We start from the raw sequence: 50821 nt of genomic DNA on the forward strand, positions 1-50821 counted from the left end.
AGTCAATACATGTGGCGACTGACCCACCGCATTCGCGAGCAAGCCCGCTCCTACACTTGTCCGGTGGTGTTTATTAGATCGGGTTCGGGCAATCGATGAACAGGTGTTCCAGGGCAAAACGCCGCGCCAGATAGTCACCCAAGGCCTGCACACCGTAGCGTTCGGTGGCGTGATGCCCCGCTGCTATAAAGCTGATGTCGTTTTCCCGGGCGCTGTGGAAGGTCTGCTCCGACGCTTCGCCGCTCAGGTACAGGTCGACCCCAGCCAGCACTGCCTGGTCGATATAGCCCTGGCCACCACCGGTGCACCAGCCGACGCGGCGGATCATCTCGCTGCCTTCGATCAACAGCGGCTCGCGGCCCATGGCCTCCTGCACGCGGCGGGCGAAGTCGCGGGGCGACACCGGTTCGGCCAGGGAACCCACCAGGCCGACGACCTTGAGGTTGTCCGGGTCCAGCGGGCCTTCGACGGTGATGTCCAGTTGCCGGGCCAGTTGCACGTTGTTGCCGACTTCCGGGTGCAGATCCAGGGGCAAGTGGTAGGCCAGCAGGCTGATGTCGTGCTTGAGCAGGGTTTTCAGGCGGCGCTGCTTCATGCCGGTGATGCACGGGCTTTCGCCTTTCCAAAAATAACCGTGGTGCACCAGCACCAGGTCGGCCTGGGCTTCGACGGCCGCGTCCAGCAATGCCTGGCTGGCGGTCACGCCGCTGACGATGCGCAGCACTTGCGGGCGACCCTCGACTTGCAGGCCGTTGGGGCAGTAATCGGCGATTTTTGCGCTATTAAGGTAGCGGTCCGCTTCCTCGACTAAGGTGCTCAGGGCGACGGCCATAAAAGACTCCTAAATATCCCGTTCAGAGGCGCTCAGGGCCTCGTATAATGCGCGACATTATGGGCGCTCTCCCGCCCCCTGCAACCCGTCAGGACTTTTCTTAATGCTCAAGGCACTGCGTTTTTTTGGATGGCCATTGTTGGCTGGCGTGCTGATCGCGATGCTGATTATTCAGCGTTATCCACAACTGGTCGGCCTGCCGACCCTCGATGTCAACCTGCAACAGGCACCGCAAACCAGCGCGGTGGTACAAGGCCCGGTGACTTATGCCGATGCGGTGGTGATCGCCGCACCCGCCGTGGTCAACCTGTACACCACCAAAGTCATCAACAAACCGGCGCATCCGCTGTTTGAAGACCCGCAGTTCCGGCGCTTTTTCGGCGACAACTCGCCCAAGCAGCGCCGCATGGAATCCAGCCTCGGCTCCGGGGTGATCATGAGCCCGGAAGGCTACATCCTGACCAACAACCACGTGACCACCGGTGCCGACCAGATTGTCGTGGCCCTGCGTGATGGCCGGGAAACCCTGGCCCGCGTGGTCGGCAGCGACCCGGAAACCGACCTCGCGGTACTCAAAATCGATTTGAAAAGCCTGCCCTCGATCACCATCGGCCGCTCCGAAGGCTTGCGTGTAGGTGACGTGGCGCTGGCCATCGGCAACCCGTTCGGGGTCGGCCAAACAGTGACCATGGGCATCATCAGCGCCACCGGGCGTAACCAGTTGGGCCTCAACAGCTACGAAGACTTTATCCAGACCGACGCGGCGATCAACCCCGGCAACTCCGGCGGCGCGCTGGTGGATGCCAACGGCAACCTGACCGGCATCAACACCGCGATCTTCTCCAAGTCCGGCGGCTCCCAGGGCATCGGTTTCGCCATCCCGGTGAAACTCGCCACTGAAGTGATGAAATCGATCATTGAGCATGGCCAGGTGATTCGTGGCTGGCTGGGGATTGAAGTACAGCCGCTGACCAAGGAACTGGCCGAGTCGTTTGGCCTGACCGGGCGCCCTGGCATTGTGGTGGCGGGGATCTTCCGCGACGGCCCGGCGCAGAAAGCCGGCCTGCAATTGGGCGATGTGATCCTCAGCATCGACGGCGAACCAGCCGGCGATGGCCGCAAGTCGATGAACCAGGTGGCGCGGATCAAACCGACCGACAAGGTGGCGATCCAGGTGATGCGCAATGGCAAAGAGATCAAGTTGCAGGCAGAAGTGGGCCTGCGCCCGCCACCTGCGCCGGTGAAAGAAGAGGAATAACGGCTTCAGGAGCCCGCTCGCGGGCTCCTGTTACCTAATATTTCAGAGGAAAATTATTCTCATTAGAGATGTTATATTGTTTCAATATCGCTATTGGAACGCTCTATCATGCCGTCTCGAAGATTTGCCCCACTGGCCGGAATCGCCTTGGGTTTACTGGTAGACCCGGCCTACGCCGAAGACACCCCAGCGCTTGAACTGGACGCCACCCGCATCACCAGCGAGGCGTACGAATCGGCCACTGGCCCGGTCAAGGGCTATCGCGCCACCCGCTCCGCCAGCGCCACCAAAACCGACACCGCCCTGCGGGATATCCCACAATCCATCAGCGTGATTCCTGCCTCGGTGCTCAAGGACCTGGGCAGCACCAACGTCGAGCGCGCCCTGGAGTTTGCTGGCGGCGTCTCCAGACAGAACAACTTCGGCGGCCTGACGCTTTACGAATACAGCGTGCGCGGCTTCACCACTTCAGAGTTTTACGTGGACGGTTTCAGCGCCAACCGCGGTTACCCGAGCACACCGGACGCGGCCAATATCGAACGCATCGAAGTGCTCAAGGGCCCCGCCGCCAGCCTGTATGGCCGTGGCGATCCGGGCGGCACGGTAAACATCGTCAGCAAAAAGCCGCAACCCGAAGCCTTCACCACCGTGCAGACCAGCGCCGGCAGTTGGGACCGCTACCGCACCGCGCTGGACGTGAACACGCCGCTCGATAGCGAGGGTAACGTCTTGTCGCGGGTCAACCTGGCGGTGGAAGACAACCACAGCTTCCGTGATCACGTGGACGCCAAGCGGGTGTTCGTCGCGCCCTCCATCAGTTGGCAACTGGACCCGGACACCCGCCTGTTGGTGGAAAGCGAATTCGTGCGCCACCGCTCCACCTTCGACCGTGGCATCGTCGCGCCGAACAACCGCTGGAGCGGCGTTTCCCGCTCGACCTTCCTCGGCGAGCCCAACGACGGCGATATCCGCAACCACAACAACCGCCTGCAAGCCACCCTCGAACATCACCTCAACGATGCCTGGCAACTGCGCCTGGCCAGCCATTACAAACAAGGCAGCCTGTGGGGCGATGCCTCGGAAAACCGCCCACTGGATGCCGACGGCCACACCCTCAACCGCCGCTACCGCGAACGCTCCACCGGTTGGCACGACAGCATCACCCAGCTCGAACTGCGGGGTTTGTTCGACATCGGCAGTTGGCAGCACGAGCTGTTGATCGGCACCGAATACGAGGACTACCGCAAGAAAGAACGGGTGACCACCATCGCCGGCGGCCCCTATACCGTCGACATCTATAACCCGGTCTACGGCCAGTCAAAACCCAACGGCGAACGCTCCGGCACCAACTTTTTCGAGCAGGTGAAAAGCCAGGCGCTGAACCTGCAGGACCAGATTGTCTTCACCGATCGCCTGCGCGGGATGGTCGGCGCGCGCTTCGAACACTTCGAGCAGCACACCGACGACTTCGCCCGCAACCACGCCAAAAGCCGGCAAACCCACGACGCCCTGACCCAGCGCGCCGGCCTGCTCTACCAACTGACGCCTGAAGTGGGCCTGTTCGCCAACGCCTCCACCTCGTTCAAACCCAACAACGGCCTGGACGCCGGCGGCAAATCCTTCAAGCCCGAAGAAGGCGTGGGTTATGAAATCGGCATCAAGAGCGAGCTGTTCGACGACCGCCTGAGCACCACCCTCGCCGCGTTCCATATCGAGAAGGAAAATGTCCTGGCCCTGGACCCGGCCACCGACACCAACCGCGCCATGGGCAAGGCCCGTAGCCAGGGTTTTGACCTGCAACTGACCGGGCAGGTGACTGACGCCGTACGGGTTATCGGTGCCTTTGCCTACATCGACGCCGAAGTGACTAAAGGCGACAAAGCCATCCCCGCCGGCAGCCGGATTCTCGGCGTGGCCAAACGCAGCGGCAGCCTGCTTGGGGTGTATGAATTCCAGGACGGCCTGCTGCGTGGCTCCGACCTTGGCGCAGCGTTCACTTACGTCGGCGATCGCTCGGGTGAAGCCGGTGGCCGCTTCGAATTACCGGCCTACCACACCGTCGATTTGCTGGCCCATTACAAGGCCAGCGACAACGTCACCGTGGGCCTGAACCTCAACAACCTGTTCGATGAAAAGTACTACGAGCGCTCCTACAGCAATTACTGGGTCAACCCCGGTGAGCCGCGCAATTTCACCGTCAGCCTGACCCTCAACCTGTAAAAGGACGTCACCATGCAAGCCTTAAAATCCCTGGCCGTGCTCAGCCTGTTGTTTGCCACCCAAGTCTCCGCCCACGGGCTGTGGACAGAACAACGACGCGCCAATATCGAAGTGATCTACGGCCACGGCGCCGAAGACAACGCGTTCAAGGCGCAGAAAATCAGCGGCGCCTGGGCTTATGACGCAGGCGGCAAAATGATCCCGGTGACCGTGGAGCGGCTGCCCGACCATGCGCGCCTGAAGCCGCTCAAGCCGCCCGCCGTTTTGGCCGTGGCGCTGAATAACGGGATGTGGTCGCAGACGGCTGACAAAAAATGGATCAACGAAGGCCGCAGCAATGTGCCGGGGGCGATTGAGTCGACCCAGACCTTCAAGTACAGCCTGGCGATTTACCAGCCGGGGGCGAAGTTGCCGAAGCTGGATCAGATCAAGCTGCTGATCTTGCCGGAGGTTGATCCGCTGACTGTCGGGCCGGGGAAATCACTGCCCGTACGAGTGCTGCTGGATGGCAAACCGGCGGCGGGGATCAAATTGATTGGGGATTATCGCAATGCACCGAACACCTTGAGCACAGAGACCGATAAGGACGGCCGCGCCCAGGTGTTGGTGAGGAATGAAGGGTTGAATGTGATTGCGGCGCAGGTGGAGATCCCGCTGAAGGACAATGCCGATGTGGCGACTCGCGGACTGTTCAGTTCCCTGACCTTCCTGGGCGAGCCGCATCACGAATAACAACGAAAGTTCAGAGTGGGCACAGTAAGTGTGGGAGCGGGCTTGCTCGCGCACATTTAGTCCTCACTCGGCTTGATTACAGCGCTACCGGCGCTCTTTCGCACAGCGTATTGAGCGCCACTGCCCACTGCTCGCTGTCATTGAGGCAAGGCACCAACACCAACTCCTCGCCCCCCGCCTCGCGGAACTGCTCCAACCCGCGATCACCAATCTCTTCCAGCGTCTCGATGCAGTCCGCGACAAACGCCGGGCACATCACCAGCAACTTCTTCACGCCTTGCTGAGCCAGCGCTTCAAGGCGCGCCTCGGTGTAGGGTTCGATCCACTTGGCCCGGCCCAACCGCGACTGGAACGCCACCGACCACTTGCCATCCGGCAAGCCCAGGCGCTCGGCAAAATCCCGCGCAACGCTGAAGCACTGCGCGCGATAGCAGGTGGCAAGCACCTCGGGAGAGGCGTTCTGGCAACAGTTGGCGTCCTTGAAACAGTGTTGCCCGGTAGGGTCGAGCTTTTTCAGGTGGCGTTCCGGCAGCCCGTGGAAACTCAACAGCAGGTGATCAAAATCCTGTTCCACGTAAGCCTTGGCACTGTTGGCCAACGCATCGAGGTATTCCGGCTGATCATAGAACGGCTGCAAAATCGAAAACTCGATCGCCAGCTTTTTGTCCCGCACCACGCGCCGGGCTTCTTCAATCACCGTGGTCACGGTGCTGTCGGCAAACTGTGGGTACAGCGGTGCCAGGGTGACTTTCTTGATGCCCTGGCTTGCCAACCGCACCAGCACCGTTTCAATCGACGGTTCGCCGTAGCGCATCGCCAATTCCACCGGGCCTTGGGTCCATTGCGAGGTCATCTGTTGTTGCAGGCGACGGCTGAGCACTACCAGCGGCGAACCTTCGTCCCACCAGATCGAGGCGTAGGCATGGGCCGACTGCTCGGGACGCTTGATCAGGATCAGCGACACCAGCAAGCGCCGCACCGGCCACGGCAGGTCGATGACGTAAGGGTCCATCAGGAATTGATTAAGGTAGCTGCGCACATCCGCCACCGAAGTGGACGCCGGTGAACCCAGGTTGACCAGTAACAACGCGTGATCCGTCATGCAACATCCTATCTTTAGAGGCGGCTGGACAAGTCGTCCAGGGCCGCGTGCAACTCAGTGAACTGGAAAGTGAAACCAGCGGCCAACAGCCGCTGCGGCAACGCCCGCTGGCCACCCAGCAACAAGCCGGACAACTCACCCAGGCCGATGCGCAAGGCAAACGCCGGCATAGGCATGAAGGCCGGGCGGTGCAGCACCTTGCCCAGGGTCTTGGCGAACTCGAGGTTGCGCACCGGGTGTGGCGCGCAGGCATTATAAGGACCGCGGGCATCGCTCTTGTGCAGAAGAAAATCAATCAGGGCGATTTGATCCTTTATATGGACCCACGGCATCCACTGCCGACCATTGCCGATAGGCCCGCCCAGCGCCAGTTTGAACGGCAACAACAGCCGCGACAAAAAGCCGCCCTCGGCCGCCAGCACCAGCCCGGTTCGCACCAGCACCACACGGATACCCAATGCCTCGGCGCGCTGGGCTGTTTCTTCCCAGGCGATAGAGAGCTGGCTGCCGAAATCGTCCTGCACCGAGCCGCTGTCTTCGGTCAGCTCACGCTCGCCGCCGTCGCCGTACCAGCCAACCGCAGAACCAGAGATCAGCACCGCCGGTTTTTGCTCAAGGCCCTCAAACCAGGCCAGCAACGTTTCGGTGAGACCGATACGGCTGCTCCACAGCAGCGCCTTGCGTTTATGCGTCCAGGGGCGGTCGGCAATCGGCGCGCCAGCCAGGTTGACCACCGCGTCCACCGGCTCGTTGATGTCTTGCAGGCGGGCAATGCCGCGCACTTGGGCGCCGCACAATTTGGCCACTTGTTCAGGATGGCGGCTCCAGACCGTGAGGCGATGGCCCTGGGCAAGCCAGTGTTGGCAAAGTTGGCGGCCGATCAAACCCGTACCGCCGGTCAGCAAAATGTGCATGAGTTGTTCCTCGTGTAACGTTCGCCGACCACCGTTAGTCTATTTTATAGACAGGGATGTTTTAATCGGGCGCAACGGTGGTTAAACCCTCAGGGTTAACCATAGGTCACGCCAAACGATCAGGTATGCCAAAACTTATACCAAAAAACAATATTGTACAGCTATTGGTGTCGGCGTAGTCTGTACCCAACGGTAAAACGAGGCCTCCCATGACTGTTCCCATCGCGATCATCGGCACCGGCATCGCCGGTCTCTCCGCCGCCCGAGCGTTAAAAGACGCGGGGCACGTTGTACAACTCTTCGATAAAAGCCGCGGCAGTGGCGGTCGCATGTCCAGCAAGCGCAGTGATGCGGGCGCCTTGGACATGGGCGCGCAGTACTTCACCGCCCGCGACCGGCGCTTCGTCAACGAGGTGCAACGCTGGCAGGCCAATGGTTGCGCCGAGCAATGGAAGCCACAGCTGTACAACTTCAAGTCCGGGCAACTGACGCCCTCCCCCGATGAACAGATCCGCTGGGTTGGCACGCCGCGCATGAGCGCGATCACCCGCGCCCTGCTCGATGACCTGCCGGTGCAGTTCGGTTGCCGCATCACCGAAGTGTTCCAGGGCAAACAGCACTGGAACCTGCTGGACGCCGACGGCGAAAGCCACGGCCCGTTCAGCCACGTCATCATCGCCACCCCGGCACCACAAGCCACCGCCTTGCTGGCCGCCGCGCCCAAGCTGGCGAGTGCCGCCGCCGGGGTAAAGATGGACCCGACCTGGGCCATCGCCCTGGCCTTCGACAAGCCTCTGGATACGCCCATGGAAGGCTGCTTCGTGCAAGACAGCCCGCTTGACTGGCTGGCCCGCAACCGCAGCAAACCGGGGCGCGACACCACCCTCGACACCTGGGTATTGCACGCCACCAGCACCTGGAGCAAGCAACACCTGGACCTGTCCAAGGAAGCCGTGATCGAACACCTGCACGGCGCTTTCGCCGAGCTGCTGCACAGCGCCATGCCGCCGCCGTCCTTCACCCTCGCCCACCGCTGGCTGTATGCGCGGCCGTCCTCCAGCCATGAATTTGGCGTACTGGCCGACGCCGACCTGGGCTTGTACGTGTGCGGTGACTGGTGCCTGTCGGGCCGCGTGGAAGGCGCCTGGCTCAGCGGCCAGGAAGCGGCGCGGCGGTTGATCGAGCACCTGCAATGAACCGCATCAATCCCGCCAAGTTGCTGCTGTCGAAGTGGACAGCAGCCCACCCGCAGCACAAGGAAAAACATTTCCTGGTGACCAAGTTGCTGCGCGACGACGAAGGCGATGTGCAGGAGATTGAGCTGGAAGCCGTGATGAGCCATCGCGTGCAGCGGCTGGCCTGGCAAACCCTGCAAAACGCCGAAGACTGGAAAATCGGCTGGAAATAGCCATCCCGCAAATACCTGTACAAATTATTTGACTTGTACAGCTTCAAACCTATGATGAGATCAAGTTGTACAGAAATTTAACTCTGTACAGGAATTTCACAGAGGTTTGGCCATGCCCAGCACCCTGCCCTCCACCGGAAAACCGAAGATCGCCATCAGCGCCTGCCTGCTGGGCGAAAACGTGCGCTTCAACGGCGGGCACAAACAATCCCAATTGTGCAGCCAAACCCTCGCCGATTATTTCGACTTCGTGCCGCTGTGCCCTGAAGTCGCCATCGGCCTGGGCATTCCCCGCGAGCCGATTCGCCTGGTGGGCGACCCGCTCAACCCCCAGGCCGTCGGCACCGTGCACCGCGAACTCAACGTGACCCAGCCGCTGGACGAGTACGGCCAACAAATGGCCGCTGAACACACTGACCTGTGCGGTTACATCTTCATGCAGAAATCCCCATCCTGCGGGCTGGAGCGGGTCAAGGTCTATCAGGACAACGGCATGCCCATCGACGGCGGCGGGCGCGGCATCTACGCCCAGGCGTTTTGCGCACGCCACCCCAACCTGCCGGTGGAAGAAGACGGTCGGCTGAATGACCCGGTGCTGCGGGAAAACTTCCTGACGCGGGTGTTCGTCTACGCCACCTGGCAGCAACTGCTCGCCGAAGGCCTGACCCGCCACCGCCTGCTGGAATTTCACTCGCGCTACAAATACCTGCTGATGGCCCACAGCCCGGGGCATTACAAAAGCCTCGGCAACCTGCTGGGCAGCATGCGCAAGGACGTCGACCTCGATGCCTTGGCGACCGGCTATTTCAGCGAGCTGATGACCGCGCTGACCAAGTGCGCCACCCGTGGCACCCACACCAACGTGCTGCAACACATCAGCGGCTACCTCAAGCAAGCCATCAGCGCCGAAGACAAACAGGAAGTGCAGACCCTCATCGGCCAATACCGCCTGGGCATCGTGCCACTGGTGGTGCCGTTGACCCTGCTCAAGCACCACTTTCGCCAGCATCCGGACCGCTACATCGCGCAGCAGGCCTACCTGCAACCGCACCCGGAAAACCTCAGCCTGCGTAATGCGATTTAGCCCATGAATTTTTCCCTGCAAGACGACAACGACCCCGGCGAAGATTTCGCCCAAGCCTTGGAAGAAGGCTGGCTGCCGATCCGTGAAGTGGCGCGCCAGACCGGCGTCAACGCCGTGACCCTGCGCGCTTGGGAACGGCGTTACGGCCTGATCGTGCCCCAGCGCACGCCCAAGGGGCACCGGCTGTTCAGCGCCGAGCACGTGCAACGCATCCACACCATCCTGACCTGGCTCAACCGCGGCGTGCCGGTCAGCCAGGTCAAGAGCCTGATCGACACCGCGCACGCCACCAGCGAGCCGCCGGTGGAGAACGAATGGCACAGCCGCCGCCAGAACCTGTTGCAGGCCATCAGCGAACTGGCCGAGCGCCGGGTGGATGACGCCTTCAACCAGGCCATGGCGCTCTACCCGCCGCGCACCTTGTGCGAGCAACTGTTGCTGCCGTTGCTCAAGGAGCTTGAGCTGCGCTGGCAAGGCCAATTCGGCGCGCAGATGGAGCGGGTGTTTTTCTATTCCTGGCTGCGCAGCAAATTCGGCGCGCGGATGTACCACAACAACCGCCAGCTCAACGGCGCGCCGCTGCTGCTGATCAACCATTCCGACCTGCCGCTGGAGCCGCACCTGTGGCTCACCGCCTGGCTGGCCAGCAGTGCCGATTGCCCGGTGGAAGTCTTCGACTGGCCCTTGCCGACCGGCGAACTGGCCTTGGCCGTCGAGCACCTGCAACCCCGCGCAGTGCTGCTGTATTCGAGCAAGTCACTGCAGGTGTCGGCGCTGGGCAAATTGCTCAGCGGCATTGACTGCCCAAAGCTGATAACCGGACCAACGGTATGCATCCATCAGGCCGAGCTGTCCGTATTAACCCAAGACATTCCTGAATTGCTCCTGGCCGAAGACCCGTTGTCGGCCCATCAGGCACTGATCCAGCGTGGACTTATTTAAATGCACTTGATCTGGTTGCGCACCGACCTGCGCCTACATGACAACACCGCCCTCGCCGCCGCCGCACAGCGCGGCCCGACAGCGGCTGTCTACCTGATTAGCCCCGAGCAATGGCTGGCCCACGATGACGCGCCGTGCAAAGTCGACTTCTGGCTGCGCAACCTGCAGCGCTTGAGCGCGGCACTGGGCGAGTTGAACATTCCGTTATTGATCCGCCATGCCGCTACCTGGGACCAGGCACCCAAAGTCCTGGTCGACCTGTGCCAGGAACTGTCGGTGGAGTCGGTGCACGTCAATGACGAATACGGCATTCATGAAGAGCGCCGCGACGCCGCCGTGGCCGAGGCCCTCGAAGCCCGAGGCGTAACGCTCTACAACTACCTGGACCAGTTGCTGTTCCAGCCCGGCAGCGTCCTGACCAAGACGGGCACGTACTTCCAGGTGTTCAGCCAGTTTCGCAAGGTCTGCTACAGCCGCTTGCACGGCGCCTTGCCGCGCCTGGTGGCCACACCCAAGGCACAAGCGCCGCTCAAGCTCAAAAGCGACCCGATCCCCGATCACGTCGACGGTTTTGCTACCCCAAGCGAGGCCCTGCGCGCCCTGTGGCCTGCCGGTGAAGCCGAAGCCCGGCGCCGGCTCGATCAGTTTTCCGACGCGCAAATCAGCTACTACAAGGACGAACGCGACTTCCCGGCCAAGCCCGGCACCAGCCAGCTTTCGGCCTACCTCGCTGCGGGCGTGGTCTCGCCGCGCCAATGCCTGCACGCCGCGCTGCAAAGCAACCAGGGTGAATTCGAAAGCGGCGACATCGGCGCCATCACCTGGATCAACGAGCTGCTGTGGCGCGAGTTCTACAAACATATCCTGGTGGGCTACCCACGGGTCTCGCGCCACCGCGCCTTCCGCCCCGAGACCGAAGCCGTGGCCTGGCGCAACAGCCCTGAGGACTTGAAGGCCTGGCAGGAAGCACGCACCGGCCTGCCGATCATCGATGCGGCCATGCGCCAATTGCTGGAAACCGGCTGGATGCACAACCGCCTGCGCATGGTGGTGGCGATGTTCCTGACCAAAAACCTGCTGATCGACTGGCGTGAAGGCGAGCGGTTTTTCATGCGCCACCTGATCGACGGCGACCTGGCGGCCAACAACGGCGGCTGGCAGTGGAGCTCGTCCACCGGCACCGATTCGGCGCCGTACTTCCGGATTTTCAGCCCCTTGAGCCAGTCGGAAAAATTCGACGGCGAAGGCGTGTTTATCAAGCACTGGCTGCCGCAACTGGCGGCGCTGAACAAAAAGGAAGTGCACAACCCCGACGCCGTGGGCGGGCTGTTTGGCGTGGCCGACTATCCTCGCCCTATCGTCGATTTGAAAAAATCCCGCGACCGCGCCCTCGCCGCCTTCCGCAGCCTGCCTTCACGCCAGGCGGTTGGAGGCAGCTATGAGTGACTTCCTGCGCCGCTTCGCCCAGGCCTTTGCCAGTGTGGACAAACACAATCTGCACCTGCTCGACAGCCTGTACAGCAAAGACATCAGCTTCACCGACCCGCTGCACGAAGTGCACGGGCTACCGGCGTTGCACCGCTACTTCGCCGCGCTGTACGACAACGTCACCCAACTGCGTTTTGACTTCCATGGCTTCGATCAAGTGGCTGAAGGCGAAGGCTACTTGCGCTGGAAAATGAGCTTCTGCCACCCGCGCCTGGCCAAGGGTGAAGTGATTCGCGTCGAAGGCTGCTCGCACCTGTTGTGGCGCGACAAGGTGTACCGCCATCGGGATTATTTCGATGCAGGCGCGCTGCTGTATGAACACGTGCCGGTCCTCGGCGGCGTGGTCAGTTGGCTGAAAAGGAGAATGGGATGAACCTCGTGCTGCCTCGTCGTTATTGGTTGACCGGTGCCAGCAGTGGCATCGGTGCCGAATTGGCCAAAGCACTGCTCGAGAGCGGCGCCCATGTGGCCGTCAGCTCGCGCTCCAAGACGCCGCTGGAACAGCTTGCGCAGCAATACCCCGGGCAAGTGCTGGTGGTTGAGGGCGACCTGACCAACAGCCAGACCGTGCGCGAAATCGGCGAGCATATCGCCGTGGTCTGGGGCTCGCTGGACACGGTGATTCTGAATGCCGGCACCTGCGAATACGTGGATGCCAAGCAGTTCGATGCCTCGATCATCGAGCACGTGGTGCGCACCAACCTATTGGCCAGCAGCTACTGCATCGAGGCTGCCCTGCCGCTGTTGCGCGCCGGCAATACGCCGCACCTGGTCGGCGTCGCCAGTGCCGTGACGTATCTGCCGATGCCTAGGGCGGAAGCCTACGGCGCGTCCAAGGCCGGCTTGCGTTACCTGTTCGAGTCCCTGCGCATCGACCTGTCACCCGAAGGCATTGACGTGACCGTGGTCAGCCCGGGGTTTGTCGATACGCCACTGACCGCCCGCAATGATTTCCCGATGCCCTTGAGCTGGCCGGCCGACAAGGCCGCACGGCACATCTTCGCCAAGCTGCAAAACCGCCCCTTGGAGATCGCGTTCCCCGCGCTGTTTATTGCCGCGATGTGGCCACTGTCGAAACTGCCGAACCGCGCCAAGCTGATCATCGGCAAACGCATGCTGCGTAGCCCGCCACCGAGAAAGGACGACCTGTGAAGATCGCCATTATCGGCAGCGGCATCGCCGGGCTGACCAGTGCCTATCTGCTCAGCCGCCGCCACGACATCACCCTGTTTGAAGCGGGCGACCGCATCGGCGGGCACACCCACACGGTGAATGTCACGGTGGATGGCAAAAGCTATGCGGTGGACACCGGTTTTATCGTGTTCAACAACTGGACCTATCCCAACTTCATCAAGCTGCTGGGCCAGGTCGGCGTGAAGTTCAAACCCACCGAGATGAGTTTTTCCGTGTGCGACCCGAACGCCGGGTTCGAGTACAACGGCAACAACCTAAACAGCCTGTTCGCCCAGCGCCGCAATATTCTGTCGCCGGGATTTTGGGGCATGCTGCGCGACATCCTGCGCTTCAACCGCCAGGCGCCGCTGGACCTGCAAGAGCAACGCATCAGCGCCGAAATGACCCTGGGTGAGTACCTGCAAGCCGGTGGCTATGGCCAGCGGTTTATCCAGCATTACATCGTGCCGATGGGCGCGGCGATCTGGTCGATGTCCCTGGCGGACATGCTCGGGTTTCCCCTGCAATTCTTCGTGCGGTTCTTCAAGAACCATGGCTTGTTGTCGGTGAGCAACCGGCCGCAGTGGTGCGTGATCGAAGGCGGTTCCAGCCGTTATATCGAGCCGTTGACCCAGTCGTTCCGCGAAAAGATTCGCCTCAATTGCCCGGTCACCCGGGTTGAGCGCACAGCGATCGGTGTGGTTATCCACAGCGCCGCCGGCAGCGAGGCATTCGACAAGGTGGTGTTCGCCTGCCACAGCGACCAGGCCCTGGCGTTGCTGGGCGATGCGAGCCTGGCTGAGCAACAGATCCTCGGTGCCCTGCCCTACGCCGATAACGACGTAGTGCTGCACACCGACACCCGGTTGCTGCCCGACCGCAAACTGGCCTGGGCCAGCTGGAATTACCGCCTCGACGGCGGCGCGCAAAAACAGGCCGCCGTGACCTACGACATGAACATTCTGCAGGGCATCGACAGCGCCACCACTTTTTGTGTGAGCCTCAACCAGACGGCGATGATCAACCCGCTCAAAGTCCTCGCCCGCTACACCTACGCCCACCCGCAATACAGCCTGGCCGCCGTGGCCGCGCAGGCACGCTGGGAAGAATTGCACGGCGCGCAGCACACCTATTTTTGCGGCGCCTACTGGGCCAACGGTTTCCACGAAGACGGCGTGGTCAGCGCGTTGCGCGTGGCCAAGGCGTTTGGGGAAATCCTGTGAACAGCGCCCTGTACAGCGGCTGGATCGCCCATCGGCGGTTTACGCCCAAGGGCCATGCCTTCCGCTACCGGATCGGCCTGCTGTACCTGGACCTCAGCGAACAGCACGAAGTGTTCGGTTTGTCGCCACTGGCTGGCGACTCCTGGGCGCCGTTCGCGTTTCGCCAGCAGGATTACCTGCATGAATTTACCCGTCACGGCATGAGCTTGACCGATGCCGTACGCCAAGAAGTCGGCAAGGCTCTGGGGCGTACCCCCACGGGCGCTATCTGCCTACTGACCCAGGCCCGCAGTTGGGGCCTGGCCTTTAACCCGGTGAGTTTCTTCTACTGCTTCGAGGCCGATGGAACACTGGCCGCGATCCTCTGTGAAGTGACCAACACCCCGTGGCGCGAGCGCTATCACTACGTGCTGCCGGCCCAGGCGCTGCCTGCCGGTGAGCACCAGCACTTCGCCGTGGCCAAGGCGTTTCATGTCTCGCCATTTTTGCCCCGGGACCTGGAATACCGCATGAGCTTCAGCCCGCCCGCCGCGAAACTCGGCGTGCACATGGCCGACTGGCAGGGCGAAGTAAAAGTCTTCGACGCCACCTTGAGCCTGCAACGGGAAGCCTTGAACCGCGCCAGCCTGCACCGTTACCTGTGGCGCTTCCCGTGGATGACCGCCAAGACCTGCCTGGCCATTTACTGGCAGGCCCTGCGCCTTTTGCTTAAACGCACGCCGATTTTTTCCCATCACGCCGCCGAAGGCGCTTCTCGCACCGCAGTCGGATACACCAAGGATCGCCGCCATGAAATCCCCTAGCTTATCGGTCAAATCCAATCGCTTGAACGTCAACGGCATGACCGCCGCGCTGCTGCGTAAAGCGGTGCTGCGCCAGCTCGGCCAACTGCGCCACGGCCAGTTGGTGGTGGTCGAGGACGGCGAACGGCAAGTCTTTGGCGCACGGGAAGCGCACCTGCTGGGGGAAATCCAGATCCTCGATTCAGCCGTGTGGGGCCTGGTGGCGGCCAACGGTTCCATCGGCGCCGGCGAGGCGTTTATTCATGGTTACTGGAGCAGCCCGGACCTGACCGCCGTGGTGCGGGTGATGGTCAGCAACCTCGACGTGCTCGATGCGCTGGAAGGTGGCCTGGCGAAACTGGCACGGCCCTTCACTCAAGGCCTGCACTGGCTCAACCGTAATACGCGCAAGGGCTCACAGAAAAACATCGCCGCCCACTACGACCTGGGCAACGACCTGTTCGAGGAATTCCTCGACCCGACCATGATGTATTCGGCCGCGCAGTTCCTCACCGCCGACGACACCCTGGAACAGGCGCAGTTGAACAAGCTGGAACGCATCTGCCAGAAGCTCGCGCTGAAACCGTCCGACCACCTGCTGGAAATCGGCACCGGCTGGGGCAGCATGGCGATTTATGCGGCGCAGCAATACGGCTGCAAGGTCACCACCACGACCTTGTCCAAAGAGCAGTTTGCCTACACCGAAAAACGCATCGAGGCCCTGGGTTTGCAGAATCAGGTGACGTTGCTGCTGGAGGACTATCGCGACCTGACCGGGCAGTACGACAAGCTGGTGTCCATCGAGATGATCGAAGCCGTGGGCCATCGCTTCCTGCCGACCTATTTCAAACAGTGCGCGCAGTTGCTCAAGAGCAATGGCCTGATGTTGCTGCAAGCCATCACCATTCGTGAGCAGCGCTATGAACAGGCCAAGAGCAGCGTAGATTTTATCCAGCGCTACATCTTCCCCGGCGGCGCCCTGCCCTGTGTGCAAAAGATGCTGGAAGTCGTCAGCCGCGACACCGACATGAACCTGCTGCACATGGAAGATTTCGGCCTGCACTACGCGCGAACCCTGCGCCTGTGGCATGAGAACTTTCGCCGCGCCCACAGCCGCCTGACAGAAATGGGCTACGACGAATACTTCCTGCGCCTGTGGGAGTTTTACCTGTGCTACTGCGAAGGCGGCTTTATGGAGCGCACCATCGGCACCGCGCAAATGCTGCTGGCCAAACCAGCGGCGCTGACCCAGCCGCTGCTCGGACGCTTTGATGCTTAAACCACTGGCGAATGCCGTGCTGTTCCAGTGCGGCTGGTTTGCCTGTGTGCTGGGCGGCGACAGCCTGTGGCTGTTGGTGGGCTTAGCGGTGCTGGCGGTCCACCTGCTGTGGATAAGTTCATGGCCAGAGGAAGGCCAAGTGATTCTTGCCGTGACGCTGTTGGGCACAGTGATCGACACCTCGCTGCGCGCATTGGGTGTGTTTCACTTCAGCATGCCGGGGCCGTTGGCGCCTTTGTGGCTAATCCTGTTGTGGGCCTTGCTGGCAACCACGCTGCGCCATTGCCTGGCCTGGAGCGCGCAGCCTTGGTGGCGTGCGAGCCTGTTGGGCGCGGTGGGTGGGCCGTTGTCTTATTACGCGGGCAGCCAACTGGCCGGGGTCAGTTTCGGCTATGGCACCGTGCCGACCTTCATCGGCCTGGCGTTGCTCTGGGGGATGATCTTCCCGTTGCTGCACTGGGTCGCCCGGCAGTTGGCACACTGACGTCCGTCAGGCCTTTCACACACGTATAAGCCGCTTGCCTTACACTGCGCGCCTATGACCAACATCCCCCACACGCAAATCACCGAACCTGCCGTCACCTGCTCCACCTGCGCCGCGTGCTGCTGCCAGTTGGAAGTCATGCTGATCACCGACACCGGCGTGCCTGATCGTTTTATCGATACCGACGATTGGGGCGGCGAAGTCATGCTGCGCCTGGACGACGGCTGGTGCGCGGCGCTGGATCGCAACACGATGATGTGCACGATTTATGAGAAGCGACCGCTGATCTGCCGGGAGTTCGAGATGGGCGCGCCGGAGTGTATTGATGAGCGCCAGGGGATTGCGACGGTGTATCGATGATTTCGGGAACCCATGAGCAGCCAATGTGGGAGCGGGCTTGTGTGGGAGCGGGCTTGCTCGCGAAGGCGGTGGATCAGTCACCGAAATGATGGCTGACAAACCGCTTTCGCGAGCAAGCCCGCTCCCACAATGGTTTTGCAGTGTTCTTAAAAAACTAGAGTGGCATCGTGTAGTGCAGCGAATAGCTCTCGATACCGTCGTTATTGCTACTGATCCCGGCATTGGAGTAATGGGTGGCCCGAATGCCCACTTCACTCCCACCGACAAAGCGCAAGCCAAAGCCCAGTCGGTCTTCAAACTGGAACGCCTGGCCGATATTGTTGTCTTCAACCCGCGTGCGGGAGAACACCGCCACGCCGACCCCGGCCTCGATGTACGGTTTTACCTTTTCCCCGGCAAACTCATACACAAACACCGGCGAGAACGACAGGCTGCTGACACTGGCGCGCTTGTCACCGTCCCAGTAGGTGTAGGCGCCGCTCCAGTAACCGGTCAGGCGGCCAGTGTTGCTCTGCAACCAGCTTTTATCCCAATCCGACGTCAGCCCCAACCGATAGGTCATGGTCGAATCGCTGGTACTCCCCACTCCAAACTCCAGGCCTGCAGCCTGCGCCGAAAAAGAGTGCCCCAACATTGCGGCCGCAATCGCAGCCAAACAGAACAAGCGCTTCATAAGAAACATCCTTTCCGAACGAAGTTATATGATTTTGTACACACTAACTTGCTATAGAAGCTGCTGCCTAGACGGAAGTTCAGCGAAAAACGGTGCTATTTCACGTTTTTTTCACACGCCAAAACTACGCACAACACCGGGAGATTTCCATAGGGTCGGTAGGATATTTCTGAAGTGTTCTGGATCGCCGCTGGTCCAGAACTGCGCAGGCTGCGGATTGCCGATGGCCAGCAGTTCGCGATCACTCAAAAGACGCTGCAATTGACGCGCTACCGCAGCGCCCGTGTCGATCAGGATGATCGTCGGCGGGAGCATCTCGGCGAGCAATGGCTTGAGGAACGGATAGTGAGTGCAGCCGAGGATGATGGTATCGCAACCGGCCGCCATCAGCGGTTCGACGTAGCCTTGCAACAATTGGCGCAGGGCCGGGCTGCTCAGGTCGCCGGTTTCGATCAGTTCCACCAGGCCCGGGCACGGTTGGGTAATCACCCGCACGTCGGTGGCGAAACGATCGAGCAAGGCGGCGAACTTGGCGCTTTGCAGGGTGCCCGTGGTCGCCAGCACGCCGACCACGCCACTGCGGGTCGCGGCGGCGGCAGGTTTAACCGCCGGTTCCATGCCTACCAGCGGCCAGTCGGGGTAGTCCTGGCGCAAGTCGGCGACCGCAGCAACGGTGGCCGTGTTGCAGGCAATCACAAAGGCTTTGGCGCCTTTCTCACGGAAAAACTCCGCCACCCGTCGCGAACGATCAAGGATGAAGGCCGGGGTTTTCTCGCCGTAGGGAATGTGCCCGCCATCCGCCACGTACAGCAGCGACTCGTGGGGCAACAGCCGCTGAATTTCGTCCAGCACCGACAGGCCGCCGACACCGGAGTCGAACACACCAATTGGCGCGTTCTTAACCATGTTGGCTACCGCAGACGCTGCAACCGGGGTCGCGCTTGACTCGCAGCTCGCGAAAACGCGTGGTCAGGGCGTCGATCAACAACAGCCGCCCCACCAGTGGCTCGCCGAAACCGGCCAGCAACTTCAAGGCTTCCAGGGCTTGCAGGCTGCCGACCAAGCCCACCAGCGGGCCAATGACGCCGGCTTCGCTGCAGGTCAGTTCGGCTTCGCTGCCGTGCCCGTATAAACAGTGGTAGCACGGGCTTTCGGCGCGACGCGGGTCGAACACCGAGAGCTGGCCTTCCAGGCGAATCGCTGCACCGCTGACCAGAGGCTTGCCGGCGGCAACACAGGCGGCGTTTACCGCTTCGCGGGTGGAGAAGTTGTCGCTGCAATCGAGCACCACGTCGACCGCCGCCACGGCTGCCGCGAGGGAATCGGCGTCCAGTGCGCTGCGATGGGCGACCAACTGTATTTCAGGATTGATCGCGCTCAGGCGGCGAATCGCCGAGTCGACCTTGCTCACACCGACACTGTCGGTGTCATGGATGATCTGGCGTTGCAGGTTGGTCAGGTCGACGGTGTCGAAATCCGCCAAGTGCAGCTCACCCACACCCGCCGCCGCCAGGTACAACGCCACCGGCGAACCGAGGCCACCGAGCCCGACGATCAGCGCGCGGCTGTTTTTCAGGCGCAACTGGCCTTCGATGTCGACATGCTGCAACAGAATCTGTCGGCTATAGCGCAACAGCTCCTGATCATTCATCACGGCCGGCGCCCCAGGGTGATGCGTTCGTGGCCGCCGAGGTCGACGCGGCTGTGGACGTCTTCGAAGCCTTCGCCCAGCAGCAGGTCGCGTACGGCAGGCGCCTGGTCGTAACCGTGTTCCAGCAACAGCCAGCCCGCAGCGTCGAGGTGCGCAGGCGCCTGGACGATGATCAGCCGCAGGTCGTCCAGGCCGTCATGCCCGGCCACCAGCGCACTGGCCGGCTCAAAGCGCACATCACCGGCCACCAGATGGGGGTCGGTGTCGGCTATATAAGGCGGGTTGCTGATGATCAGATTGTAGGTGTGGCCTTCAAGGGCGCTGAACCAATGGCTGTTCAGCACCGTGGCGTTGTTCAGGTGCAGGCGCTGGCGGTTGCGCTCGGCCAGGGCCACGGCTTCCAGCACGCGGTCGACGGCAGTGACTTGCCAGGCCGGGCGTTCGCTGGCCAGGGCCAGGGCAATCGCACCGCTGCCGGTGCCCAGGTCGAGGACCTTGGCCGGTGTAGCAGGCAGCAATTCCAAAGCGGCTTCCACCAGCATCTCGGTTTCCGGGCGCGGGATCAGCGTGTGCGGTGCCACTTCCAGGTCGAGCTTCCAGAAGCCTTGCTGGCCGAGGATGTAGGCCACTGGCTCGCCGGTGCGGCGGCGTTGCAGGTACCCGCCAAAGGTCAGTGCGTCTTCGCTGCTGACGATTTTTTCTGGCCAGGTGTGCAGGTAACTGCGGGACTTGCCCAAGGCAGCCGCCAGTAACAATTCCACGTCCAGACGCGCAGTGGGCGAGTCCGGCAGGTCGGCGGCGCGTAACAGGCTGGCAATAATGGTCATTTATTCACCTATCGCCGCAAGCTGGTCGGCCTGGTATTCGGCCAACAATGGCTCGATGACCGCATCAACGCCACCGGCAAGGATTTCATCCAGGGAGTACAGCGTCAGGTTGACGCGGTGGTCGGTGACCCGGCCCTGGGCAAAGTTGTAGGTACGGATACGCTCGGACCGGTCGCCCGAACCCACCAGCAATTTACGTTCGCTGGCAATCGCGTTGGCGGCGGCGCTGGTTTGCTGGTCGTTAAGCTTGGCCGACAGCCAGGACATGGCCCGCGCACGGTTCTTGTGCTGGGAACGCTCTTCCTGACACTCCACCACGATGCCCGAAGGCAAGTGAGTGATACGAATCGCGGAGTCGGTCTTGTTGACGTGCTGACCACCGGCGCCCGATGAACGGTAGGTATCGACCCGCAGGTCCGACGGGTTGATCTCGATCGCTTCCTGCTCGTCCGGCTCGGGCAACACGGCCACGGTGCAGGCGGAGGTGTGGATACGGCCCTGGGATTCAGTCGCCGGAACCCGCTGTACGCGATGCACGCCAGACTCGAACTTGAGCTTGCCGTAGACATTCTCGCCTTCAACCCGGGCAATGACTTCTTTATAGCCGCCGTGCTCACCGATGTTCTCGGACAGGATCTCCACACGCCAACCGCGACGCTCGGCATACCGTGAATACATGCGGAACAGGTCGCCGGAGAAAATCGCCGCCTCGTCACCGCCGGTGCCGGCGCGGATTTCAAGGAACACGTTGCGCCCGTCGTTGGGGTCCTTGGGCAGCAGCATGCGTTGCAGGTCGCCTTCCAGTTCGATCAGCTTGTCCTTGGCTTCACGCACTTCTTCGACGGCCATTTCGCGCATGTCCGGGTCACTGTCCTTGAGCAGCGCCTGGGCGCCTTCGAGGTCAGCCTGAACCTTGAGCAACTGTATATAGGTGCTCACAATCGGCTCAACTTCCGCGTATTCCTTGGAATAGGTGCGGAACTTGGTTTGATCGGAGATGACCTCGCCATCGCCGAGCAAGGCGGTCAGTTCTTCGAAACGGTCCTGAAGGACGTCCAGTTTATTGAGCAGTGACGCTTTCATTGCGGTTTTTTATCCGAAGAGCTTTCTGTCGCGCCCTCACCGAGGGCAAAGAGTTCCTGGGCCATGGCCAGCGCATCAAGGCGGCCTTCGGCGGTAAGCTTTTTCAACTGGACACTGGGGGCGTGCAGCAATTTGTTGGTCAGGCCGCGCGCCAGTTGCATCAGCACTTCTTCAGCGCTGCTGCCGTTGGCGAGCATACGCTGGGCCTTGATCAATTCCTCGTCCCGCAGGCGTTCGCCTTGCTGACGATAAGCCTTGAGCACGTCCACCGCCGCCAGTTCACGCAGGCGCACCATGAAATCGTCGGCACCGGTGCTGACCATTTCCTCGGCGGCCTGGGCTGCGCCCTGGCGGCTCTTGAGGTTTTCGGCGACCACTTCGTGCAGGTCGTCGACACTGTAGAGGTAAACGTCGTCCAATTCGCCGACTTCAGGCTCGATATCCCGGGGAACGGCGATATCTACCATGAATATCGGCTTGTGCTTGCGCAGTTTCAGGGCGCTTTCCACCGCGCCCTTGCCCAGGATCGGCAACTGGCTGGCGGTGGAACTGATAACGATATCGCTGCGTACCAGTTCGGCCGGGATGTCGGAGAGCAACACCGCATGGGCACCGAACTGCTCGGCAAGAATGCTCGCTCGCTCCAGGGTACGGTTGGCGACCACGATACGCTTCACGCCCAGCTCATGCAGATGGCGGGCGACCAGGGTGATGGTCTCGCCGGCGCCGATCAGCAAGGCCTGGCTGCGTTGCAAGTCACTGAAAATCTGTTTGGCCAGGCTGACGGCGGCAAACGCCACGGACACCGGGTTTTCACCGATGGCGGTGTCGGTGCGCACCTGCTTGGCGGAGTTGAAGGTGGCCTGGAACAAGCGCCCCAGCAATGGGCCGATGGTACCGGCCTCGCGGGCCACGGCGTAGGCCGACTTCATCTGGCCGAGAATCTGCGGCTCGCCCAACACCAGCGAGTCGAGCCCGGAAGCGACGCGCATCATGTGACGAACTGCCGCATCCTCTTCGTGCACATAGGCGCTTTGGCGCAGCTCATCGAGGCTCAAATGGTGGTAATCGGCCAGCCAGCGCAGCACCACATCCGCTGAAAGATGTTCCTGCTCTATATAGAGCTCGCTGCGATTGCAGGTCGAAAGGATCGCAGCTTCGCGGCTGTCGGTGAGCCGGCAGAGCTGCTGCAAGGCCTCAACCAACTGCTCGGGAGTAAAAGCCACGCGCTCGCGGACGTCTACAGAAGCAGTCTTGTGGTTAATACCGAGTGCAAGGAAGGCCATTCAATATCGCTGATGATGTCGGGAAGCCGACAATTGTCCTACTTCGAATGATTCAGAACAACCACCGTAGGCTATTGTCCTAATGCCTTGTGTCTATAAAGGCATCCTGCAGGAGCGAGCTTGCTCGCGAAAAACCCTCAGACAACGCGTCAATCCAGAATGAACGCGTTATCGTTGGCGATCTTCGCGAGCAAGCTCGCTCCTACAGGGAAAGCAATAAGCGTATTACGGGCGCCCCGGTTATGTTTGGCCGAAGGCTTGTGTCATGATGATCCGACCGCAGGTTAGTCGTCCTCTTCCTATATGAATAGATCTTCCGCGTTGCTCCTTGCTTTTGTCTTCCTCAGCGGCTGCCAGGCCATGGCACCCGTGTCGCCGGACGGTACGCCGCCGGTAGAAGACAGCACCCCCGCCCCTGAAAAGCCCAAGGTTTATTCCTCGTTCAGTGAAGAGACGGTCTTCAGTCTGCTGAGCGCGGAGCTGGCCGGCCAGCGCAATCGTTTCGACATTGCCCTGGATAACTACGTGACCCAGGCCATCAATACTCAGGATCCGGGGATTTCGGAGCGTGCGTTTCGCATCGCCGAGTACCTGGGCGCCGATCAGGCCGCCCTGGACACCTCGCTGATCTGGGCGAAAAACGCCCCGGACGATCTCGAAGCGCAACGGGCAGCGGCCATTCAACTGGCCCGCGCCGGGCGCTATGACGACTCCATGGTGTATATGGAGAAAGTCCTGCAGGGCAAGGGTGACACGCATTTCGACTTCCTCGCCCTGTCGGCTGCCGACACCGATCAGGACACCCGCAACGGCCTGATGAAGAGTTTCGACCGCCTGCTGCAAAAACACCCGAACAACAGCCAGCTGATTTTCGGCAAGGCGCTGTTGCTGCAACAGGATGATGAGCCCGAGGCCGCGCTGAAGCTGCTGGAGCAACACCCGCCGGAAGACGGCGAAATAGCGCCGATCCTGCTGCGTGCCCGCCTGCTGCAAAACCTCAACCGCGGCAAGGAAGCGATCCCGCTGCTGGAAAAAAGCATCAAGAAGTACCCAGGCGACAAGCGCCTGCTGCTGACCTATGCGCGCACGCTGGTTGAACAGGACCGCATGGAAGACGCCAAGGTGCAGTTCGCCAACCTCGTCCAGCAATACCCGGACGACGACGAATTGCGTTACTCCCTGGCGCTGGTATGCCTGGAAGCCAAGGCGTGGGATGAGGCCAAGGGTTACCTGGAAGACCTGATCGCCCGCGAGAGCCACGTCGACTCCGCGCACCTGAACCTGGGCCGCATCGCTGAAGAGCGCAACGACCCGCAGGCCGCGCTGCTTGAGTATGCTCAGGTCGGTCCTGGCAATGATTACCTGCCGGCGCAGCTGCGCCAGGCCGATATCCTGATGAACAACGGCCGCACCGACGAGGCAGAAAAACGCCTGGCTGCCGCACGGGATGCCGAACCGGACTATGCGATTCAGCTGTACCTGATCCAGGCCGAGACCTTGTCGGCCAACAAGCAGGGCGATCGCGCCTGGAAAATCCTGCAGCAAGCCTTGCTGCAATACCCGGACGACCTGAACCTGCTGTACACCCGCGCCATGCAGGCAGAAAAACGCAATGATCTGGCGCAGATGGAAAAAGACCTGCGCCTGATCATCAAGCGCGACCCGGACAACGCCATGGCACTGAACGCCCTGGGTTACACCTTGTCCGACCGTACAACGCGTTACGCCGAAGCCAAGGAGCTGATTGAAAAGGCTCACCAGTTGAACCCGGAAGACCCGGCCGTACTCGACAGCCTCGGCTGGGTGAATTACCGCCTGGGCAACCTGGATGAAGCTGAACGCTTGCTGCGCCAGGCGCTGGAGCGCTTCCCCGACCAGGAAGTGGCCGCGCACCTGGGCGAAGTGCTCTGGGCCAATGGCAAACAGCGCGAAGCGCGACAAATCTGGGAGAAGTTCCTCAAGGAACAGCCCGAAAGCCCAATCCTGCGCAGCACCATCAAGCGCCTGACCGGATCCGAGACCCTTTAATTTTATGTTTTTGCGCCACGTCATCGTTTTCAGTTTTATCGCCCTGCTCGCCGGCTGTTCGGGCCTTGGTACCCGTGAATCTGTCGAAGGCCCGGGCAACCCGGCGCAATGGCAGCAGCACAAGGACCAACTGAGCAGCCTTGATGGCTGGCAGATCGAGGGCAAGGTCGGCATTCGTGCGCCGAAAGATTCGGGCAGCGGGACCTTGTTCTGGCTGCAACGCCAGGACTATTACGATATTCGCCTGTCTGGCCCGCTGGGCCGCGGGGCGGCACGCCTGACCGGGCGACCGGGGCAAGTAAGCCTGGAAGTGGCCAATCAGGGTCGCTTTGAGGCGCCGACGCCGGAAGCCCTGCTGGAAGAACAGATGGGCTGGAAGCTTCCCGTATCGCACCTCGTATGGTGGGTGCGCGGCCTTCCCGCACCCGACAGCAAGAGCCGCCTGAGCCTCAATGGCGACAGCCGCCTGGCATCGCTGGAGCAGGATGGCTGGCAGGTCGAGTACCTGAGTTATGTGCAACAGAACGGTTACTGGCTGCCCGAGCGCATCAAACTGCACGGCACCGACCTTGACGTCACGCTGGTGATCAAGGACTGGCAACCGCGCAAGCTGGGGCAGTGAGATGAACGAACAACGTCTGACCCTGCCCTCCCCGGCCAAACTCAATTTGATGCTGCACATTCTCGGTCGCCGTGACGACGGCTATCACGAGTTGCAGACTATTTTTCAGTTTCTCGACTACGGCGATGAGCTGACTTTCGCCGTTCGCGATGACGGCGTGATCCAACTGCACACCGAATTCGAAGGCGTGCCTCACGACAGCAACCTGATTGTGAAGGCCGCGAAAAAACTTCAGGAACAATCCGGTTGCCCATTGGGCATCGACATCTGGATCGAAAAAATCCTGCCCATGGGTGGCGGCATCGGCGGCGGCAGCTCAAATGCCGCGACGACTTTGCTCGGCCTGAATCACTTGTGGCAGCTGGGTTGGGACCACGATCGCCTGGCGGCGCTGGGCCTGACGCTCGGCGCAGACGTCCCGGTTTTCGTGCGTGGGCACGCCGCTTTTGCCGAAGGCGTGGGGGAGAAACTCACCCCTGTAGACCCCGAAGAGCCGTGGTATGTCGTGCTTGTTCCGCAAGTATCTGTAAGTACAGCAGAAATTTTTTCAGATCCACTGTTGACACGTAACTCTCCTCCCATTAAAGTGCGCCCCGTTCCCAAGGGAAACAGTCGAAATGACTGCTTACCGGTTGTAGCAAGGCGTTATCCAGATGTACGTAACGCTTTGAATTTGTTAGGTAATTTTACCGAAGCAAAATTAACCGGAACTGGAAGTTGTGTGTTTGGGGGCTTCCCAAGCAAAGCTGAAGCTGATAAAGTCTCGGCCCTTCTTACAGAGACCCTTACAGGGTTTGTAGCAAAGGGAAGCAACGTTTCGATGTTGCATCGCAAGCTGCAAAGTCTGCTCTAAAGGAACCGAGTACTGGGTACTCGTTGCAACAGATACAGGGGCGTCGCCAAGCGGTAAGGCAGCAGGTTTTGATCCTGCCATGCGTTGGTTCGAATCCAGCCGCCCCTGCCATTTTCTATACTCATCCAGGTTACCCTCAGCCTCTAGGTACTGCGCGTGTCCAAGATGATGGTCTTTACGGGGAATGCCAACCCCGATCTGGCTCGGCGTGTTGTACGTCAGCTGCATATCCCTCTCGGTGACATCTCTGTCGGTAAATTCTCCGACGGCGAAATTACAGCCGAGATCAATGAAAACGTTCGCGGTAAAGACGTCTTCATTATTCAGCCGACTTGCGCTCCGACCAACGATAACCTGATGGAACTCGTCGTGATGGCTGATGCCTTCCGCCGCTCCTCAGCGACTCGAATCACAGCTGTAATCCCTTACTTTGGTTATGCCCGTCAGGATCGCCGTCCGCGTTCTGCACGTGTGGCTATCAGCGCGAAAGTCGTTGCTGACATGCTGACCGTGGTAGGCATCGACCGTGTTCTCACGGTTGACCTGCACGCTGACCAAATCCAGGGGTTCTTCGATATTCCGGTAGATAACATCTACGGCTCCCCCGTCCTGGTGGATGACATCGAAGACCAGCGCTTTGAAAACCTGATGATCGTGTCCCCGGACATTGGTGGCGTCGTGCGTGCACGGGCTGTTGCCAAATCCCTGGGCGTTGATCTCGGGATCATCGACAAACGCCGTGAGAAAGCCAATCACTCTGAAGTGATGCATATCATCGGTGATGTCGAAGGGCGCACCTGTATTCTGGTCGATGACATGGTCGACACCGCCGGCACCCTGTGCCACGCGGCAAAAGCCTTGAAAGAGCACGGTGCAGCAAAAGTCTTCGCCTACTGCACACACCCTGTGCTGTCGGGCCGAGCGATCGAGAACATCGAGAACTCAATGCTGGACGAACTGGTGGTGACCAACACCATCCCGTTGTCCGCTGCAGCTCAAGCCTGTTCGCGTATCCGTCAACTGGATATCGCACCGGTAGTTGCCGAAGCGGTTCGCCGCATCAGCAACGAAGAATCGATCAGCGCGATGTTCCGTTAAGGGTCAAACCTTAACAGCATCAACCTGACGAAAAGCGCCCCGCCCCAGCATTCTGTTGGGGCGGGGCTTTTTTGCCCATATCGCCTTTAGCGCTGGTCGCAAACGCTAGGGCGAATATGGTTAATTTGGAGATACAACATGAACGAATTTACTTTGAATGCTGAACTGCGTTCCGACCTGGGGAAAGGTGCGAGCCGCCGCCTGCGTCGTCTCGCAAGCCTGGTTCCAGCTGTAGTTTACGGTGGCGAAAAAGCCCCTGAATCCATCAGCATGCTGGCTAAAGAAATCGCCAAACTGCTCGAAAACGACGCGGCCTACAGCCACATCATCGAGCTGAACGTTGGTGGTTCCAAGCAGAACGTCATCATCAAGGCACTGCAACGTCACCCAGCTAAAGGCCACGTGCTGCACGCTGACTTCGTACGCGTAGTAGCCGGTCAGAAACTGACCGCTATCGTGCCTGTGCACTTCGTTGGCGAAGCTGCTCCGATCAAGAAAGGCGGCGAAATCTCGCACGTTGTAGCCGAGATCGAAGTGACCTGCCTGCCGAAAGACCTGCCTGAGTTCATCGAAGTCGACCTGTCGGCTGCTGAAATCGGCGACATCGTCCACCTGTCCGACCTCAAAGCCCCTAAAGGCGTTGAGTTTGTCGCACTGGCTCACGGTGATGACAAAGCTGTTGCAAACGTACACGCTCCACGCGTTGCACCAGAAGCTGAAGAAGGCGCTGCAGAGTAATTCACTCTGTAATGCCGGAGCTTGAGGAAACATCGCGGACCGGAACGTAGCGAGAAAGCGGGCGAGAATGCGAAGTTGGCCTCTAACGGTTAATGAGTTTTTGTCGTCCACTTTCGCCGCACCCACGGCGATGTTATCCACAACTCCAAAGGAAGGGCCCCTGTCGTGACTGCCATTAAACTGATCGTTGGCCTGGGAAATCCAGGCGCCGAATACGAACAGACCCGGCATAACGCGGGGGCCCTTTTTGTTGAGCGCATCGCCCACGCCCAAGGCGTCAATCTTGTGGCCGATCGCAAATATTTTGGCCTGACCGGACGCTTTTCGCATCAGGGTCAGGATGTTCGTCTGTTGATTCCCACCACCTACATGAACCGCAGCGGCCAGGCTGTCGCGGCGCTTGCGGGCTTCTTCCGGATCAAACCCGAAGAAATCCTGGTGGCCCATGACGAACTTGACCTGCCACCCGGCGTTGCCAAGCTCAAGCAAGGCGGCGGCCATGGCGGGCATAATGGCCTGCGCGACATCATTGCGCAGTTGGGTAATCAGAATACGTTTTACCGCTTGCGGCTTGGCATTGGCCACCCGGGCGTTGCCAGTATGGTTTCAAATTTCGTCCTGGGTCGTGCGCCACGCGCCGAACAGGAAAAACTCGATGCCAGCATCGATTTTGCCCTCGGCGTGCTGCCGGATATCTTCGCCGGTGAATGGAACCGTGCGATGAAAAACCTGCACAGCCAGAAGGCCTGACTCTTTACCCGAGGGGAAACACCATGGGATTCAATTGCGGCATCGTCGGCCTACCTAACGTCGGCAAGTCCACCCTGTTCAACGCCCTGACCAAATCCGGTATTGCGGCGGAGAACTTCCCCTTCTGCACCATCGAACCGAACACCGGTATCGTGCCGATGCCCGATACACGCCTGGACGCCCTGGCGGCCATCGTGAATCCAAAGCGCATCCTGCCGACCACCATGGAGTTCGTCGACATCGCAGGCCTGGTAGCCGGCGCGTCGAAAGGTGAAGGCCTGGGCAACAAGTTCCTCGCCAACATCCGTGAGACCGATGCCATCGCCCACGTGGTCCGCTGCTTTGAAGACGAGAACGTGATTCACGTCTCCAACAGCGTCGACCCGAAACGCGACATCGAGATCATCGACCTGGAACTGATCTTCGCCGACCTCGACAGCTGCGAGAAGCAACTGCAAAAGGTCACGCGTAACGCCAAGGGCGGCGACAAGGACGCAGTGGTCCAGAAAGCCTTGCTGGAGCAGTTGATCGCGCACTTCACCCTGGGCAAGCCGGCACGCAGCCTGATGAAGAGCATGGGCACCGACGAAAAGACCGTGATCAAGGGCTTCCACCTGCTGACCACCAAGCCTGTGATGTACATCGCCAACGTGGCTGAAGACGGTTTCGAAAACAACCCGCTGCTCGACGTGGTCCTGGCCATTGCCGAAGAAGAAGGCGCGATCGTCGTTCCGGTGTGCAACAAGATCGAAGCGGAAATCGCCGAGCTGGAAGACGGCGAAGAGAAAGACATGTTCCTTGAGGCCCTGGGCCTGGAAGAGCCTGGTCTGAACCGTGTGATCCGCGCCGGCTACGAAATGCTTCACCTGCAGACCTACTTCACCGCCGGTGTTGAAGAAGTACGCGCCTGGACCGTCAAGGTCGGCGCCACTGCCCCGCAAGCGGCTGGCGTGATCCACACCGACTTCGAAAAAGGCTTTATCCGCGCCGAAGTTATCGCCTACAACGACTTCATCCAGTTCAAGGGTGAAGCCGGTGCCAAGGAAGCCGGTAAATGGCGCCTGGAAGGCAAGGAATACATCGTCAAGGATGGCGACGTGATGCACTTCCGTTTCAACGTTTAAGCATCACCTGCGGCCCATGCCGCAAAACGAAAAGCCGATGCCCTGCATCGGCTTTTTTGTGGGCGAACGCTTTTGAATTGAGCAAACAGGCACTACGACACATCCATTAACTTTATACATTAAAAAACAAAAACAATTAAAATCCCAGTTAACAACTGCCCGACATCAACAAAAGAACTCAAAATCAAAAAACCACGCCTACTTTAGGATTTATCTTGCCAACAATAAGAAAACAGACCTAATGAAACACTTGAGCTTTTGTTAATCCCGCCAACACTCATCAATTAAAAACGTGAGTACTCCACCTCCCATTGTTGACCAAGATGACAAAGTAGATAATTTCCGTTCTACTTTCAGGCATTCGAAAGGACTCAAACAGTCTTACAACCGTGATGCGATCCAATATTGGAGCAATAACAATATGTCGGTCTCCTATCACAATGAGGATGTAACGGACTCACCACTCGCCGAATGCCCCGCCATCGAAGCCACTATCCATAATACCGCCACACTTAATATCGATATGCTACTGCTGGGCGAAACCGGGACAGGTAAAGACACGTTGGCACAACGCATACATCTGTTGTCCCGCAGAAAGGGTAACTTTGTGGCCGTCAACTGCGCCGCAATACCCGAAAGCCTGGCTGAAAGCCAACTATTTGGTGTGAACAGCGGTGCCTATACCGGTGCGATGCAATCCCGGGCCGGGTTTGTCGAAGCCGCCCACCTGGGCACTTTGTACCTCGACGAAATTGACAGCATGCCGCTTAACTTGCAGGCCAAGTTGCTGCGAGTGCTGGAGTGCCGCGGCGTTGAACGGCTGGGCTCCACACGGTTTATCCCGGTGGATATGCGCGTTATCGCCTCCGCGCAGCAATCACTGCACGAGATGGTTGAACAAGGCGCCTTCAGGCGCGACCTGTACTTTCGCCTGAACGTTGTGGATATCCAGCTCCCGCCCCTGCGCGAACGCCGTGAGCGGATCGTGCCGTTGTTCTTGAACATGATTCGCGAAGAATCAGAGCACTTTAAGTGCCCCGCTCCCCCGCCGCCCGGTGCGCTGCTGCAACGATTACTGTGCCATGCCTGGCCAGGCAATGTCCGTGAACTGCGCTCGACGGCCAAGCGTTTTGTGTTGGGCTTGCCGCCGCTTTCAGATCCGGTGACGGGCCATCAGGAGACCGAAACCGGTCTCAAGGAACGGCTGCAGCAAATCGAGAAAACGCTGATTGAAGAGTCGTTGCGACGGCATGGGCGCAATGTGGATGTCGTGGCCGCTGAGTTGGGTGTTGCCAAACGCACGCTCTATTACCGGATGAAACAGCTGGAAATATCGCTGAGCTAAGGTCTCGAAAGCGGACACGTATGAATGTTTTTTCTTGGTTACTCATTGAAAAGCCAAACACATAACATTTTGAAATGCTCGTGTAAAAAACATAAGGAACCACTTTACTCTCGAACACCACACACTCGTAGGTTGGAGCAGGCCTACACCAGCAGCGCAAAGTATCGTTGATACTTAAACACCAGCCAATCATGCTTTAAACATTATAATTTTGGAGATTGACTATGAGTATTCCAAGCGGCTCCCCTTATGGTGGTATTGCAGGTCTTATGTCAGGTTTCGGTTCAGGTATCGGTTCTGGATTTGGATCTGGATCTGGATCTGGCTCATCCAGTTTGGAGAGCGAGTTTGAGAGATCGAAAGCTATCCAAACCGAGGGGCTACGTATGAGCAACGATTCCAAAAAACTTAACAACGTCACTACAGCGGCTAAAGAGCTTCGTTAAAAGTGCTCATCTCCCCCATTTTTTTAATCGGGGGAGATGTTCAAACTCACATCCGCTTTCTGAAAACTCAAAAACCATTATCAAAAAAATCACACGACAGGTTTTATATGCGCACGGAAGGAAATGCCCCATCAGGTCGTAATGCCTCCCAGGCCGCTTACGGAACACCCGACTTTTCAACCTCCAGTACCGATGTTGATTTTTTTAATTCAACACTTGAACGCTCATCACCGGCGATCACGGCAACGTCAAAACCTGGCGCAACCAACCTGTTGGCAGGCGCATCAGAACAGCTCATCAATTCAACAAATCGTCTGAACAAAAGCTTAAAGGCCATGAGCAACGACGCGAGCCTTGAGGATTTCAAAAAATACCCAAAAGAACTTTCAAACTCATTACTTCTATCGCAACTGTTAGTGAGAAGCCTGGGTAAAACCACCCAATGCATCGACAAAATCTGCAACCTGCAGTAGCAACGAATGAATCATCTTCCGCGCCTAGCGTTGCTTATATCCCTGATTTTTATGCTCAACGGTTGCAGTGACCGGGTCGAGCTCCATCGCCAACTCTCCGAGCAAGAGGCCAATGAGGTCATCGCGGAACTGGCAGACAAACATATCCGGGCGCAAAAAGTCCCCGCCAAGGATGGTGTTGTCGTGGCGGTCAACGCAGCCGACATCGGCCGTGCCGTACGCACCCTGGAAGCCGCCGGTCTGCCCCGGGTAGCCCGAACCACGCTGGGCGATACATTCCGCAAGGAGGGTGTTATCTCCACGCCGCTGGAAGAACGTGCCCGCTACATCTATGCCCTGTCTCAAGAGCTGGAGGCGACCTTATCCAACATCGACGGCGTGATCGTCGCCCGCGTGCACGTGGTGCTGCCTGAACGCATCGCGCCGGGAGAACCGGTGCAACCCGCATCGGCGTCGGTTTTCATCAAGCACGACCCACGGCTGGACCCCGATAACATCCGCGCACGCGTGCGCAGAATGGTCGCCAGCAGCATCCCGGGTATGACCACCGCGGTGGACAACCCGCAAAAACTCACGGTGATTTTCGTACCGGCGACGGCATATCAGGAACAGCAACGCCTGGCGTATTTCGGCCCGTTCCTGGTACCCGCCGATGACGTCGGCTTTTGGCGGGCCTGCGTTATGTTTTCGCTGGTCGGCTTGGTGCTGGCAGTGGTCGCCTTACTGTTCTTGCGCAATCGGCGACAGCAACTCTCGCAAGGCACGACTGTACCGGGCGAGCCGACGGCCCTCTCATGACGGTGAGTGAGCAGTTGGCGTGGGCCCAATGGTGGGCCTTTGCGTGGAAGTCCGCCCACGAAGACTGGAGAGCCGCCGACAAGTACCCCGCGATCAACGCGCTGTATCGCAGCAGGATGCTGGCCACAAGCACCCTGGCGGGAATTGCTCCCTGTTTGCCACCTGCCCCTCACCCCGCCGTGCTCAGGCTGGTCCTCGCCTCAACAGAACAACTCAACCTGTTGCTGGCGCTGATTCATAGCACCTTCAGCCCGGCAACCGCTGCGCCCTTGAGCGAAGCGCATCACCAATGGTGCATGCGTCTTTCCAAGGCCCTGCCCCCCGACATGCTATTGCCCAATGATGATCCGTTGCAGTTGCTGCGCAGTTGGGTAAAACCCGCAACCTGGCAGCGCCTTCGGTTGCGCTTCCCTTGTGAGCGGGTGCTTGAGATGGAAAAAAGAACCCTCTCATTCGAAAACGGCCACAGCCGGCTGAACACCCTCTGGCAAGCCGTTGTGTGGCGCATTACCGCAATGACCGGCGACAACCCGCTTCCCGGCTCAAGCGGGCAAGGAGATCAGTGATGCTCTGCCACCACAAGATTGAGTTGCACAACGGCGCCCCCGGGCTGCCACACACCCTGATCCCCCGGGAAACGCTTGCAGACTGGGCACAGGCCAACCAGCTGTTGAGCCGCGCCAATGCCCAGGCCGATGAGTTACTGCGCCAGGCTGAAGAACAATGTGAAGCGCTGCTGGAAAAAGCTGCGCTGGAGTTCTGGCAACGTGCCGACGCCCAGCTCAAGCGCTGGGAACGTGAGCGACAGGCGATGTGTGACAGCCTGGAACAGCACGCCACCTCGATCGCCAACCAGGCGATTCGCAGCCTGCTTGACGACACGGTCGCCCCCAAACGCCTGGCGGCCCTGCTGCAGCAATTGCTCACGAGCCAGGTCCCGAAGATCGACGCGATGCTGCTTTGTCACCCGCATGAAATCGAAGACGCAAGGCAGTACCTGACTCATCACGGGGCGACGTTTTGGACGCTTCACGCGGACGACACCCTCAGCCCACAAACCCTCGTACTGAAAACAGACGAGGGAGATTTTCGAATCAGTTGGAACGCAATGCTCGAAGCATTCTTCAACAACGGGCCTTAAAAACAGCGTCCGCGTTCAGCCCCGGCATTTCAAATAATTTCCCCGAGATGGAACTGATTGGCCAGTACCCACCACAACAACTGCACACCTCACAGGAACGGCTCATGGACTACTCAAAAGATTTAGGGCGCAAACTGGCTCATACCGACAACGCCGTGCAAAAGAAATACAACGCCGCGCTTGAGTCGGTGGACATAGACTCGATCCACACATTCACCAAACACCTGTTCCTTTCCGACCTGGCTCGCCATGAACAGGTGCGCGTCAACCACACCCTTATCAAGACCACGTTCGAAAGCTTTCAGTAAATTGAAAGACGTACTGGTTCACTGGCTGAGCAGCCAAAAAGAACAGATCAACCTGTTCGAGGATGACGACGAAATCATCCTGCGACGTCAGGCGGGCGCGATGCTGTTCAGCGTGCAGCTGACCCAGCATCGGCCGGATAACGCACTGTTGGGAAACTGGATACGCCCAGGACACGCCAGCCTGAGTCACTTCCAGGGCGCGCTCGCCCAGGCTCCGGCCAGCGGTGCATTGTGGCTGCTGCAACGGGTGCCGGGCGACCCCGGCAGCGAGCGCCTGCTTGCCGACCTCGAAGCCCTGCTGAACCAGCGTGACACCTGGCGCGCCCTCGTCGCACGCCTCGCAACGCCAACCCGTAAACCCATACCCACGTCCCTACGCTCGCTGCCGTCCTAATTCAGAGAACTCTCCATGCATAATAAAAACCACAAGCACAACCGCTTGCGCGCCGACTCGCCTGCCGAGCGCCCAAAACGCGCCGATTGGCGCAGCCTGATCCTGCTGCCCTGGTTGCTGGCGCCACTGGAAAGCACCCTGGCTGCCATCCCCAGCGAATGGAAAAACACCGCCTACGCGTATGAAGCCGAGCACAAGCCGCTGCGGGACGTGCTGGAAGACTTCGCCCAGACGTTTGGCACGCAACTGCAAATCGACGGCCTGCTGGAAGGCAACGTCAATGGCAAGATTCGCGCGAATACCCCGCAGTCGTTGCTCGACCGGCTTGGCGTAGAGCATCGCTTCCAGTGGTATATGTACAACAACACCCTGTACGTCAGCACCCTGGACCAGCAGGAGTCAGCACGTCTTGAGGTCTCGTCCGAGACCCTCGCCGACCTCAAGCAGGCACTCACTGATATAGGCCTGCTCGACAGCCGGTTTGGCTGGGGCGAGTTGCCCGACGATGGCGTGGTGCTGGTCTCCGGCCCCAAGCGCTACATCGAGCAGATCAAGCAATTCAGCAGCCAGCGCAAATCCCCTGACGAAAAGCAGAACATCCTCACCTACCCGCTGAAGTTCGCCAACGCCGCCGACCGCCAGATTGATTATCGCGGCGAGAAGCTGACCATCCCCGGCGTCGCGAGCATGCTGCGCGGCTTGCTGGAGCCACGCACAAACTCGGCACTCTCGACGCTGAGCCAACGCCCGGCCTCACAATCCCAACCCTCCCCGATCACCCCGGGCTTTCCACGGCTGGGTAACCCGATGCTGGGGCAAATGCTCGGCCCCACCACGAACTTCGGCCAGTTGGACAACGCCATGGCACTCACCCCGCGTGCGCCCACGTCCACCAGCCGGATCCGGGTCGAAGCCGATGTGCGCAACAACGCCGTGCTGATCTATGACCTGCCGGAACGCCAGGCGATGTACCGCGAGCTGATCGCCCAGCTCGACGTGGCGCGCAAGCTGGTGGAAATCGACGCGATCATCCTCGATATCGAGCGCACTCAACTGCGCGAATTCGGGGTTAACTGGGGCTTTCAAAACAGCCGTTTCCGGGGCGGCGTGAACATGGCACCCGGTACTTCATCGCAACTGTCGATCGAACACCGCGACCGGTTCTATGCCGATGTACGCGCCCTGGAGCAACGCGGCCTGGCGACCATGGTGTCGAACCCGTCGGTGCTCACCCTGGAAAACCAGCCGGCGGTGATCGACTTCAACCGCACCCAATACCTCACCGCCGGCACCGAGAACGCAACCATCCTGCCCATCACCGTGGGCACCAGCTTCCAGGTGGTGCCCCGGGTGATCACCACCCGCGGCCAGCACCAGATCCATCTGGTGGTGGATATCGAGGACGGTAACTTCGACGAGTCCAACCCCGAGCGCATCGGCCCCGACGTACGCCGGGGCAAGGTCAGCACCCAGGCGGTAATGGCGGAGAAACGCTCGCTGGTGGTCGGTGGGTTCCATGTCACCGAAAGCACCGACAAGCAGAACAAGGTGCCGCTGCTGGGCGACATCCCGCTGCTGGGCAAGGCGCTGTTTTCCTCCACCGAACGCCAGAACAACCGCCGCGAACGCCTGTTTATCCTGACCCCGCGCGTGATCGGTGATCAGGCCGACCCGTCACGCTATTTGCCACAGCAAGACCAGGCCGAACTGCAGGCGGCCCTCAAGCCGCTGGCCCGGCGCTATGCCGAGCATCAACCGGTGATCAAACGCGGCGACATCACCAGCACCCTGGCTCACCTCGTCGCCGGGCAAGTGCCCAGCGCATTCAAGGCGGCACCGATGCCGCTGGGCCTGAATACCTTGTGCGCCACCCGCGACCTGTTGGCCCTCAATACCGAACGCAGCCAGTGGTACGCCGGCCCGCAGTTCAACGTGGCCGTGGTGGTGCTACGCAACCAGTTCAATCGCAACGTGCGCATCGATGAAAAAGAATGCAGCAACTCCCAGACCCTGGCCGTCAGCGTCTGGCCGCGTGCCTGGCTCAAGCCGGGTGAAGAGGCCGAGGTGTTCATCGCCCTGCGTCCTGTCATCAAAGATGAGCACATCGGCGTGCCCCGCCCTTCCCTGCTCACGCCTGCCCGGAGCAACGCCCAATGAACCGTCAACTGTCTTGCGTCACCTTGATCGGCCTTGCCCTGCTCATCGTCGGTTGCACACCAACGTGCAAGGGTGACTCCTGCTCACGCCCGCAATCGAGCGCCGACAAGCTGGTGATCTGGTGGCCGCCGCAGATGCGCGTCGAGCCCGGCCCTGCCGGCGAGCGGTCGGATTACCAGACCGTGTCCCTGGAACGGTGAACCCCATGGGATTGCCCGACGATGATCACCATCGCCAGGTGTTCCTGGACAACCTGGTGAGTGGCAATGACGCTCACCTGCCGCTCTCTCCAGGTATTACCCTGCTGCCGATCAAGGCCGGTACCCAACAGGGGTTGGCCTTGCAGATAGCACCCGAGGCCTTGCAGGCCGGGCAAGTACAGCACGTGCTTGAGCGGCGCTTTGAACATGCGCTGGCGTTCGACGGGTGCTTTATTTATCTGGATGCCAAGGGTGCGCTGGTAATCTGGCACGCGTTACCGGCGGGCGGCGCTGGCCTCAATGACACCGTCAGCCGGATGCTGTCCCTGGCCAGGCTTGAAGCGCTGGACGTACACCGCACTCGCTGACGCCTAGCGCTGTTCCAGCTCCGGCAAGTGCAGGGTGTCGCGCTTGGCTTCATCATCCAGCTCGCGCAACGTGCGGTAGATGAAGGCCACCGCCTGCAACGTCTCCCGGGGAATGTTCGCCCCCAGTTTGTGCTCATACAGCGTACGCGCCAGCCACACACACTGGATGACCGGTACCTGCGCCGCCTTGGCCCGGTCGATCAGTTTGCGGGCCTCGGCGTCCGTGCCCTTGTCCACCAACAATGGCAGCGGGGTTTTCCCGGGGCGGTAGTAGAGCGCGACGGCAAAGTGCGTCGGGTTGACCACCAGCATGTCGGACTCTTCAAGCTTGGGCAGCTTGACCTTCGGCTCTTCCTGGGCCAGTTGATAGGCCAATGCACGGCGCTGACCCTTGACGTGCGGGTCGCCTTCCATGTCCTTGTATTCCTTCATCACCTCTACCTGGGTCATGCGCATGCGCTTGGCGAAGAAGTGTTTCTGCAGCGTCATGTCGATCAGCGCCAACACCAGCAACAACCCCAGGCAGGCGTGCAGCAAGTGCCGGAACAAGGTGATCAGCGCCAGGATATAGCTCTGTAAATCGCTGGTGGCCAGGTTGATCAATGCCGCCAACGACGGCCCGATCACCACATACAGCACCAGGGTCAGCAGCAACGCCTTGCCCAGCCCCATCAACAGGTTCATCACCGATTGGGCCGAGAACATCTGCTTGATTTGGCTGAGCGGGTTGAGGCGGTTCAGGTCCGGCTTCAGGCTTTGCGGCGCGAACAGGAAGCCGAACTGCAGCCAACTGCTGATCAGCTTCACGGCAATCGCCACGCCGGCCATCAACAGGGCGAACGAGAAAAACATCACCAGGCCTTCCACCAGCACTTCTTCCAGGGCCCGCACAAAGGGCCGGCCAATGCCCGACATCGCCAGCATCATCAGTTGCTGGAAGCGCTGCATGCTGGTTTCAGCAGTGAACAAAGCGATCTCACTCAAGGCGGTCAGCACCAATAACTTGCCGACGTCCTGGCTTTGCGCAACCTGGCCTTTCTTGCGCTGGTCCTTGAGTTTCTTGGGGGTGGCGGCGTGTTTTTTCTCTCCCGAATCACTCATGGTGCCACGCCCTGAAACATCAGGCCGACGGAGTGCTTGAGGTCTGCCAGCTGCGCCATGCGGGTGACGATCAAATCCTGCAACAGCGGAAAGTACAGCAGCAGAATCCCCAGCCCGGCGAGGCTCTTGACCGGCGTTGCCAAGGTAGAAACCTGCAACTGCGGGCTGTACAGGCCCAGCACCGCGAAGCCGAATTCCAGAAACAGCAGCACCGCAATAAACGGCGCGGCGTACAGCATCATGTGGGTAAAGGTATCGCCCAGCACGCCGAGGAAAACACTGAAGCCATTGATGGCCGGCAGCGGCACCCAGGCGGTGGCCGGCCAGATCAGGTAGCTGTCCCAGATCACCTGGGTCAACACGCTCAGCCCCAGCACGGCGATCAGCAGGTAAATCACCAACTGCTTGAACAAGTGCCCGATGGGCGTGGCATCCGGCCCCAGCGAAGGGTTGAGCTGCCCACCCGCCAAGGCACCGCGCTGGTTATCCAGCAGCGCGCCCACCGACTCGAACATCCAGAATGGCATGGCCAGCAAAATCCCCAGTAAAAAGCCCAGGGCGGCTTCCTTGAGCACCAGCCCGCTGATCATCAGCGCCGAGTAATCCTGGCCGCTCATCACTGCATGAATACCGGGCGCCGGAATGAACGCCATGACCATCACGATCACATGCCGGGGCATGCCGCGGATATGCTGAAAACTGAACGCCGGCACCAGGAATGCACAGGGATAAATCCGCGCCATGGCCACCAGCAGGCTGGGCAGGTAGTCGAGATAAAGCAGCACGCGCAGTCCCTCAGTTCAATGCCGAACGGGCGATCATGTCGAACATTAAATTGATCAGCTGAATCAACTCCAGGCCGATCCAGCGGCCAGTCAATACCAGCATAATGCCCACCGCCACCAGCTTGATGCCGAAGGGCAGCGTCTGGTCCTGGATCTGCATCAGGGCCTGCACCAGGGACGTCAGCACGCCGACGATCACCGCCACGATCAGCGGCGGCGCCGACAACACCACCACCAGCAGCATGCCCTGCTTGAACAGCACGATCGGTTCCATAGGTCACTCAGAGGTAAGAAAGGAACAGGCTGTCGAGCAACCGCGACCACCCGGAAACCATCACGAACAACAGCAGTTTGAGCGGCAGGGAAATGGTCATGGGCGAGACCATTTGCATCCCCAGGGCCAACAGCAGGTTGGACACAATCAGGTCGATGACGATGAACGGGATGTAGATCAGAAAGCCGATCTCGAACCCCGCCTGCAATTGCGACAACACAAACGCCGGGATCAACAGAATCAGGTCTTCGCGCTGGGTGCTTTGGGCCATTTCAGGCGGCCACATGCGCGCGCTGTTTTCCAGCAGGTGGGTCAACACGTCCGCGTCGGTGTTGCGCAGCATGAACGCGCGCAACGGCTGGATGGCCTCAAGCCCGGTGTCCATCAGCGTCTGTACGTTGCTCATGTCCACCGGCGTTGCCTTGACGTTCTGGGCGATCTCGTACCCCACGGGCGCCATGATAAACAGGGTGGCGGCCAGCGCGATTCCGTTGATGGCCATGCTCGGGGGCACCTGCTGCACGCCGATGGCGTTGCGGGTGATCATCAGCACGATGACAATCTTCAAGAAGGCCGTGCAGATGATCAACAGCATCGGCATCAACGACAACGCGCCAAGAAACACCGCCAGCACAAGGGGGTCGACCCCCTGGAGCATCATCGGGCGAATATCACACGGGATAACTGCAGCCCGAGGCGCCCGTCTACTTCCACCAACTGGCCCTGGCCAATCGGCCGGTCGCCGTAATACAGCCCCGCCATGCCTGGGGCGTAACCGGAAATGCCCAACACCGCGCCGGGTGCCAGGTTGCGCAGCTCGCCGAGGGTCAGGTTGAGGGTGCCGCAGCGCACATTCAGGGCCATGCTCAACTCGTCGAACGGCTCATGGCCGAAGACGTCCACCACGGGTTGATCCTCCTCGTGCCCCGGGTATTGCTGTGTTGCGAAATCCTCGTCCACGGACGTTTCCTCGATCGAAATAAGCGTCAGGCACAACGGCCCGGATTCATCGTCAATACAGCCGTGCAGCCGGTGCCTGCCGACGCGCAGGTGGCCGTTGCCCTGCGCGTCGAACACCGGTTGTTCCAGCATCACCACGTCACCGGCACGCAGGTGGCGCACCTGGATAATCGGCAGCCGCAGGCGCCCCAGCGTCACCGCCAGCGCCAGTTGAAAAGAGGCCGGCAGCGGCCCGGCCGTGGGCTGCCAAGAGCCGGCGTCGCACAGCGCCAGCAAGGTTTCGGGCGCCATCCACAGGAAGCCCACCACCCGGGACGCGCCCAGCGTCACCGTAAGCCGACAGCCGAACGTCAACTTGCCGGTGGCGGGCAGCAATCGCAGGTAACCGAACAACGCCCGCACCTCGGGGCTCAGGTGGTGCTGGAACAACTCCCAAAACCACGAATCCGGGTCGTTGCCGGCTTCTGCCAGCGTCACCGGGCACTCCCCCAGCAGGCTGAACAGCGGCCCGGGCTCGGCGAACGCCAGCACCCCGCAGGCAGTCTCGAAACACAGCGGCTTGACACCCACCGGCGCCCGGCCCGGCACCATCAGCAACTCACCGTGCTGCCCCGAAACCTGAAACGGCATGCGCACACCGCGCCCCAGCCGAAGCCGCGCCGCCACCGTGTTGGCGTTGACCACGGGCACGTTCAACACCGGCATGATCATGCCGGGTCCACGTCTACCAGATGCACGTGCACCGGCTGCGCCAGTGCTCCGGCCAGGCCGTCTTCAAGGCGTTGCCGCACGCCGGGCAGCCAGCGCGCGGTGAGCGTTTCTTCCGCCTCCAGCTCAACGTTCCAGGCCCCCTGTTCGCGGCGCACGCTCGCGTTAATCCGCCCCAGGCGCGGCAGGTACAGCACCGCCTGCAACGGCCACTGCGCGGCACCTTGTATGCGGGGCGCCAACTGCTCGGCCATGGCTTCGATCATCAGGGCCTCGGTGGGCGCCGCCATCGCCGTGCGGGAGGAACCGTAGCCACCACCCTCACGGTCGCGGCTAAACAACTGGGTAAATAACAGCCCCTGCTCCAGGGGCACAAACGCCCCCGTGCCTGGCTCACGTTCGTCCCGCGGCTCGCGCACACGCGGGCGCTCAGGTTTGTTCGCTGGAACTTGCGTCATCGTTCTCTTCCTGCACCAACAAAAGGGATAGCTCCTGGAGTTTTTCAACCTCGCGCAAACACTGGGTAGCGTGCCGCTGCGCGCTGTCGATATGGGTGAGTTGCTCCTCGCTCTGGCCGTGCAACACCTGCAACTGGCCTTCTTCGCGCCGGGTGTCGGCCGAGAACGTGCGCTCCTGGGCATTCCAGGACTTTAGGTCGCCAAACGAGATCACTTGCCCTTGATGCTTGCCCAGCAGCTCTGCAGTTTTGCGGGCCTCCTCCAGGCGGGTGTGTTCGAGCGCGTCCTGTGCCTGCTGGATCTGCACCAGCAGCGCCTGCTGAAGCCGCTTGGCCGCGCGCAACGAGCGCTCGGCACGGTCGGCCCGATGCTTGCGCAGGCGCCGCAGGGTGTCGATTTCAGAAAGGGACATCGCAGGTCAGCTCCTTCAGCAGGTCGAGGGTCGTCGCCATGGGCGCCGGCTCTCGCAAGTCCTGGCGCAGGAATCCATCCACCGCCTGCCGGCTGTTCACCGCCAGGTCCGTCAGGGCATCGCTGCCAGGCTGGTACTCGCCCAGCTTGAGCATCAGCTCGATCTGCTGATAGGCCGCCAACAAACGCCGCAAGGCGGTGCCGGCCTTGATATGCGCGGGCTCCGCCACGTTGCTCAGAATCCGTGAAAGGCTGGCCAATACGTCCACCGCCGGGTAGTGGCCGCGCTCGGCCAGCTTGCGCGACAGCACGATGTGGCCGTCAAGCAGCGAGCGGACTTCATCGGCCACCGGGTCGTTCATCGAGTCCTGCTCGATCAGCACGGTGTAGATCGCGGTGATCACCCCGTCGCGGGTCAACCCGGCGCGCTCCACCAGGCGCGGCATCAGGCTGTACACCGAAGGCGGCAGGCCACCGCGACCAAGCGGCTCGCCGGCGGCCAGGCCGATTTCACGCTGGGCCCGGGCGAACCGGGTCAGGGAGTCAATCAGCAGCAACACGCGCTTGCCCTTGCGACGAAAGCCCTCGGCCAGCGCGGTGGCGGTGAACGCGGCGCGCGCACGCTCCATGCTGGAGCGATCGGAGGTCGCACACACCAGCACCGCCTTGGCCCGCAGTTGGTCATCCAACTCATGGTCGAGAAACTCGCGCAGCTCGCGGCCGCGCTCGCCGATCAGGCCAAACACAATCACATCGCACTCAACGTTACGGGCGATCTCGGCCAGCAAGGTGGTCTTGCCACACCCGGCTCCGGCGAACAGGCCGACACGCTGACCTTCACCCAATGTCACCAACCCATCAATCGAACGCACCCCGGTGGACAACGCCCGGTTGATCCGCGGCCGCTCGGTGGGCAATGGTGCCTCGCACAACACCGGGCTTGCGTCGGCGGCATCATCCTCGACAAAGGCACTCGGCCCCTCGCCCGCAATCGGCCGGCCAAAGCCATCCAGCACCTGCCCCAGCAGGTCGTCCCCCACCCGCACCCGATGCGGCACCCCAAGGCGCTGCACGCTGGCGCCCACGCGCACACCTTCAAGGTTGCCCAAGGCACTGAGCACGGCATCCTGCTGATCGAAACCGATGATCTCGGCGAGCATGTAATCGCCCACGGATTTTTCGACCTGGCACAAATCACCGATGCGCGCCTGGGGCAGCCGGCATTGCAGCAACATGCCGTTGACCCGCTGGATGCGACCGCGCACCGCCACCGGCGCAAAGCTGGCCAGCGCGCTCGACTGGCGTTGCTGCCAGGCCTCAAGGCGGGCTTGTATATCCTCGCTCACCAGCGCACCTCAAACCGTTGCACGCCGTCGAACACCACCTTGGTGTTGTCGATCAGCACCAGTCGCAAACCCTCCACTTCATCGCCGACAAACAGCCGGCTGCCCTGGTCCAAAACCACGTGGCCATTGGGCCCGCCGACAATCTGCAAAATCTTGAACGGCAGCTCGCCGCTAAGCTCGCTGACACGGCTGAGCACCGGCACCGGCGTATCGAACTGCTCGCCGAAACGGCTGAGCATGCGCGACACCAGCTCCACGTCGTCCCGGGAAACATCGCCGTTGAGAGTGACCTGGCCATTGATCACCTGCAGGCTGATGCGGTGGCCCAACTCGCGCTCGCCGAGCATCTTGAGCAACTGCTGGCGCACCTCGTAAGGCGAACCCAATTCGTGTTTGCGGATCACCGGCGGCATCAGCGATGCCTGTGCCTGGCGCTCACCTGTTGAGGCGATGCCGATGGCGGTGATGATCACCGCACCCACCACTACCAGGCTGATCAAGCGCTTCTGCTGCGTTCGCGAGATGGAGGACAACGTCAGCGTCGGCGGCACCTCGTTGAGCGGGGACGCCTGCTGAGCAGAGGCGACAGGCGCCTTAGGCCAAGGCTGGTCGGCCCGAGTGACGCAGAGCCGGATATGGCCAATCGAAAACGGCACGTTGAGTGGCAAGTCGCCTATCTGGGCGACGAGCTGGCCATCGATGTTTTGCACCAGCCCTTGCTCGGCCTGCAGCGACCATTGCCCGTCTGCCAGGCGCAACCACACATGCCGCTCGGCAATGCCCGGGTCATACAGGGAAAGGTCGGCGTCCGGGGCGGCCCCGATGCTCCACCGCTCGCCAAACAACGGCAGCGCCGCCCCCTGGTGCAGGCCATCCAGCACGCGCAACTCAAACATCATCAAGCCCTCATGCCACCGCACCGCGCAACAGATCATCCTGGCCAAGATCAAAGCGCCCCAGCACCTTCACCTTGGAGGCACTGCCCAGCTCGGCAAACGACAGCACCGGCACATGGTTGAACTCTTCCAGCAGCAAGGTCCGCAACGGGCTGCGCAAATCCTGCGCGACCAACAGCACACTCTTGCTCTTGGCCCGCACGGCAAAGGCTTGTTTGAGCAGGCTGACCAGCACTGCGCTGCTGTCGTTGTCGAGGGAGAAAAACACCCCGGTCTGCGTCTGGCGCAGCGCATCACGCAGCACGTTTTCGCTGTGGGGCGACAACAGCCAGGCATGCAAGCCATCGGCTTCGCTGTATTGATGGAAAATCTGCGACTTGAGGGCGATGCGCGCGTAGTCGGCCAAGGCATCCGGCTCACGCTCGTGCTGGCCATACTCGATCAACGCTTCGACAATCAGGCGCACGGCCCGCAGCGGCACACCCTCGCTGGCCAGGCGCTGCAACACCGCCGAGAAACGCGACAGCGGCATGATGCGTTGCAGCTCCTGCACCAGCTCCGGCTGGTTGAATTCAAGCCAGCTTAAGATCGACTTACTCTCCTGAATCCCGAGAAACTGCGGCCCGCTCAGCAGCATCGCGCGGGTCATGCGCTCGATGATCAAGGCCTCTGCGGTGAAGCGCTCCAGTTGCTCGTCGTGAAGCAACGGGTCATCGGCCGCCAACCACACCCAGTCCTGTTCGTCGCGCTCCGGCAGCCCCTTGGCGCCTTCTTCAGGCTCAGCAGCCAGGCTGTCGTGGGCCACCGCCACGCGATCCCCAAGCGTGGCCTTGATCATCGGCACTTCATGCACGCAAAAGCGAAATTCATCGTCAGCCAGTGAAGGGGCAAACTCGACTTCAAACGGCGGCAGCGTCAGGCCGATTTGCGTGACCAGGCCATTGCGCGCCTGGCGAATGCCATGGGTGATCTGCGCCACCTGTGCGCTGCCGTGCAAGGCGGCCGGGTACTGCAACAGGTAAGGCCGCGACGGATCAAAACCGCGCAGGTCTTCTTCACCGTTGTCTTGCGGGGCGACCGTGTCTGCATTCGCTTGCGCTGGCTGTTCTTGCTTCTGGCGCTGGCGCACCAGGTAATAACCCAGGGAGCCGGTGATCAGCGAGATAAGGATAAACACCATCGTCGGCATGCCGGGCAGCGCCGCGAAGGCGAGCATCCCGACCGAGGCGATGATCCAGCTCTTGGGTTCGCTGGTCATTTGCCGGGCGATCTCGGCACCCATGTTGTTGGCGCCCTTGTTGCGCCCGGACGGCGCCACACGGGTAATGATCATGCCGGCGGTCAAGGAAATCAGCAGCGCGGGAATCTGCGCGATCAGGCCGTCACCGATGGTCAATACCGAGTACAGCGCCATAGAGTCGCCGGCGCTCATGCCGTGTTGGAACATGCCGGTGGAGAACCCGCCCAGCAAGTTGATCACCACGATAATCAGCCCGGCGATGGCGTCGCCCTTGACGAACTTCATCGCCCCGTCCATCGCCCCGAACAGCTGGCTCTCGCGGGACAACTGCTCGCGTTTGTCCCGGGCCTGCTCGCCATCGATCAGGCCGGCGCGCAAATCACTGTCGATGGACATTTGCTTGCCGGGCATCGCATCCAGGCTGAACCGCGCCGCCACTTCAGCCACGCGCTCCGAGCCTTTGGTGATCACCAGGAAGTTGACGATGGTCAGGATCATGAAGATCACCAACCCCACCGCCAGGTTGCCGCCCACCACGAAGTTGCCGAAGGCCTCGACGATATCGCCGGCGTCCTGCTCCAGCAGGATCAGGCGCGTGGTGGCAATCGAGAGGGCCAGGCGAAACATCGTGGTCAGCAGCAAAATCGACGGAAACGAAGAGAACGCCAACGGCCCCGGCAGGTACAGCGCCAGCACGATTAAAAGGCACGAGATACAGATATTGAGGGCAATCAGGATGTCCACCAGCCAGGTGGGCAACGGCACGATAAAGATAAACACAATGGCCATGATGACCACCGCACCCATGACCTCGGCACGTTGTGCAACCTTCAGCAGCACACCATTGATGACCCGTAATGCGCTCATGCATCAAGGCCCTGCAAGGCCATACCCTGGCGGGCGCCGCGCTCGGTGCGCGCGTACTCGTCCATCACCAGCAAAAAGCTGTCGAGGGCGTCCTCGCGGCCCTTGTTATCACGCCACACCGCCAGCGGCAGGCTCTTGAGCACCGGGTAAAGGCTGTTCAGCGAAATCCGCTGATTGAGTGCATCGGCGCCGCCCAATTCACTGGCCAGGCGCAGAATCTCGGAGGTTGCAATCCCCGTGTTCGAATACCCCAGCAAACGCTGGAGCAGGGCCACTGCATCGCGGGTCACCTCGGGATAGGTGAGGGCCAGGCGCTCGATCAAGCCCCGGCAATTGGACAAGATGCCGCCCAATTGGTCGCAGCCGCGCAACCCCACCAACAGCGTGAGCAATTTGGCCGAGGCGATCGACGGGGTCAGCGCCGCAATATCGTCGGCCAGGGCCCGGCGCATCAGCTTCAGCCCCTGGCCAAACTCCTCGCCGCCAAACAACCCCAACAACGCCTGCAGCAGGGTTGCGAGGGATTGCCGGTTGACCACGCTGGCGTAATATACGCCGCGCACCGCCTGGCGCAGTTGCGGGTCATCACTGCTGGCTTGCAACGCCAGCGCCGTGTTCAGGCCCGCCTGGATCTGCGGCTTGTAGCGTAGCTCCAGCTTCTCCAGCGCCTCGCGCGCCAGCTTCGCCTCGTTGCTGCGCACCTCGGCATCGGCCTGCGCGGCCACTTGCTGGAGCACCACGTAGGCCCGGGCCGGATCATTGCCGGTGATCTCCAGAAACTTGTCGACGCTGGGGTTCACCAACAACTGAACCCGGACGCTACGTGCGATGGTCGCCAGCGTTGCCTGAGCCGGGTGCCCCAACTGTTCATAGAGTTGCGCCAGTTGCTCCACCGGCGTAACGCGCAGCCCGACCTGCCGCCGTCCCAGCGCGCGGCTGTTGCGCTCCACCTCCTGGCTGAACAGCGAACCGAGGTCGTCGCCGACCGCCGGCGCGCTGGCCTGGGAGGGTGGCCGGTTATCAACCCTTGCAAGCGCAGGCTGATCCAGGCGCTGGGGCTTTTGCACATCAATAGGGGGATCGACTTTCATGGGGAATGCCAGCACCGGAAGTTTCGTATCCGTGTGTGGCAGGCAACCCCGTTACGGTTCCATCTTTATCAGCGATACGGGGGCTTTTGAAAAGATCGGCACAAGCCAGCAGTGGTTTGTGCAAACCCTTGCGCAAAAAAGTACCGAAACAAGATATTTACTTATATATATCAATTACTTATGAATATTTATTGCTTGGCACAGGCAGTGCTAAGGGGGTTCCCGTCGAAATCATTTCGACCGTGTCTACCCTGAGGAAAAAACCATGGATATCCCTATCGATGTTTTAGTTCACCTTACACCTGACCCGCACCGCTCCATCCAGAACCTGTCGGACGACCACCACAAAAAGCTCCGCCGGTTCATTCATAAACGCGTACTCAACCCCGAAGACGCAGACGATATTCTGCAACTGACGTACCTGGAGGCCTGGCGCAACCGGGACCGCTTCAGCGGCCAGGCCACACTCAGTACCTGGATGTGCGGGATTGCCCAGAACCTGATCCGCAATCACTTCCGGCGTATGTACGCCAAGCCGGTGCATTGCGAATTCGATGAGGCGCTGTGGCATGGGCAGGAAGAAAACAACAACCTGGACTGGCAGTTCGAGGTCAACCGCAAGCTCGAAAGAACCCTGCGGGCGATCACAAATCTACCGCTAGAAATGCGCAAAACGCTGTACGCCTCGCTGGAGACCGACGGCAGCTACCAGGACACCGCCGACGCCATGGACATCCCCATTGGCACCGTGCGCTCACGTTTGTCCCGGGCGCGCGAACAACTGAAGCGGGCCACCTACAACCCGCTGCAGCCGTAAATCAGGGCACCGGCGCAACGCCGACACCCTCGCAGGAGCAGTTGATTTACCGTTGAACGCAAGCGTTGGGCAGCAAGGATATCTGCCCGACTTGATCGCCTGAGATCAGGCCTTTTTGGTACGCGGCAACAGAATCGCCAACACCCCAAACAGCGGCAGGAACGAGCACAGCGTGTACACGTACTCGATGCCGTGGAGGTCTGCCAGGTGGCCCAGCAGCGCCGCGCCAATCCCGCCAAAACCGAACATCAAACCGAAGAACACCCCGGCGATCATCCCCACATTGCCCGGCACCAACTCTTGCGCGTACACCACAATCGCCGAGAACGCCGAGGCCAGGATAAAGCCGATCACCACACTCAGAATGCTCGTCCAGAACAGGTCCACATGGGGCAGCAGCAAGGTGAACGGCGCAACGCCGAGGATCGAAAACCAGATCACCGCCTTACGGCCGATCTTGTCGCCAATCGGCCCACCGAAGAACGTGCCCGCCGCCACCGCCCCCAGGAACAGGAACAAGTGCAGCTGGGAACTGGCCACCGACAGGTCGAACTTCTCGATCAGGTAGAAGGTGAAGTAACTGGTGAAACTGGCCATGTAGAAGTACTTGGAAAACACCAACAGCCCCAGCACCACCAGCGCACTCAGCACCCGGCGCTTGGACAGGCCGTGGGTGGCCGCCTGGCCTTGCTTGAGCTTGAACAGGTTCAAGTGGTTGGCGTACCAGCGGCTGATCGCATACAGCACAAACAACGCAAACACCGCGAACAGCCCGAACCAGGCCACATTGCCCTGGCCGAACGGAATGATGATCGCCGCCGCCAGCAACGGGCCGAACGCAGAGCCGGCGTTACCGCCCACCTGGAAGGTCGACTGCGCCAGGCCATAACGCCCGCCCGAGGCCAAACGCGCCACGCGGGACGCTTCCGGGTGGAAGGTCGACGAGCCGATACCAATCAACCCCGCCGCCAGCAGGATCAGCGGGAAGCTGCCCACCTGGGACATCATCAAAATGCCCACCAGCGTGCAGATCATGCCGCAGGGCAACAGGTACGGCTTGGGATGGCGGTCGGTGTAATAACCCACCCACGGTTGCAGCAGGGACGCGGTGAGCTGGAACGTGAGGGTGATCAGGCCGACCTGAGTGAACGTCAGGCCGTAATTGGCCTTGAGCATCGGGTAGATCGAGGGCAGTACCGACTGGATCAAGTCATTGATCAAATGCGCCAGCGCCACCGCGCCGATCACACGCATCACCAACGGGCTGGTTTGCCCGGCAGCAGGCGTCGTAGCCACGGAGGGCTGGGAATTGCTCAGAGCCATGGGAGGTTTTCCGTACAGCAGATGGATGCACAGGTGCAGGTGCGACAATGTGCCACTTTTGGGTGCAGGAAGGCTATCCCGTTAGCAGGCTAACGAGTAGATGAATCGATGCATCGGTCATGGTTTGTAAAGGGCCAGCAAGATGAATCCCTTTAATTTGCGGGACGTTTCCTAGAGAATCTTTCGGCCTTGTGCCTGTTGAAACCGCTGGCTAGTCTTCGGTCCGTCGCTGCTCATCAGCGATCGGGTTTAGTCGCTCGGTATTAATAGGCGCATGCTTTCATGAGGTTTCATGGTGGCTGTGCGCAGGGCGCCCTCGGGTGCGCCGGACTTTGCCTATTTGCCGGTCGACTAACCTGCGTACAGCCGCCACCCTTCGTTTAGTCGCGAAGGACCGGCTCCATAGGTAATAGGAGCTACACCATGTTCAAGATCGTCCCCGATCCACCCCGTGACCAAGCCAAAGACCGCGCCGCCTTCAACCGAGCGCTCGACCACTATTTGCCGACCGACCCGCCGCAACCGTCGACCAACTTCTACGCCATCAGCGACGACATCAGCTTCGAAGACTCCCTGCTCTACACCGCCGACCTACTGCACAGCGCCTCGGCCACCGCGCTCGACTGCGGCGAACACCTGCAAAGCCCCGACCGCGCCAAAGTGCTAGCCGTATGGCACCTGCTGGAAATCGCCAAAGCCATGGTCGACCGCTCGATAGAGTGCCTGCACCCGCGCAAAACCTAGTGCACGGCCTGTAGAACACAGCAGATCAAATGTGGGAGCAACTGTCTTGATGGCCATAACCTAGGCATCGTTCTCAAAGACAGCCAAGCTCCCACAGCTCTGCGCCGTGTGACCTTTACGACATACCGCTGCCGAATCAGGCAGCGTGCGCTTTCC

The 50821-nt window shown here is 60.6% G+C and carries 56 protein-coding genes and 1 tRNA gene; 36 read left to right on the forward strand and 21 right to left on the reverse strand.

What is annotated here, in order from left to right; translation table 11 throughout:
* Positions 1-73: 73 nt before the first annotated feature.
* Positions 74-832, reverse strand: coding sequence for a Nif3-like dinuclear metal center hexameric protein (locus tag CEC48_RS22940; protein ID WP_010177002.1), 759 nt, complete (start codon positions 830-832; stop codon positions 74-76).
* Positions 833-935: 103 nt separating this feature from the next.
* Here CEC48_RS22940 and algW point away from each other — a divergent pair, with 103 nt between their 5' ends.
* The 3 genes from algW (at position 936) to CEC48_RS22955 (ending at position 5042) form a co-directional block, all read left to right on the forward strand.
* Complete coding sequence (algW, locus tag CEC48_RS22945; RefSeq protein ID WP_088425834.1) at positions 936-2090, forward strand: Do family serine endopeptidase AlgW; 1155 nt, start codon at positions 936-938, stop codon at positions 2088-2090.
* A gap of 108 nt (positions 2091-2198) precedes the next feature.
* Positions 2199-4310, forward strand: a complete 2112-nt coding sequence (locus CEC48_RS22950; protein WP_088425835.1) for a TonB-dependent siderophore receptor — start codon at positions 2199-2201, stop codon at positions 4308-4310.
* Between the two features lie 12 nt (positions 4311-4322).
* Positions 4323-5042, forward strand: coding sequence for a DUF4198 domain-containing protein (locus CEC48_RS22955; RefSeq protein ID WP_088425836.1), 720 nt, complete (start codon positions 4323-4325; stop codon positions 5040-5042).
* Positions 5043-5118: 76 nt separating this feature from the next.
* Here CEC48_RS22955 and hemH read toward each other — a convergent pair whose 3' ends face one another.
* Positions 5119-6144 carry a ferrochelatase gene (gene hemH / locus CEC48_RS22960; RefSeq protein WP_088425837.1) on the reverse strand — a complete coding sequence of 342 codons (1026 nt, stop codon included), beginning with the start codon at positions 6142-6144 and terminating at the stop codon, positions 5119-5121.
* Between the two features lie 14 nt (positions 6145-6158).
* Positions 6159-7058, reverse strand: a complete 900-nt coding sequence (locus CEC48_RS22965) for a TIGR01777 family oxidoreductase (protein WP_088425838.1) — start codon at positions 7056-7058, stop codon at positions 6159-6161.
* A 209-nt stretch (positions 7059-7267) separates the two neighbouring features.
* Between CEC48_RS22965 and CEC48_RS22970 the strand changes: the two genes are divergently transcribed.
* The 12 genes from CEC48_RS22970 to CEC48_RS23025 all read left to right on the forward strand — a co-directional run bounded on the left by CEC48_RS22970 (position 7268) and on the right by CEC48_RS23025 (position 17281).
* Positions 7268-8254 (forward strand): NAD(P)/FAD-dependent oxidoreductase, encoded by a 987-nt coding sequence (locus tag CEC48_RS22970; RefSeq protein WP_088425839.1) that lies wholly within the window; start codon positions 7268-7270, stop codon positions 8252-8254.
* On the forward strand, positions 8251-8466 hold the full coding sequence (locus CEC48_RS22975; RefSeq protein ID WP_088425840.1) for a TIGR02450 family Trp-rich protein: 216 nt from the start codon (positions 8251-8253) through the stop codon (positions 8464-8466). The genes CEC48_RS22970 and CEC48_RS22975 overlap by 4 nt, the downstream gene beginning before the upstream one ends.
* Before the next feature lie 112 nt (positions 8467-8578).
* On the forward strand, positions 8579-9550 hold the full coding sequence (locus CEC48_RS22980) for a YbgA family protein (RefSeq protein ID WP_371917782.1): 972 nt from the start codon (positions 8579-8581) through the stop codon (positions 9548-9550).
* Positions 9551-9553: 3 nt separating this feature from the next.
* Positions 9554-10492, forward strand: coding sequence for a MerR family transcriptional regulator (locus tag CEC48_RS22985; RefSeq protein WP_088425841.1), 939 nt, complete (start codon positions 9554-9556; stop codon positions 10490-10492).
* Positions 10493-11938 carry a deoxyribodipyrimidine photo-lyase gene (phrB, locus tag CEC48_RS22990; RefSeq protein ID WP_088425842.1) on the forward strand — a complete coding sequence of 482 codons (1446 nt, stop codon included), beginning with the start codon at positions 10493-10495 and terminating at the stop codon, positions 11936-11938.
* Positions 11931-12353 carry a nuclear transport factor 2 family protein gene (locus tag CEC48_RS22995; protein WP_088425843.1) on the forward strand — a complete coding sequence of 141 codons (423 nt, stop codon included), beginning with the start codon at positions 11931-11933 and terminating at the stop codon, positions 12351-12353. The genes phrB and CEC48_RS22995 overlap by 8 nt, the downstream gene beginning before the upstream one ends.
* The gene (locus CEC48_RS23000) at positions 12350-13132 is read left to right on the forward strand and encodes an SDR family oxidoreductase (protein ID WP_088425844.1); all 783 of its coding nucleotides are present in this window, start codon (positions 12350-12352) and stop codon (positions 13130-13132) included. The genes CEC48_RS22995 and CEC48_RS23000 overlap by 4 nt, the downstream gene beginning before the upstream one ends.
* Complete coding sequence (locus CEC48_RS23005) at positions 13129-14376, forward strand: NAD(P)/FAD-dependent oxidoreductase (RefSeq protein WP_088425845.1); 1248 nt, start codon at positions 13129-13131, stop codon at positions 14374-14376. Before CEC48_RS23000 ends, CEC48_RS23005 begins: the two co-directional genes overlap by 4 nt.
* Positions 14373-15179: a DUF1365 domain-containing protein gene (locus CEC48_RS23010; RefSeq protein WP_088425846.1), complete on the forward strand. Its 807-nt coding sequence runs from the start codon at positions 14373-14375 to the stop codon at positions 15177-15179. Before CEC48_RS23005 ends, CEC48_RS23010 begins: the two co-directional genes overlap by 4 nt.
* Positions 15166-16437, forward strand: a complete 1272-nt coding sequence (locus CEC48_RS23015; protein ID WP_088425847.1) for a cyclopropane-fatty-acyl-phospholipid synthase family protein — start codon at positions 15166-15168, stop codon at positions 16435-16437. The genes CEC48_RS23010 and CEC48_RS23015 overlap by 14 nt, the downstream gene beginning before the upstream one ends.
* The gene (locus CEC48_RS23020; RefSeq protein WP_088425848.1) at positions 16430-16921 is read left to right on the forward strand and encodes a DUF2878 domain-containing protein; all 492 of its coding nucleotides are present in this window, start codon (positions 16430-16432) and stop codon (positions 16919-16921) included. Before CEC48_RS23015 ends, CEC48_RS23020 begins: the two co-directional genes overlap by 8 nt.
* Before the next feature lie 54 nt (positions 16922-16975).
* A complete protein-coding gene (locus CEC48_RS23025) occupies positions 16976-17281 on the forward strand; it encodes a YkgJ family cysteine cluster protein (protein WP_088425849.1) in 306 nt (101 codons plus the stop codon).
* 154 nt (positions 17282-17435) lie between these two features.
* Here CEC48_RS23025 and CEC48_RS23030 read toward each other — a convergent pair whose 3' ends face one another.
* The 6 genes from CEC48_RS23030 to hemA all read right to left on the reverse strand — a co-directional run bounded on the left by CEC48_RS23030 (position 17436) and on the right by hemA (position 22801).
* On the reverse strand, positions 17436-17954 hold the full coding sequence (locus tag CEC48_RS23030) for an acyloxyacyl hydrolase (RefSeq protein ID WP_088425850.1): 519 nt from the start codon (positions 17952-17954) through the stop codon (positions 17436-17438).
* 111 nt (positions 17955-18065) lie between these two features.
* The gene (gene murI / locus CEC48_RS23035; protein WP_088425851.1) at positions 18066-18860 is read right to left on the reverse strand and encodes a glutamate racemase; all 795 of its coding nucleotides are present in this window, start codon (positions 18858-18860) and stop codon (positions 18066-18068) included.
* The gene (locus CEC48_RS23040) at positions 18853-19608 is read right to left on the reverse strand and encodes a molybdopterin-synthase adenylyltransferase MoeB (protein ID WP_088425852.1); all 756 of its coding nucleotides are present in this window, start codon (positions 19606-19608) and stop codon (positions 18853-18855) included. The genes murI and CEC48_RS23040 overlap by 8 nt, the downstream gene beginning before the upstream one ends.
* On the reverse strand, positions 19605-20432 hold the full coding sequence (gene prmC / locus CEC48_RS23045; RefSeq protein ID WP_088425853.1) for a peptide chain release factor N(5)-glutamine methyltransferase: 828 nt from the start codon (positions 20430-20432) through the stop codon (positions 19605-19607). Before prmC ends, CEC48_RS23040 begins: the two co-directional genes overlap by 4 nt.
* Positions 20433-21515 carry a peptide chain release factor 1 gene (gene prfA, locus CEC48_RS23050; protein WP_088425854.1) on the reverse strand — a complete coding sequence of 361 codons (1083 nt, stop codon included), beginning with the start codon at positions 21513-21515 and terminating at the stop codon, positions 20433-20435.
* Complete coding sequence (gene hemA / locus CEC48_RS23055; protein ID WP_088425855.1) at positions 21512-22801, reverse strand: glutamyl-tRNA reductase; 1290 nt, start codon at positions 22799-22801, stop codon at positions 21512-21514. Before hemA ends, prfA begins: the two co-directional genes overlap by 4 nt.
* Positions 22802-23104: 303 nt before the next feature.
* On the opposite strand from hemA, the gene CEC48_RS23060 reads away from it, so the two are divergent.
* The 19 genes from CEC48_RS23060 to CEC48_RS23145 all read left to right on the forward strand — a co-directional run bounded on the left by CEC48_RS23060 (position 23105) and on the right by CEC48_RS23145 (position 37644).
* A complete protein-coding gene (locus CEC48_RS23060) occupies positions 23105-24829 on the forward strand; it encodes a tetratricopeptide repeat protein (RefSeq protein ID WP_088425856.1) in 1725 nt (574 codons plus the stop codon).
* Between the two features lie 4 nt (positions 24830-24833).
* Positions 24834-25451 (forward strand): lipoprotein insertase outer membrane protein LolB, encoded by a 618-nt coding sequence (gene lolB / locus CEC48_RS23065; RefSeq protein WP_063033130.1) that lies wholly within the window; start codon positions 24834-24836, stop codon positions 25449-25451.
* 1 nt (position 25452) lies between these two features.
* Positions 25453-26304, forward strand: a complete 852-nt coding sequence (gene ispE / locus CEC48_RS23070; RefSeq protein ID WP_088425857.1) for a 4-(cytidine 5'-diphospho)-2-C-methyl-D-erythritol kinase — start codon at positions 25453-25455, stop codon at positions 26302-26304.
* Positions 26305-26340: 36 nt separating this feature from the next.
* Positions 26341-26415: transfer RNA gene (locus CEC48_RS23075), tRNA-Gln, on the forward strand.
* Between the two features lie 45 nt (positions 26416-26460).
* Positions 26461-27402 carry a ribose-phosphate pyrophosphokinase gene (locus CEC48_RS23080; RefSeq protein WP_003208392.1) on the forward strand — a complete coding sequence of 314 codons (942 nt, stop codon included), beginning with the start codon at positions 26461-26463 and terminating at the stop codon, positions 27400-27402.
* A 138-nt stretch (positions 27403-27540) separates the two neighbouring features.
* Positions 27541-28140 carry a 50S ribosomal protein L25/general stress protein Ctc gene (locus CEC48_RS23085; protein ID WP_088425858.1) on the forward strand — a complete coding sequence of 200 codons (600 nt, stop codon included), beginning with the start codon at positions 27541-27543 and terminating at the stop codon, positions 28138-28140.
* Between the two features lie 165 nt (positions 28141-28305).
* Positions 28306-28890, forward strand: coding sequence for an aminoacyl-tRNA hydrolase (gene pth / locus CEC48_RS23090; RefSeq protein ID WP_003208389.1), 585 nt, complete (start codon positions 28306-28308; stop codon positions 28888-28890).
* 23 nt (positions 28891-28913) lie between these two features.
* Positions 28914-30014 carry a redox-regulated ATPase YchF gene (ychF, locus tag CEC48_RS23095; RefSeq protein ID WP_088425859.1) on the forward strand — a complete coding sequence of 367 codons (1101 nt, stop codon included), beginning with the start codon at positions 28914-28916 and terminating at the stop codon, positions 30012-30014.
* 421 nt (positions 30015-30435) lie between these two features.
* A complete protein-coding gene (locus tag CEC48_RS23100; protein WP_088425860.1) occupies positions 30436-31359 on the forward strand; it encodes a sigma 54-interacting transcriptional regulator in 924 nt (307 codons plus the stop codon).
* 224 nt (positions 31360-31583) lie between these two features.
* Positions 31584-31805, forward strand: coding sequence for a hypothetical protein (locus CEC48_RS31250; protein ID WP_141099710.1), 222 nt, complete (start codon positions 31584-31586; stop codon positions 31803-31805).
* A 2-nt stretch (positions 31806-31807) separates the two neighbouring features.
* On the forward strand, positions 31808-32278 hold the full coding sequence (locus CEC48_RS31945) for a hypothetical protein (RefSeq protein WP_256579767.1): 471 nt from the start codon (positions 31808-31810) through the stop codon (positions 32276-32278).
* Positions 32279-32284: 6 nt separating this feature from the next.
* Positions 32285-33076: a type III secretion system inner membrane ring lipoprotein SctJ gene (sctJ, locus tag CEC48_RS23110; RefSeq protein WP_088425861.1), complete on the forward strand. Its 792-nt coding sequence runs from the start codon at positions 32285-32287 to the stop codon at positions 33074-33076.
* On the forward strand, positions 33073-33642 hold the full coding sequence (locus CEC48_RS23115) for a type III secretion protein (RefSeq protein ID WP_088425862.1): 570 nt from the start codon (positions 33073-33075) through the stop codon (positions 33640-33642). Before sctJ ends, CEC48_RS23115 begins: the two co-directional genes overlap by 4 nt.
* Positions 33642-34217, forward strand: coding sequence for a type III secretion system stator protein SctL (gene sctL, locus CEC48_RS23120; RefSeq protein ID WP_088425863.1), 576 nt, complete (start codon positions 33642-33644; stop codon positions 34215-34217). The genes CEC48_RS23115 and sctL overlap by 1 nt, the downstream gene beginning before the upstream one ends.
* A 104-nt stretch (positions 34218-34321) precedes the next feature.
* Positions 34322-34525, forward strand: a complete 204-nt coding sequence (locus CEC48_RS23125; protein ID WP_141099711.1) for a hypothetical protein — start codon at positions 34322-34324, stop codon at positions 34523-34525.
* A gap of 1 nt (position 34526) precedes the next feature.
* The gene (locus CEC48_RS23130) at positions 34527-34919 is read left to right on the forward strand and encodes a type III secretion protein (RefSeq protein ID WP_088425865.1); all 393 of its coding nucleotides are present in this window, start codon (positions 34527-34529) and stop codon (positions 34917-34919) included.
* 15 nt (positions 34920-34934) lie between these two features.
* Positions 34935-37076 carry a type III secretion system outer membrane ring subunit SctC gene (sctC, locus tag CEC48_RS23135; protein WP_088425866.1) on the forward strand — a complete coding sequence of 714 codons (2142 nt, stop codon included), beginning with the start codon at positions 34935-34937 and terminating at the stop codon, positions 37074-37076.
* Complete coding sequence (hrpT, locus tag CEC48_RS23140; RefSeq protein ID WP_088425867.1) at positions 37073-37276, forward strand: HrpT family type III secretion system protein; 204 nt, start codon at positions 37073-37075, stop codon at positions 37274-37276. Before sctC ends, hrpT begins: the two co-directional genes overlap by 4 nt.
* Positions 37277-37281: 5 nt before the next feature.
* A complete protein-coding gene (locus CEC48_RS23145) occupies positions 37282-37644 on the forward strand; it encodes a transcriptional regulator (RefSeq protein ID WP_088425868.1) in 363 nt (120 codons plus the stop codon).
* Between the two features lie 3 nt (positions 37645-37647).
* Here the strand turns inward: CEC48_RS23145 and sctU are convergent, their stop codons facing one another.
* Genes sctU through sctW form a run of 11 tightly spaced genes read right to left on the reverse strand, consistent with a single transcriptional unit; the run spans position 37648 to position 47781 of the window.
* Positions 37648-38745, reverse strand: a complete 1098-nt coding sequence (gene sctU / locus CEC48_RS23150; RefSeq protein ID WP_088425869.1) for a type III secretion system export apparatus subunit SctU — start codon at positions 38743-38745, stop codon at positions 37648-37650.
* A complete protein-coding gene (gene sctT / locus CEC48_RS23155; RefSeq protein WP_088425870.1) occupies positions 38742-39530 on the reverse strand; it encodes a type III secretion system export apparatus subunit SctT in 789 nt (262 codons plus the stop codon). Before sctT ends, sctU begins: the two co-directional genes overlap by 4 nt.
* 10 nt (positions 39531-39540) lie before the next feature.
* On the reverse strand, positions 39541-39804 hold the full coding sequence (gene sctS / locus CEC48_RS23160) for a type III secretion system export apparatus subunit SctS (protein WP_088425871.1): 264 nt from the start codon (positions 39802-39804) through the stop codon (positions 39541-39543).
* 7 nt (positions 39805-39811) lie between these two features.
* Positions 39812-40465 carry a type III secretion system export apparatus subunit SctR gene (gene sctR / locus CEC48_RS23165; RefSeq protein ID WP_088425872.1) on the reverse strand — a complete coding sequence of 218 codons (654 nt, stop codon included), beginning with the start codon at positions 40463-40465 and terminating at the stop codon, positions 39812-39814.
* Positions 40462-41475, reverse strand: a complete 1014-nt coding sequence (locus CEC48_RS23170) for a FliM/FliN family flagellar motor switch protein (protein ID WP_088425873.1) — start codon at positions 41473-41475, stop codon at positions 40462-40464. Before CEC48_RS23170 ends, sctR begins: the two co-directional genes overlap by 4 nt.
* Positions 41472-41930, reverse strand: a complete 459-nt coding sequence (locus tag CEC48_RS23175; protein WP_088425874.1) for a type III secretion system HrpP C-terminal domain-containing protein — start codon at positions 41928-41930, stop codon at positions 41472-41474. Before CEC48_RS23175 ends, CEC48_RS23170 begins: the two co-directional genes overlap by 4 nt.
* Positions 41902-42342, reverse strand: coding sequence for a YscO family type III secretion system apparatus protein (locus CEC48_RS23180; RefSeq protein ID WP_088425875.1), 441 nt, complete (start codon positions 42340-42342; stop codon positions 41902-41904). Before CEC48_RS23180 ends, CEC48_RS23175 begins: the two co-directional genes overlap by 29 nt.
* Positions 42329-43687, reverse strand: coding sequence for a FliI/YscN family ATPase (locus CEC48_RS23185; protein WP_088425876.1), 1359 nt, complete (start codon positions 43685-43687; stop codon positions 42329-42331). Before CEC48_RS23185 ends, CEC48_RS23180 begins: the two co-directional genes overlap by 14 nt.
* Positions 43684-44583, reverse strand: a complete 900-nt coding sequence (locus CEC48_RS23190) for an FHA domain-containing protein (RefSeq protein ID WP_088425884.1) — start codon at positions 44581-44583, stop codon at positions 43684-43686. Before CEC48_RS23190 ends, CEC48_RS23185 begins: the two co-directional genes overlap by 4 nt.
* Positions 44584-44593: 10 nt before the next feature.
* Positions 44594-46690 carry a type III secretion system export apparatus subunit SctV gene (gene sctV / locus CEC48_RS23195; RefSeq protein WP_088425877.1) on the reverse strand — a complete coding sequence of 699 codons (2097 nt, stop codon included), beginning with the start codon at positions 46688-46690 and terminating at the stop codon, positions 44594-44596.
* Complete coding sequence (sctW, locus tag CEC48_RS23200) at positions 46687-47781, reverse strand: type III secretion system gatekeeper subunit SctW (protein ID WP_088425878.1); 1095 nt, start codon at positions 47779-47781, stop codon at positions 46687-46689. The genes sctV and sctW overlap by 4 nt, the downstream gene beginning before the upstream one ends.
* A 265-nt stretch (positions 47782-48046) precedes the next feature.
* Between sctW and CEC48_RS23205 the strand changes: the two genes are divergently transcribed.
* Complete coding sequence (locus CEC48_RS23205) at positions 48047-48598, forward strand: RNA polymerase sigma factor (protein ID WP_088425879.1); 552 nt, start codon at positions 48047-48049, stop codon at positions 48596-48598.
* 105 nt (positions 48599-48703) lie between these two features.
* On the opposite strand, the gene CEC48_RS23210 is transcribed toward CEC48_RS23205, so the two are convergent.
* Positions 48704-49921, reverse strand: a complete 1218-nt coding sequence (locus tag CEC48_RS23210; RefSeq protein WP_088425880.1) for an MFS transporter — start codon at positions 49919-49921, stop codon at positions 48704-48706.
* Between the two features lie 423 nt (positions 49922-50344).
* On the opposite strand from CEC48_RS23210, the gene CEC48_RS23215 reads away from it, so the two are divergent.
* On the forward strand, positions 50345-50665 hold the full coding sequence (locus CEC48_RS23215; RefSeq protein WP_088425881.1) for a DUF6124 family protein: 321 nt from the start codon (positions 50345-50347) through the stop codon (positions 50663-50665).
* Positions 50666-50821 lie beyond the last annotated feature (156 nt).

Origin of the sequence: Pseudomonas sp. K2I15 (assembly GCF_002204795.1) — a bacterium.
In the GTDB taxonomy this organism is placed as follows: domain Bacteria; phylum Pseudomonadota; class Gammaproteobacteria; order Pseudomonadales; family Pseudomonadaceae; genus Aquipseudomonas.

Bases quoted from the DNA above. Each gene is read 5' to 3' on its own strand.
- sctJ (WP_088425861.1), top strand. From the start codon at position 32,285: ATGAATCATCTTCCGCGCCTAGCGTTGCTTATATCCCTGATTTTTATG.
- CEC48_RS23210 (WP_088425880.1), bottom strand. From the start codon at position 49,921: ATGGCTCTGAGCAATTCCCAGCCCTCCGTGGCTACGACGCCTGCTGCC.
- CEC48_RS22965 (WP_088425838.1), bottom strand. From the start codon at position 7,058: ATGCACATTTTGCTGACCGGCGGTACGGGTTTGATCGGCCGCCAACTT.
- ispE (WP_088425857.1), top strand. From the start codon at position 25,453: ATGAACGAACAACGTCTGACCCTGCCCTCCCCGGCCAAACTCAATTTG.
- CEC48_RS23175 (WP_088425874.1), bottom strand. From the start codon at position 41,930: ATGACGCAAGTTCCAGCGAACAAACCTGAGCGCCCGCGTGTGCGCGAG.
- CEC48_RS22950 (WP_088425835.1), top strand. From the start codon at position 2,199: ATGCCGTCTCGAAGATTTGCCCCACTGGCCGGAATCGCCTTGGGTTTA.
- hemH (WP_088425837.1), bottom strand. From the start codon at position 6,144: ATGACGGATCACGCGTTGTTACTGGTCAACCTGGGTTCACCGGCGTCC.
- CEC48_RS23025 (WP_088425849.1), top strand. From the start codon at position 16,976: ATGACCAACATCCCCCACACGCAAATCACCGAACCTGCCGTCACCTGC.
- sctR (WP_088425872.1), bottom strand. From the start codon at position 40,465: ATGATGCTCCAGGGGGTCGACCCCCTTGTGCTGGCGGTGTTTCTTGGC.
- CEC48_RS23115 (WP_088425862.1), top strand. From the start codon at position 33,073: ATGACGGTGAGTGAGCAGTTGGCGTGGGCCCAATGGTGGGCCTTTGCG.
- CEC48_RS23030 (WP_088425850.1), bottom strand. From the start codon at position 17,954: ATGAAGCGCTTGTTCTGTTTGGCTGCGATTGCGGCCGCAATGTTGGGG.
- CEC48_RS22940 (WP_010177002.1), bottom strand. From the start codon at position 832: ATGGCCGTCGCCCTGAGCACCTTAGTCGAGGAAGCGGACCGCTACCTT.
- CEC48_RS22980 (WP_371917782.1), top strand. From the start codon at position 8,579: ATGCCCAGCACCCTGCCCTCCACCGGAAAACCGAAGATCGCCATCAGC.
- CEC48_RS22955 (WP_088425836.1), top strand. From the start codon at position 4,323: ATGCAAGCCTTAAAATCCCTGGCCGTGCTCAGCCTGTTGTTTGCCACC.
- sctL (WP_088425863.1), top strand. From the start codon at position 33,642: ATGCTCTGCCACCACAAGATTGAGTTGCACAACGGCGCCCCCGGGCTG.
- CEC48_RS23190 (WP_088425884.1), bottom strand. From the start codon at position 44,583: ATGTTTGAGTTGCGCGTGCTGGATGGCCTGCACCAGGGGGCGGCGCTG.
- CEC48_RS23060 (WP_088425856.1), top strand. From the start codon at position 23,105: ATGAATAGATCTTCCGCGTTGCTCCTTGCTTTTGTCTTCCTCAGCGGC.
- CEC48_RS23180 (WP_088425875.1), bottom strand. From the start codon at position 42,342: ATGTCCCTTTCTGAAATCGACACCCTGCGGCGCCTGCGCAAGCATCGG.
- CEC48_RS23015 (WP_088425847.1), top strand. From the start codon at position 15,166: ATGAAATCCCCTAGCTTATCGGTCAAATCCAATCGCTTGAACGTCAAC.
- sctS (WP_088425871.1), bottom strand. From the start codon at position 39,804: ATGGAACCGATCGTGCTGTTCAAGCAGGGCATGCTGCTGGTGGTGGTG.
- sctU (WP_088425869.1), bottom strand. From the start codon at position 38,745: ATGAGTGATTCGGGAGAGAAAAAACACGCCGCCACCCCCAAGAAACTC.
- algW (WP_088425834.1), top strand. From the start codon at position 936: ATGCTCAAGGCACTGCGTTTTTTTGGATGGCCATTGTTGGCTGGCGTG.
- CEC48_RS23145 (WP_088425868.1), top strand. From the start codon at position 37,282: ATGGGATTGCCCGACGATGATCACCATCGCCAGGTGTTCCTGGACAAC.
- lolB (WP_063033130.1), top strand. From the start codon at position 24,834: ATGTTTTTGCGCCACGTCATCGTTTTCAGTTTTATCGCCCTGCTCGCC.
- CEC48_RS22995 (WP_088425843.1), top strand. From the start codon at position 11,931: ATGAGTGACTTCCTGCGCCGCTTCGCCCAGGCCTTTGCCAGTGTGGAC.
- CEC48_RS23170 (WP_088425873.1), bottom strand. From the start codon at position 41,475: ATGATCATGCCGGTGTTGAACGTGCCCGTGGTCAACGCCAACACGGTG.
- CEC48_RS31250 (WP_141099710.1), top strand. From the start codon at position 31,584: ATGAGTATTCCAAGCGGCTCCCCTTATGGTGGTATTGCAGGTCTTATG.
- CEC48_RS22975 (WP_088425840.1), top strand. From the start codon at position 8,251: ATGAACCGCATCAATCCCGCCAAGTTGCTGCTGTCGAAGTGGACAGCA.
- CEC48_RS23215 (WP_088425881.1), top strand. From the start codon at position 50,345: ATGTTCAAGATCGTCCCCGATCCACCCCGTGACCAAGCCAAAGACCGC.
- CEC48_RS23085 (WP_088425858.1), top strand. From the start codon at position 27,541: ATGAACGAATTTACTTTGAATGCTGAACTGCGTTCCGACCTGGGGAAA.
- prmC (WP_088425853.1), bottom strand. From the start codon at position 20,432: ATGACCATTATTGCCAGCCTGTTACGCGCCGCCGACCTGCCGGACTCG.
- CEC48_RS22985 (WP_088425841.1), top strand. From the start codon at position 9,554: ATGAATTTTTCCCTGCAAGACGACAACGACCCCGGCGAAGATTTCGCC.
- sctV (WP_088425877.1), bottom strand. From the start codon at position 46,690: ATGAGCGCATTACGGGTCATCAATGGTGTGCTGCTGAAGGTTGCACAA.
- CEC48_RS22970 (WP_088425839.1), top strand. From the start codon at position 7,268: ATGACTGTTCCCATCGCGATCATCGGCACCGGCATCGCCGGTCTCTCC.
- ychF (WP_088425859.1), top strand. From the start codon at position 28,914: ATGGGATTCAATTGCGGCATCGTCGGCCTACCTAACGTCGGCAAGTCC.
- CEC48_RS23020 (WP_088425848.1), top strand. From the start codon at position 16,430: ATGCTTAAACCACTGGCGAATGCCGTGCTGTTCCAGTGCGGCTGGTTT.
- CEC48_RS23125 (WP_141099711.1), top strand. From the start codon at position 34,322: ATGGACTACTCAAAAGATTTAGGGCGCAAACTGGCTCATACCGACAAC.
- prfA (WP_088425854.1), bottom strand. From the start codon at position 21,515: ATGAAAGCGTCACTGCTCAATAAACTGGACGTCCTTCAGGACCGTTTC.
- sctC (WP_088425866.1), top strand. From the start codon at position 34,935: ATGCATAATAAAAACCACAAGCACAACCGCTTGCGCGCCGACTCGCCT.
- murI (WP_088425851.1), bottom strand. From the start codon at position 18,860: ATGGTTAAGAACGCGCCAATTGGTGTGTTCGACTCCGGTGTCGGCGGC.
- CEC48_RS23100 (WP_088425860.1), top strand. From the start codon at position 30,436: ATGTCGGTCTCCTATCACAATGAGGATGTAACGGACTCACCACTCGCC.
- phrB (WP_088425842.1), top strand. From the start codon at position 10,493: ATGCACTTGATCTGGTTGCGCACCGACCTGCGCCTACATGACAACACC.
- CEC48_RS23205 (WP_088425879.1), top strand. From the start codon at position 48,047: ATGGATATCCCTATCGATGTTTTAGTTCACCTTACACCTGACCCGCAC.
- hemA (WP_088425855.1), bottom strand. From the start codon at position 22,801: ATGGCCTTCCTTGCACTCGGTATTAACCACAAGACTGCTTCTGTAGAC.
- hrpT (WP_088425867.1), top strand. From the start codon at position 37,073: ATGAACCGTCAACTGTCTTGCGTCACCTTGATCGGCCTTGCCCTGCTC.
- sctW (WP_088425878.1), bottom strand. From the start codon at position 47,781: ATGAAAGTCGATCCCCCTATTGATGTGCAAAAGCCCCAGCGCCTGGAT.
- CEC48_RS23000 (WP_088425844.1), top strand. From the start codon at position 12,350: ATGAACCTCGTGCTGCCTCGTCGTTATTGGTTGACCGGTGCCAGCAGT.